This is a genomic window from Actinoallomurus acanthiterrae (assembly GCF_054775715.1).
Map to the genome: position 1 here is coordinate 1,236,866 of NZ_BAAHCO010000001.1, position 54,618 is coordinate 1,291,483.

The following is a 54,618-nucleotide window of genomic DNA, read 5'->3' on the forward strand; positions in this document are numbered from 1 at the left end:
GGGCTATCAAGATTAGCCAAAGGAGATGGCGATGACCGAGTTCCTGAGCATCGACGGCGGACGGATCGCCTACGACGTGACCGGTGAGGGCCCGCTGGTCGTGCTCTCGCACGGCATGGGAGACATGCGCAGCGCCTATCGCGTCCTGGCTCAGCGGCTCGTCGCGGCCGGCTTCCGGGTGGCGACCACGGACCTGCGCGGGCACGGCGAGTCCAGCACCGGCTGGGCGTCCTACACCCGTACGGACACGGCCGGCGACCTGCTGGCGCTGATCCGCCACCTGGGCGGGCCGGCGGTCGTCGTGGGGCACTCCTTCTCCGGAGGGTCCGCCACGATCGCGGCGGCTCAGGAGCCGGAGCTCGTCGGCGCCATCGTCGAGGTCGACCCGTTCACCCGCGCCCAGAAGCTCGACTTCGGCGGCTTCCTGACGAACGGCCGGTACCGCAAGGGCCTGAGCCTGCTCATGAGGACGGCGATGTCCGGCAGCGTGAAGCTGTGGGCCCGCTACCTCGACCACGCCTTCCCCAGCGCCAAGCCCGCCGACTTCGCCGAGCGCGTCGACGCCATCCGCGCCAACCTGAGCGAGGACGGCCGCATGGCCGCCATGCAGAAGATGGGTAAGTCGGCGCCGGTCGACGCCGGCGCGCAGCTCGGTAACATCCGGTGCGCGGCGCTGGTGATCATGGGCACGCTCGACCCCGACTGGGCCGACCCGAAGGCCGAGGCGGACGGCATCGTCGCCGAGATGCCCGCCGGTCTCGGCACGGTCGCGATGATCGAGGGCGCCGGGCACTACCCGCACACGCAGTTCCCCGAGGAGGTCGCCGCGGTCATGGTGCCGTTCCTCAAGGAGCACACGGCGGCCTGATCGGAGGAGGATCCATGCCACGGGGAAGACTGACCGCCGCCGACGTCGTCCGCGCCGGGGCCGAGCTGGCCGACGAAGTCGGCTACCAGGACCTGGCGATGGGCACGCTCGCCCAGCGGCTCGGCGTCCGCAGCCCGTCCCTGTACAAGCACGTCGATGGCCTGGACGACCTGCGCCGCCGGATCGCCACCCTGGCGATGACCGAGCTCGGCGAGGCCGTCCGGGCCGCCATCCAGGGCAGGGCCGGCTCGGACGCGCTGGCCGCCTTCGCCCGGGCGTTCGCCACGTACGTCACCGCCCACCCCGGCCGCTACACCGCGACGGTCGGGGCCGAGGTCACCGGGCCCGGTGACGATCTGTACGACGCGAGCGCCCGGGTCCTCGAGTCGATGGCCGCGATCCTGCGCGGCTACGGCGTCGAGGAGAGCGAGATGGTCCACGCGATCCGCACGCTGCGATGCCTGTTCCACGGGTTCGCCGCGCTGCAGGCATCGAACGGCTTCCAGTGGAGCGGCGACGTCGACGAGAGCTTCGACTGGATGATCGACTTCGTCGACCGGGGCCTCAAGCCCTAAGACCTGAGGTAGTGCAGGACCGCCATCACCCGGCGGTGATCGTCGCCCGACGGCGCCAGGCCGAGCTTGGTGAAGATGTTGGCGATGTGCTTCTCCACCGCCCGGTCGGAGACGACGAGGGTCTTGGCGATCGCCGAGTTCGCCCGGCCCTCGGCCATCAGGGCCAGCACCTCGCGCTCGCGCGGGGTCAGCGCGCCGACGCCCTGGTGGCGGGAGCCCAGCAGCTGCTTGACCACCTCCGGGTCCAGGGCGGTCCCGCCCGCGTCGACCCGCCGCAGCGCGTCGACGAAGTCGTCGAGGTCGGCGACGCGCTCCTTGAGCAGATAGCCGACGCCCGAGGGCGATCCGGCCAGTAGTTGGGCGGCGAACCGCGTCTCGACGTACTGGGAGAACAGCAGGAGCCCCACGTGCGGATGGTCACGGCGCAGGTCGAGCGCCGCGCGCAGTCCCTCGTCCGTGTGCGTCGGCGGCATCCGGATGTCGATGACGGCGACGTCCGGGTGGTGTGCCGCGACCGCCTCTCGCAACGACGCGGCGTCCCCCACTCCCGCGACCACCTCGTGCCCGCGGGCGGCCAGCAGCTGGGCGAGTCCTTCCCGCAGGATGACGGCGTCGTCTGCGATCACAATGCGCACGGGCGGATCCTACGCGTGAGAAGGGAGTTCGACGGTGACCGTCGTCGGGCCGCCGGGCGGGCTGACGACCTCCAGGAGGCCGTCGACCGGCCGGATCCGCTCGGCGAGCCCGGGCAGGCCCGAACCCGCGCCGACGATCGCGCCACCCGAGCCGTCGTCCCACACCTTCAGCCGCAGGCGATCGTCGCGCTGCACGACCTCGATCCCGGCCCGGCTCGCGCCGCTGTGCTTGATGACGTTGGTCAGCAGCTCGGCGGCGCAGAAGTACGCGATCGACTCGATCGCCGCCGTCGGCCGTACGGGGATGTCGGCGCGCAGCTCCACGGGCAGGCCGGCGCCCGCCACGAGTGTGGCCAGGGCGGCGTCGAGCCCGCTGTCCAGGACGGGCGGGTGAATGCCGCGGACGAGTTCGCGCAGTTCGGTGATCGCCGCCTTCGCCGTCGACTGAGCGGCGGTGGCGAGCTCCCGGACCGGGCCGTCCGGCGCGGTCTCCCGCATCAGGGTGAGCTGCATGGCGAGCGCGACCAGACGGGCCTGTGCGCCGTCGTGCAGGTCCCGCTCGATGCGGCGGAGCGTCGCGGCGGCGTCGTCGACCGCGCTCGCCCGGGTCTCCTCCAGGGTGCGGATGCGCTCGGCGGCGGTGGACGCGCCCAGCAGCCGCCGGATCAGCATCCGGTCCAGCAGCACGACCGCCCGCACCGCCCACGGCGCGACGAACAGGAGGACGACGCCGGCGGCCGAGACGACCAGATCGCGCGGCCAGGTGCCGAAGTGGAGGCCGCCGACCGGGAGGCCGTGCCGGATCAGGCCGCGCTCGTCCTGGGCCGTCATGTCGTTCCAGCCGAGCGCGCGCTGAATCGGGTAGGTCAGCGCGACGACGCTCCATCCCCAGGCGCAGAGGACGACGTAGAGGTACAGCGCGGCGAGGGGCAGCCGGAGGAGGAAGTAGGCCATCGCCCGCCAGCCGGCGGCGTCGCCGAGCGAGGCCTGGACCCGCCCGTAGAAGCCGGTGCCCGGTCGCGGCGACGCCGGCGCCCGTACCCGCTCTCCGAGGAGCCGCCCGGCCGGCGCGCGGTACAGGCCGCCGAACCTCCGGGCGCCGGCCAGCGCCAGTGCGAGCAGCGGGATGCCGACGGCGGTGACGGACAGGCCCGCGCCGAGCGCGAGCGTCGCCACCGCGTAGCAGAATCCGGGGACGGCCAGGGGGATGCTCGTGAGGGCGTACAGCAGCTCGGCCGCCGTCCGCCGGCCGAACGACGCCCACAGCGCGCCCGCCACTCGGGAACCCGCCCGCGCTCGCCGCCCGAGGGCCGGGGCCGCTCCCGACTTCGCCGCCCGTGACGCCGCCGGTCGGGACGCCGCGCCGGGGCTCAGGCGTCGCATCGCCCCAGGATCCGGACGTGGATCGCGTTCAGGCCGCGCAGGATCCACGGCATGAGGAACAGGAAGGTCAGCCCGCCGAAGACCGCGTGAAACGCCCACGCTCCGACGAATGTGGGGCCGCCCCACGCGTGCTCGTACGATCCGCCCATTCCGATCGCCCAACGTACCGGATAGCCGAGATTCATGGCCACGAGCAGCCATCCGTAAGCGGTGATCACAATGCTGAGGTAGGCGAGCGGCAGCGCGGCGATCCCCCGCAGCCGGGTGGCCCGCACCTCGCGGCCGAGGAGCGCGCCCGCCAGGCGGCGCTGCAGCCGCCCGCCGTCGGCGATCGCCAGCAGCGCGGTGACGGGTGACGCGAGGACGTAGCCGGTGCGCCGCCAGGGCTCGGCGGTGAACGGCGCCTGCCACCAGGCGGCGGTCAAGGATCGAGAGGTCAACGCGGTCATCGAGGTCTCCCCGGTCGAGCGGCGAAGTCGTGCCTCCATGCTCGCGACCGGGTGCCCCGCGGGGCGATCGTGGCAGTACGGAAACCGGGGTTCGGGCAACCCCACCGTCAATGGAGGAACAGGCCGTACTCGGCGATGTCGGGGACGATGCGGGGCGGCAGGTCGGCCTGCATCGCCAGCTCCTCGGCGGAGATGAACGCCCCGTGCTCGGCCCGGCAGCGGACGATCCGGTCGACGATCTCCGGCGTCACGCCGGGCAGCATGCTCAGCGCCTGCGGCGGGGCGTGGTTCACGTCGATCAGCCCGCCGTCGTCGTACGGGCGCGGGCCCAGGTCGGGCCGGCCGATCTGCAGCTCGTGCGCCATGACGCGATCCTCCGTCGCGATCCGGCGGGCCTCCGTACGGAGCGTCCGGCGGTACCGCGCCGCCTCCACGACCCGGCGGTTCCGCTGGTCGCTGGGGTCGGCGGGCGGGTAGAGGCGCTGCCGGATGCCGACGGCGTGCATCCCGCTGAAGATCCACGTGCCGAGCAGCAGGAGCAGGCCGATCGTGTGCGGCACGTCGCCCTGCGCGGTGAGCGCCTCGTACGACGCGACCAGCGCGCCGGAGTACCCCGCCGCGGCCGCCGCGAGCCCCGCCGACCGCCGCCGCACGGCGGCGTACAGGAAGGAGACCGGCGAGCCGAGCCCCACCGTGATGAGCGGCACCACCGCCCACCCCATCCCGTCGGAGGGAGGCTTCGGCGGAAGTTGCGACGATCGTCGTTCTGGCGGGGGCATCGGCGACCGCGTCATGGGCCGATGGTAAGCCGGGCGACCCTCGAAGTGCCTCACTCCGCTTTGACGCTATGGGTATAGCGTCGGTTTCGGAACCCGCTCTCTATACGTAATCATGGTGAACCGTGGCACGGCTTCCCGGAACTGGCCTGGCGAAGGGTCTCGCGGTGACGCTGCGGACGATGACGCGGCGTTCGATCACGCGGCAGTACCCCGAGGTGCAGCCTGACCTGCCGCCACGCAGTCGTGGCGTCATCGCGCTGTTCGAGGAGAACTGCACTGTCTGCATGCTCTGCGCCCGCGAATGCCCCGACTGGTGCATCTACATCGACTCGCACAAGGAGACGCTGCCCGCGCCGGAGGGCGGCCGGGCGCGCACCCGTAACGTCCTCGACCGGTTCGCCATCGACTTCGCGCTGTGCATGTACTGCGGGATCTGCATCGAGGCGTGCCCGTTCGACGCGTTGTTCTGGTCGCCGGAGTTCGAGTACGCCGAGTACGACATCAACGAGCTGACGCACGAGCGCGAGCGGCTCCGCGAGTGGATGTGGACCGTCCCGCCGCCGCCCGCGCACGACCCCGGCGCCGAGTCGCCCAAGGAGCTGAAGACGAGGTGACCGCGGCGGACGTCGTCATCGTGCTGCTCGGAGTCGTCGCCGTGGGCGCCGGCGTGCTCGTCGTCGCCACGCGGCAGCTCGTGCACGCCGCCCTGTGGCTGGTCGTCTCGTTCGGCGCGCTGGCCGGCTCGTACCTCGTGCTGGCGGCGGAGTTCGTCGCCTGGGTGCAGGTGCTGATCTACGTCGGCGCCGTCGTCGTGCTCCTGCTGTTCGGGATCATGCTGACCCGGGCGCCGATCGGCCGTTCGGAGGATCTCGACTCCGGCAACCGGATCGTCGCCCTCGTGGTCGCGGCGGCGACCGCGGGAGTGCTGGTGACGACGCTGGTCCGCGGGTTCCGCTCGGCGTACATGCCGATCAAGGACCGGGTGGGCAGCGGCTCGTCGCACACGCTGGGCGCGAGCCTGTTCCAGACGTGGGTGCTGCCGTTCGAGGCGCTGTCGGTGCTGCTGCTGGCCGCGCTGATCGGCGCGATCGTGCTGTCCCGCACCGACATCCGCGGCGCGGGCCCCGAGCCCGACGAGGAGCCCGAGCGCCCGCGGCGGCCCGCACCACGCGGCCCGGTCGCCCGGCGGATCGGCGCGGCCAAGAGACGAACCGACCCCGACGAGGAGGACACGATCGTGCTGTCCCGCGTGGACGAGGAGATCTGATGCACCTCGTCTACCCGGTGGTGATCGCGGCCCTGCTGTTCTCGGTGGGCGTGTACGGCGTACTCGCCCGCCGCAACGCGATCCTCGTGCTGATGTCCGTCGAGCTGATGCTCAACGCGGTCAACCTCAACCTCGTCGTGTTCGACATGAAGTGGGCCGACCGGCTGCACGGCGGCCAGGTGCTGACGCTGTTCGTCATCGTGCTCGCGGCCGCCGAGGTGGGCATCGGCCTCGCGCTGGTGCTCCTCATCTACCGCAACCGCCGTACGGTCGACGTCGACCGGCTCCGCACGCTCGCCGAGGGCGATCCGGACCCCGACCTCGACGTGGGCGCCATGACCGACGACGAAGGGGTGCGCCGGTGATCGTCCTGGCGGCCGTCGCGGTCGTGCTCCCGTTCGCCGCCGCGTTCGCCGGCATGCTGTTCGGGCACACGGTCTCGCATCTGCTGTCCCCGCTGGCGCGCCGGCTGCGCGCGCCCGCGCCGGGCGCCGCCCGGCGCGGCGCGCTCGTGCTGGCCCGGCGGATGCCCGCGAACGGCCCGGCCCTCATCGCCGTCCTGCCCGTCGCGGCGTCGACCGTGCTCACCGCCGTCCTGGCGGTCTACGAGTGGCAGCGGCCGGGCCTGCGCGTGGGCACGCTCGCGCGCGTCCCGACGGGAAGCCTGTCCATCGGCGTGTCCCTGAACGTCGACGGGCTGTCCGCGGTCGTGGCGCTCCTCGTCTGCTGCGTGGCGCTGGCGGTGCAGATCTACTCCGTCGCCTACATGCGCGACGACCCGCGCTACTCCTCCTACGCCGCGTTCGTGTCGCTGTTCACCGCGGCGATGCTGCTCGTCGTCCTGTCCGGCGACCTGCTGGTGCTGTACGTCGGCTGGGAGGTCATGGGCATCTGCTCGTACTTCCTGATCGGGCACTACTGGCACGACCGGGCGACGTCACGGGCGGCCGTGAAGGCGTTCCTCGTCACCCGGCTCGGTGACGTCGGCTTCCTGTTCGGCATCTTCGTGCTCGGCCTGGGCGCGCACTCCTTCGACCTGCGGACCGTCCTCGCGCACGTCCCGGCCATGTCGCACACGACACTGGTCGCGGGGACGCTCCTGCTGCTGTGCGGCGTCGCGGGCAAGAGCGCGCAGTTCCCGCTGCACACCTGGCTGCCGGACGCCATGGCCGGTCCCACGCCGATCAGCGCGCTGATCCACGCGGCGACCATGGTCGCGGCGGGCGTGTATGTCGTCGCCCGGCTCTACCCGGCGTTCTGGTTCGCGCCGACGTCGCTGGCGGTGCTCGGGGTGATCGCCGCGATCTCCATGCTCGGGGCGGCGCTGGCCGCGCTCGCTCAGGACGATCTCAAACGCGTGCTGGCCTACTCGACGATCAGCCAGCTCGCGTACATGGCGGCGGGCCTGGCTGTGGGGACGCGTGACGGCGCGGTGTTCCACCTGCTGACGCACGGGGCGTTCAAGGCGCTGCTGTTCCTCGGCGCGGGCTGCGTGATCGTCACGGTCGGCTCGAACATGATGAGCGCGATGGGCGGGCTGCGCATCGCCATGCCGGTGACGTTCTGGTCGATGACGGTCGGTTTCGCGGCGTTGGCCGGGATCCCGCCCACCAGCGGCTTCTTCAGCAAGGACACGATCCTGTCCCAGGCATGGGCGGCCACGCACCCGGAGAAGTCGCCTATGTACCACGCGTTCGCCTACACGCCTCTGCGCGGGTCCGGGAAGGCCGAGAGCCCGGGGTACGACTTCATGCTGCGGCACGCCCTCCACGGGACCCCGCCGGCCATCCCGTCGTGGGTGGCGTGGTTGGTGCTGGTGACCGCGCTTCTCACCACGGTGGTGACCGCCGCGTACGCCACGCGGACCTGGCTCGTGACGTTCTTCGGTGAGCAGCGGTCGGCGTTCCGGGCCCGGGAGGCGACACCGCTGATGCGCTGGCCGGTGGCGGTCCTCGCCGTGCCGGCCCTCCTGCTCGGGCTGATCGGGCCGTTCAGTGAACGGCTGCGGCCCGAGTGGGGCATGGCGGTGGTCTCGCTGCTGTGCGCCGCCGCCGGAGCGGGCGGCGTGTACCTCGTGTGGAACAACGACCCGGCCTTGGACCCGGTGCGCCTGCTCGGCCCGGCGCGGCCGGTCCTGCGCGCCGCGTTCTACGTCGACACCGTCTACGATGTCGCGATCGTCCGGCCGGTGCTGGCCCTGGCCCGGCTCGTCGTACGCGTCGACGCGCGGGTCGTCGACGCGGGCGTCGAGGGCTCCGGGCGGGGCGCACGACGGCTCGGCGGCCTGCTGCGGGTCACCGAGGGCGGCAACGCGCAGGCGTACATTTCGGGGCTCTTCGCGGGAGTGGTGCTGATCGTGGTCGCGGTGGTGGTGCTGACATGATCGTCGCGACGATGCCGGCGGTGTTGACATGATCCTTGCGGCGATGCTCGCGGTGCCCTTCCTCGGCGCGCTGGGAATGCTCGTGCCGTTGCCCGGGAGCCCGCGCCGGGTGACCCGCCTGTCCCGGCTGTACGGGCTGGCCGTCACGGCGGTGACCCTCGCGCTGGCCGTCGTGGCGGCCGCGGCCTTCGACTACGGCCGGCGCGGCCCGCAACTCGGCGTGAACGTCACCTGGGCCCGCTCGATCGGGCTCCGCCTCCACCTGGGCGTCGACGGCATCTCGCTGCCGCTGATCGTGCTGACGGCGGCGCTGACGTTCCTGTGCATGGTCTATTCGGCCCGCGTGCTCCCTTCGGCGGGCGGGTCGCCGCAGGCGCTGATCGGGCTGATCCTGCTGCTCGAGGTCGGGATGCTCGGCACGTTCGTGTCCCTCGACCTCCTGCTGTTCTTCGTGTTCTTCGAGGTCGTCCTCATCCCGATGTACTTCGTGATCGCCGACTGGGGCGGCTCGGGCGGCAAGGACTCCGCCGCGCGCGCCCGGGCGGCGGCGAACAAGTTCATCCTCTACACCCTGCTCGGCTCGGGTTTCCTGCTCGTCGGCATCCTCATCGTCGCGGTGAACGCCGGCACGTTCGACATGACCGCCCTCACCGCGCGGCACGGCGCCGGCCTGTCCCACGGCCTGCAGATCGCCGCGTTCGGGCTGCTGGCCCTGGGCTTCGCGGTCAAGACGCCGATGTGGCCGCTGCACACCTGGCTGCCGGACGCCCACACCGAGGCGCCCACCGTCGGCTCGGTGCTCCTCGCCGGGGTGCTGCTGAAGATGGGCACGTACGGCTTCGTCCGCATCGCCGTGCCGATGGCGCCGGAGGGCGCGAAGGTGTGGGCGCCGTGGCTCGGCCTCCTCGCCGTCATCGGGATCGTGTACGGCGCGCTCGCCTGCCTCGCGCAGCGGGATCTCAAGCGCATGATCGCCTACTCGTCGATCGGGCACATGGGCTTCGTGCTGCTCGGCATCGCGACGCTCACGCCGGTGGGGCTGAACGCCGCGCTGTTCGGCAACATCGCGCACGGCCTGATCACCGGCCTGCTGTTCTTCCTGGCCGGGGCGGTCAAGGAGCGGTACGGCACGGGTGACCTGGACGCCCTGGGCGGCGGCATGCTCGCCAAGGCGCCGTACCTCGGTTCGATCCTCACGTTCGCGTCGGTGGCCAGCCTGGGGCTGCCGGGCCTGGCCGGGTTCTGGGGCGAGATGCTCGCGCTGCTCGGCGCGTACCAGCCGCACGCCGGGCTGCCGAGGCCGACGTTCGTGACCTTCATGGCGGTCGGCGGGATCGGGGCGGTGCTCACCGCCGCGTACTTCCTGCGGATGCTGTCCAAGGTCACTCACGGCCCGGTGGCCGAGCGCTGGCGCGACACCCGGTTCGCGGACGTCATGTCGCACGAGCTGCTGGCCTGGACGCCGCTGATCACCGCCACGGTGTTCATCGGGCTGTGGCCGAAGACGCTCCTCGCCCTCACCGACGGGGCCGTCCACCTGCTCCTGGGGGCCCGATGATCCAGTCGATCGACTATCTGGCGATCCTCCCGGCTCTGATCGTCGCGGTGGCGTCGGTCGCCGTGCTGCTGGCCGACGCGTTCGGCGCGGCGGCGAAGGCGGTCGGCGCGCTCACCGTCCTGTCCCTGGTGGCGGCCGCGGTGGCGCTGCCGTTCGGCCACGGGAGGTCGACGCTCTGCGCGGCCGCCGTCCAGCCGGGCGGCCACCCCTCCTGCTCGTACGTCGCCGACGACTTCACCATGCTGTTCCAGGCGGTGGTGCTGCTCGCGGCCGTCGTCGTCGTGCTGCTGTCGCACGGCGAGATGCGGCGGTCGGCGCTGCCGGTGGGGGAGTACCACTTCCTGCTGCTCGCCGCGATCCTCGGCGCGCTGCTGCTCGCTGCGGGCCGGGACCTGATCACACTCGTCGTCGCGCTGGAGACGCTGTCGCTGCCGGTGTTCGCGCTCGTGGCGCTGCGGCGGTACGACGGGACGGCGTCCGAGGCGGCGCTGAAGCTGTTCCTGGTGTCGGTCGTGTCGTCGGCGGTGACGCTCTTCGGCATCAGCCTCGTGTACGGCGTCACCGGTGCGATGCACCTCGACCGGGTGGCCGCCGGCCTGGCCCACGTGCACGGCGACCTGCGACCCGTGGCGGCGGCGGGCATCGTCCTGACCGTCGCCGGCTTCGGCTTCAAGATCGCGGCCGTGCCGTTCCACTTCTGGGCCCCGGACGTCTACCAGGGCTCCCCGCTGCCGGTCGCGGCGTTCCTGTCGGTCGTGTCGAAGGCGGGCGGCTTCGCCGGGCTGACCCTCGTGCTGACCGCCGGGTTCTGGCCGTTCGGCCACACCTGGGGCCCGCTGATGGGCGTGCTGGCCGCGGCGACGATGACGCTCGGCAACCTCCTGGCCCTCCGCCAGACCGACGCCGTGCGCCTGCTCGCGTGGTCCTCGGTGGCGCAGAGCGGCTACATCCTCGCGCCGATGGCCGGGGGCGCCCGCGTACGCCCGCACGAGTGGATGACGGCGACGGCGGCGTACGTCGCCATGTACGCGATCATGAACATCGGGGCGTTCGCCGTCGTCACGGTCGCCGCCCGGCGCGGGGTCCGCGACCTTGAGTCCTACCGGGGCCTGGCGCGGGTCAACCCGGGCAGCGCCCTCGCCCTGGCGTTCTTCCTCATCTGCCTGGCCGGGCTGCCGCCGGGCGTCATGGGGCTGCTCGCCAAGGTCGTGGTGTTCCGCGCGGCGGTCGGCGGCGCGGCCACCTGGCTCGCGGTGATCATGGCGATCAACACCGTCATCGGCCTGTACTACTACCTGACCTGGGCCGCGCGGCTCTTCGCCGCCGGAAAGGCCAAGCGCGTGCGCGTGGGCCGCGCGGGCGGAATCGCGATCGCGGTCGCGCTGGCCGGGGCGGTCGTGGTCTCCGTGGCCCCTGAACTCGTCCTGCACGCCGCGGCCCTGGCAGTGCCCTGACGGGAACATTTCTCCAGGTCAGCCCGTTGATCTTAACGGGGATATGGGGAGGTGTCGCTAGTTGCGTTTCAATGGTGTGAAGACGGCCGCCCTGCTCGGAGTCATGTCGGCGCTGATCCTCCTCATCGGAGGCGCGCTCGGCGGCCGAGCCGGCCTGACGATCGCCCTCGTGATCGCCCTGGCCACGAACGGCGTCGCGTACTTCCTCAGCGACCGCATCGCGCTGTCGGCCATGCGCGCCCGGCCGGTGAGCGAGGTCGAACAGCCGGTGATGTACCGCATCGTCCGCGAGCTGTCGACGGGCGCCCGCCAGCCCATGCCGCGCCTGTACATCTCGCCCACGATCGCGCCGAACGCCTTCGCCACCGGGCGCAACCCGCGCAACGCGGCGGTCTGCTGCACGACGGGCATCCTGCAGATCCTGGACGAACGCGAACTGCGCGCGGTCCTCGCGCACGAGCTCTCGCACGTCTACAACCGCGACATCCTGATCTCCTCGGTGGCGGGCGCCCTGGCCGCCGTCGTCACCTGGGTGGCGAACCTCGCCTGGCTGATCCCGTTCGGCAACTCCGACGACGAGGACGGCCCCGGCGTGTTCGGGGCGCTGCTCATGATGATCCTCGGCCCGATCGCGGCCACGATCGTGCAACTGGCCATCAGCCGCACCCGGGAGTTCCAGGCCGACGCGTCCGGCGCCCAGCTCAGCGGCGACCCGCTCGCCCTCGCCTCCGCCCTGCGCAAGATCGAGAGCGGTACGCGCCAGCTGCCCCTGCCGGAGGACGGCCGCCTGACCGCGGTGAGCCACCTGATGATCGCCAACCCGTTCCGGGGCGAGGGGCTGGTCCGACTGTTCTCGACGCACCCGCCGACCGCCCAGCGCATCGCCCGCCTCGAGGAGATGGCCGGCTACCGCCGCTGACCATGGTCGGGTGTGTCACGACGCCTGGCCGCCATCGGGTGTCTCGGGGAAATGCGCAGTAAGGCCCGCATCCGGGATGAAGCCATGAATTATTCATGATTTTCGACTAAATCACCCGATAGTGCGTTCGAGTCGTTTCTTGATCGTTACCATCGGCTGTCATGAGCCGATCTTTGAAAGGGACGCTCGCCGTTGTGGCGGGCGGAGCGGTCGTCGCGACGGCGGCCGTGGCCCTCGCACAGACGAATACGATCAACGCGTCTCCGACGGCGGCCACCAGCGGCGACCTCAAGACCGACATCGACAACATCCTCACGGACAGCCGCCTGAAGGGCGCGAGCGTCGGTGTCATCGTCCGCAACGCCAAGACCGGCGCGGTCCTCTACGACCGTAACTCCGACACGCAGGAGATCCCGGGCTCGAACAACAAGATCGAGACCTCCACGGCGGCGTTCGGGATCCTCGGTGCCGACTACCGGTTCAAGACCACCGTCTACACGGCCGGCAAGAACCTCTATCTGAAGGGCACCGGTGACCCCACCCTGCGGGGAGCCGACTACGACAAGCTCGCCGCCGCGATCAAGGCCAAGGGCATCAAGAAGATCAAGGGCAACCTGGTCGCCGACGACACCTGGTTCGACCAGGAGTACACCCCGCCGAGCTGGGACCCCACCGACCTGCCCTACTCCTACGGGGCCGGAATCTCGGCCCTGAACGTCTCCCCGGACGACGTGTTCGACGCCGGATCGATCGGCGTGACCATCACCCCAGGCCAGGAGGGCCAGCCCGTCAAGGTCGCCCTGACGCCCGCGACGAGCGTCGTGAAGATCGTCAACCACGCGACGACGGGGAAGGCAGGAACGAGCTCCACCGTGTCGGTCGACCGTACGGGCGGCACCAACCAGGTGGTCATCACCGGCTCCTACCCGGCGAACGGCGGTAAGGAGGACCACCTCTCCACCGCGCCGAACCCGACGCAGTACGCGGCCGACGTCTTCCGCAGCGCCCTCAAGGCGCACGGCGTTACCGTCGTCGGCTCGACCAAGCGGGCCGCGACCCCCAAGGGCGCCAAGGTCGTCACCACCCGGAAGTCGATGCCGCTGTCCCAGCTGGCGACGCCCTTCCTCAAGCTGAGCAACAACCAGATCGCCGAGATCCTGACGAAGGCGATCGGCCGTAAGGTCTCGGGCAAGGGCACCCGGACCGCGGGCATCGCCGCGATCTCCAAGTACCTGAAGACGCTCGGCGTCGACACCACCAAGGTCAAGCAGACCGACGGCTCCGGGCTCTCGCGCACGAACCACACGACGCCCAGGCAGGTGAGCGTCATCCTCCAGGCGGTGCAGCCGAAGCCCTGGTTCTCGACCTGGTACAACGCACTGCCCATCGCCGGTCAGCCCGACAAGCTCGTCGGCGGCACCCTGGCGACGCGGATGAAGGGAACCGCCGCCGCCGGGAACGTCCACGCGAAGTCCGGCACGCTCACCGGCGTCACCGCGCTGAGCGGCTACGTGAAGGACGACACCGGACAGCCGCTGATGTTCTCCATCATGTTCAACGGCTACCAGGGCGGTGCGCCCAAGGACCTCGAGGACAAGATCGCGATCCGCCTCGCGTCGGGCAAGTCCGCCGACACGCAGAGCACCCTCCGCAAGGAGACGGCGCAGAACGGCGGCAACCTCGAAAGCTCCTGGACCAAGGGCAAGGCCACGAACCGCTGATCGCGGCCATCGGTTCCTGAGCGACCAGATCGGACCGGTGCCCCGTACGCACTCACCTGTGCGTGCGGGGCACCGCGCCGTCTCCGGCTATCCGGCCGGCCGCAGGTCCTTGCCGTAGCAGATCTCGACGTACGGACCCGTGCAGTAGGCCGGGATCTCGGCGTAGCCGTGCCGTACGTACAGCGACCGTGCCTCGATCAGATCGAGACGGGTGTTGAGGACCATCCGCCGGGCACCCAGCACACGCGCCTCCTCCTCCAGGAACTCCAGGAGAAGACCCGCGCCCTTCCTGCCACGGAAGGCCGGGCGCAGGTAGACCCGGGTCAGCTCGGCGGTGTGCGTGTCGTCGCCGAGCAGCAGGACGCCGCCGCAGGCCGCGACCTCCCCGCCGTACCTGCCGTACCTGCCGTACCTGCCGACGACGAACTGACCCGTGGGCGGGACGAGCAGCTCCGCGCCGTCCCCGGTCAGCCCCTCGTCGACCTCCCGCGGGGTCGCGGGCCGCTTCCAGTAGCGGCTGGCGACCTCGGTGTAGTACTCCCGGCGCAGCCGGGTCGCGTCCGGAGATCCAACGGGCTCAGGGGCCAGTGTCCACATCGTCACGGCAGGCAGTCCTATCGAACGACCGAGCGGCACCGCCAGCGAATTCCGGCAGTAAGGGCAGAGCGGCGCCGCCGGCGAATTCCGGCCGTAAGGGCAGAGCCGCGCCGCCGGCGAATTCCGGTCGAGACGGTCTGGGGGCGCCGCCGGCGAATTCCGGCCGGGACGGTCTGGGCGGTGTCGCCGGCGAGTTCCGGTTGGAGCCTCACGTGGTGAGAATCACCGGGCCGTCCGCGGTGATCGCGATCGTGTGCTCGAAGTGGGCGGCCCGGCTGCCGTCGGCGGTGGCAATCGACCAGCCGTCGGCGAGCGTACGGCCCTCGTCGACGCCACCCTCGATCAGCATTGGCTCGATCGCGATGACCAGCCCTTCGCGTAGCCGCAACCCGCGCCCGGGCCGTCCGGTGTTCGGGACGTCCGGCTCCTCGTGCATGGCCGTCCCGATGCCGTGGCCACCGACTCCGTCCAGCAGCCCGTACGGCCGCGCGGTGGTCTCCACGGCGTACCCGATGTCGCCCATCCGGCCGCCGGGAACGGCCACCGCGATCGCGGCCGTCAGCGCCGCCCGCGTGGTCTCCATCAACCGCCTCGCGTCGTCGTCGACCTCCCCGACCGGCACCGTCACCGCCGCGTCACCGTGGTAGCCGCCGACCTCCGCGCCGCAGTCGATGGACAGGATGTCCCCGGTCTTGAGGACCCGTCTGTCCGGTATGCCGTGCACGATCACGTCGTTGACGGACAGGCACAGCACTCCCGGGTACGGAGTAGGCGCCCAGGCGGGGCGGTAGCCCAGGAAATTGGAGCGCGCCCCATGTTCCTTGATGCAGGCGGCCGCGATCGCGTCCAGCTCGGCGAGGCTGACCCCCGGCTCGACCGCGTCGGTCACCCGGCGCAGCGCCTCCCCGACCACCCGGCCCGCCTCGCGCATCCGATCGATCTCGGCCTGACTCCTCAATGTCACCATGGGGTAGATTTTAATACCAGCCTTATAATCCTCGGCATGGTGCGAACCCCGCTCACCGAAGACCAGCGCGACCGCGGCCGGGCCCTGGGCCAAGTGCTCCGCGCCGCACGCGGCCCACGCAGCGCGGCCTCCGTCGCCGCCGAGGCCGGCATCTCCCTCGACACCCTGCGCAAAATCGAGCGGGGCGCCATCGCCGCCCCCGCCTTCTTCACCGTCGCCGCCCTCGCCGAGGCCCTCGACCTCGACCTCACCGACCTGGCCCGCCGCCTCACCCCCGAAGACCACTCCCGCCTGGTCGGCTGAGACCGTCCCGCTGGGGAGCCGGCCCTCTGCGGGTGTCCGTCACGTGGCCCCGCACCGTCCGCCTGGACGGGGGGTTTGCACAGGGGCGACGGCTGCGTCTCGGGTGCAGCCGGCGATCGTGCGGACCGGGCGGTACGTTCCCTGGGTATGGCGGCAACCGAACGCAGCAGGATCAGGCAGAGGGACGTGTCCTTTCGCTTGCCCTCGCCTGTCGAGGAGCTGGTGGATTCTCGGCTGGCCGCCCGCTCGGTACGGCTGCTGCTCAAGCGGGATGACTTGATCAACCCGGAGATCCCTGGGAACAAGTGGCGCAAGATCAAGTACAACCTCGAAGCCGCTCGGCGCGATGGCCACGAGACGCTGCTGACCTTCGGGGGTGCCTACTCCAACCACATCCGGGCTGTTTCGGCCGCCGGCCACTACTTCGGGTTCCGGACGATCGGGGTCATCCGCGGCGAGCCGCATGAGCCGCTGAATCCCGTGTTGGCCTATGCCGTCGAGCAGGGCATGACCCTGACGTACATGGACCGCACGGCCTACCGGCGCAAACATGAATCGGACGTCGTGGAACGGCTGCACGACGAGTTCGGCGAGTTCTACCTGCTGCCGGAGGGCGGAAGCAACGCTCTGGCAGTGCGAGGATGCGCCGAGATACCGGAAGAGATCACCGAGCATTTCACCGCCATCTGCTGCCCGGTGGGAACGGGCGGGACCTTGGCCGGAGTCGCCGCAGGACTCCAGGCCGGGCAGGAGGCGATCGGGTTCGCCGTGCTCAAGGGAGGCGGGTTCCTGAGCGATGAGGTCCGAGAGCTGCAAGAGCGGACCTACGGTCGCGAGCGCGGTCGGTGGCGGATCGAACTCGACTACCACTTCGGTGGATACGCAAAGCAGGAGCCGGGACTGACCGCGTTCATCGATGACTTCGCCGACAAGCACGGCCTGCAGCTAGATCGCATCTATGGCGCAAAGATGATGTACGGCATTTTCGACCTTGTTGGGCGTGGTCGATTCGCCGAGGGCTCAGGTATCGTCGCAGTCATCACCGGCGTCGCAGACGACGGCGCGAGGCGTTGTTCTTGACGAGCGGGTTGACCCCGACGCACCGGGGCGACCCGCAGGGCTACGCGGGAGTGGCCCGAGGCACATGAGAAGCCGCGCGATCGTTGACGGCGCTCTCGGTCATGTGCTCCGGATGCGCCCTCGTGGACCGCGCGGGACTCCCGACGCAGGTAGACGGCCTGACCGTCTGACCATCTAGCGGTAGTTGGTGAACTGCAGGGCGACGTCCAAGTCCTTGCCCTTGAGCAGGGTGATCACCGTCTGCAGGTCGTCCTTCTTCTTCGAGCTGACCCGCAGCTCGTCACCCTGGATCTGCGCCCGCACACCCTTCGGGCCCTCGTCCCGGACGATCTTGCCGATCTTCTTGGCATCCTCCTGGGAGATGCCCTCCTTCAGCCCGATGGTGAGCTTGTAGAGCTTCCCGGATGCCTTGGGCTCGTCCGCGTCGATCGCCTTCAGGGAGACGCCGCGCTTGACCAGCTTCTCCTTGAAGACGTCGAGGACGGCGTTGGCCCGCTCCTCACTGTTCGCCTGGACCTCGATGGTCTCGCCCGACCACCGGATCCCCGCGTCAACGTTACGGAAGTCGAACCGGTTGGCGATCTCCTTGGCGGCCTGGTTCAGAGCGTTGTCCACCTCCTGCCGGTCGAGCTTTGACACGATGTCGAAAGAGCTTTCCGAAGCCACGGTTCATGTCCTCACGGATAACGACGATCTCTCTGAAGAGCCTAGTGAGCGGCGGACCGCTCCCGGGCCACCGACGCCGATGATCAGGCCTCTGGAAACCGATGTCACCCTTGGGCCCAGAGTCCGCTATCCTTCTGAGCGTCGCTACGGCGGCTTACCCGGCGGGTTGCCCGAGTGGCCAATGGGAGCGGACTGTAAATCCGTCGGCTTAGCCTACCCAGGTTCGAACCCTGGACCCGCCACCAGCAGGGAAAACGGCCCCTGACCAGCGTCTAAGCGGTCAGGGGCCGATCTTGTTCTGTCCGGCTGTCTACGGCTGTCGGCGGCCATGCGCGGGTGGCTGTGCCAAATACGTGCCGAAGTCCAGCCGGTGGCCTGGCACCAAGATTCGCTGGCTACGACGGCTTGATCTGGCCCCGCCCGGGCTGGGGCGGGTGACGGAATCCTTATGTCGGCTTGAAGAGGCCCCGCCGGGCGGGTTGCGCGCGGGAGCCTCGTGGTGCTGCGCGGCGTCAGGAGGGTCTGGTGGCGGTCACGAAGGCTGAGCTGTTCGAGCGCATCCGGCGTGATTCGTGGCGGGAGGGGCTGTCGGTCCGGGCACTGGCTCGCAGGTACGGGGTGCACCGGCGGCTGGTGCGGGAGGCGCTGACGCATGCTGAGCCGACGCCGCGGAAGACGTCCGGAAAACCGCACGTTCGAGCAGACCGGGGCAATCACTTCGCTCCTGGCAGGAACCGACGCTGTTTACCACCGAGGTCCACGCCGCGTTCCGGTCATTGCGCTAGTGGGGTGTCCCGGTCATTCACGGCACGGTTGACGGCCCGATCTGGTTGCTGTCAGTCTCCCGGCATGGGCTTGGGGGAACGCGTTCGCTACCAGACCTCCTTTACGGACTCGGCCCGCTGGGATGGGTTCGTGTTCCGTCCTGGCGACATTGTGATCAGCACCCCGGCGAAGTGCGGCACGACCTGGCTGCAGATGATCTGCGCCCTGGAGATCTTCAAAAGCGCGACATTCGACCGGCCGCTCGACCAGATCTCGCCGTGGCTGGACGTCCTGCTGCGCCCGCTCACCGGAGTGCTGGCCGACCTCGAGGCACAGGCGCACCGGCGGTTCATCAAGACCCATACGCCCCTCGACGGATTGCCCTTCGACGACCGGGTCACCTACCTCTGCGCAAGCCGGGACCCTCGGGATGTGGCCGTGTCCTTGGACAGCCATACCAGCAACACCGATCGGGCCGTGTCCCTCGCATTGCGGGAGGACGCCGTGGGCGCCGTGGTCCTTGCCGAGCTGCTGGCCGCCGCTCCGTCCCTGCCGAGCGGGACCGCGCGCGAGCGCTTCTGGTCCTGGGCCAATCCGGCCGCGCCCGGAAAGGCCGTGTCCGACCTGGAGATCATGCTTCACCATCTGGACACGTTCTGGCAGGTGCGTGACCAGCCGAACATCGTGCTGCTGCGCTACGAGGACCTCCTTGATGACCTCGAAGGGCAGATGCGCTACATAGCCGCCCGGCTCGGGATCGCCATTACCGAGACAGCCTGGCCGGACCTGGTCCAGGCCGCCACGTTCGCGGTGATGAAGGGCCGGGCCGGCGAGCTCGCGCCCGAAGCCAGCCACGACGGCTTCTATCACGACCGCAGCCAGTTCTTTCACAGCGGATCAACAGGCCAGTGGCGGCAGGTCCTCAGCGAGGAGGAGCTTCCCCGGTACGCCGCCCGAGTCGCCGAATGCGCGCCCGCGGACCTTGCCGCCTGGATCCATCGGCCCGCGCTGCCGACGGCAGGCAACCTCTAAGGGCGCGGTGCATGAGTGAAGACGCGCCGGAGCTGACCACGGAACTGGTGGCGGACCGCGTCGTGCCGTCGCAGCCGGTGATCTCGCCCGACGGGCGCTGGGTTGCCTACGCCGTCGCTCCGGCCGGCCGCAAGACAGAGCGTCGAATGTGCGCGATATGGCTGGCCGCCGTTGACAGTAGCTCACCGCCGGCGAAGCTGACCGCCATCACCCTGACCGCCAGCCTCATCGACTAGGCCGAGCGCTTCCTGCCCGAACTCGTGACCAGCGCCGCTTCAACGGGCACACCTGGCACGACATCGCCCAGGCCCTGGCCACCAGCCTCGACGAGGCCCGCCTGCGATTCGACCCCGACTCCCCGGTCGCCGACGGCCGCTGGCCCTACGACACCTGAAACCGCGAAGTCGGGGCCACTTCAAGCCGTCACAACAGCGCCGAACCCGCACCCGGTGGGGCCAGATCAAGCCGGGCGGATTCCAGAAACTGTCGCAACACGCGATCATTCGACTGTTGCGACGAGCTTAGCGAAGAGCGCAGCGGGGGTTTGCCAGCCGAGGGTCTTGCGGGGGCGACTGTTGAGTTCGGCGGCGACGGCGGCGAGGTCTTCGGCGGTGTAGATGGACAGGTCGGTGCCTTTCGGGAAGTACTGGCGGAGTAGGCCGTTTGTGTTCTCGTTCGATCCGCGTTGCCAGGGGCTGGCCGGCTCGCAGAAGTAGACCGGGATGTTGGTGGCGTGGGTGAACTCGTCGTGTCGGCACATCTCGCTGCCCTGATCCCAGGTCACGGAGCGGGCCAGGTCGGCGGGCAGGCTGGCGAAGGTGCGCACGAGCGCGTCGCGGACTTGGTCGGCGGTGCGGCCGTTGGGCAGGTGCAGCAGCTTGACGTAGCGGGTGGTGCGGTCGACCAGGGTGCCGATGGCGGACCGGTTGCCCTGGCCAACGATGAGATCACCCTCCCAGTGACCGGCCACCTGGCGGTCGGTGACCTCAGCGGGTCGTTGGCTGATCAATGCGCCGGGGTCGATGAAGCGGGTGGCTCGCTGGTCGACGCGCCGCCTGCGTCGCCGGGCCGGGCGGCCGGTGCGCAGGACGCCGGGCTGTCGTTCCAGGCCACCGCGGTGTGGCAGGTAGATCGCCTGGTAGATGGTCTCGTGCGCGAGGTGGCGGTCCGGTTCGTCCGGGAAGGCGGTGCGCAGTGCCTGGCTGATCTGTTCGGGGCTCCAGCGCTGGTCGAGATGGTGCTGGATGAAGTCCTTCAGCTCCGGGTCCCGCCGGATCTTGCCGTCCTTGGACCGCGCCCGCCGCACGGCCGCCCGCCGCTGTGCGTGGAAGGGACGGTACTTGCCGGTGCGTGGGTTGCAGTTGCGGCGCACCTCCCTGCTGATCGTGGAGGGGGCGCGGTCGAGTTCCTTGGCGATCGCGCGCAGGGAACTCCCGGCCTGGAGCATCTCGGCGATGACGATCCGCTCGTCCTCCGACAGGAACCGCGGCGAGATGGCGCCGGTGTTCCGCGGTTCGGTGATCGGTGGGTAGACACGCTCGCGTCCGGCCCGGTCGACGACCTTGCGTCCGTACCTCCAGCGGTTGCCGGTCTTGCGGTTGATCCCGACCTCGCGGCACGCGGCCGAGTTGCTCATTCCCTGCGCCATGAGCTGAAGGTATTGATCACGTTTGGCCGCAAGCGGAGCGGGTCCACGCTTCTTAGCCGCGCGACGCGCCTTGGTCATAGCAACACCCCTGAGAGTCAGGTGTTGCGACCACCCTTAGAACCCAAGCCGTCCGGGCGGGGCCAAATAAGACCGTCCAAACCATTCGCTCTCATGTTCGAATACTGGGCGTGTTTCTGTCACCCGTCGTCCGAGGTCGCCGAACCGGCCGATACCTGTTCCTGCTGGCTTGGGAACAACGAGGCAACGGGTCGTGGCAGGCGCGAGTCGCCTGGGTCGAGCAGCGGCCAGCGAGTTGGCGTGTCGCTGAGGCGTGGATGCGAGGCCAGGATCTAGAGCCAGTCGAAGGCCAGAACTACCGACAGGTGCCGCGTCGATACGAAGAGCCGGACTTCTGAGCCCCTTCAAACGTGAGGCCGTCGCTTCTGAGTGTGCGGCGCAACGATCACGACTCAACGGCAACAGGGTGGGCCGACCTCGGTCGTGGTGGCCACCAGTGGCGAGCGCCCATTGGCGAGAGATGAAGCCCAGCCCCTTGGTGACGTGCTGGTCTGCGAGGGAACCGAGCCGCTACAGCAGTGACTCGGGGGGCTCCCAGTGATCATGGCGTCTCGGAAAGCGTCCCCAGAGTCTGGTGGCACGCTTGTGGGCGGCGCGTCGGTCGGAGAGTCCCATGGCCGGAGCGAGGCGTTCCCAGGAGATGCCGAGTCGTCGGGCGTAGTCCAGGAGGTCAGCTTCTAGATCGTCGACCTGTTCTCGTAGGAGACGCAGAGCGGCAACGCCCGCCACTACGTCCTTGGCTGTCAGTTCGTCGTCGTCGTCGCGGGGCCGTCGCTCTTCGGCGAGCCTCTGGGCTCGGCCTAGTACGTGACCTGCAGTGTGAAGGAACCGCAGGGCCTCGTCGGCGTGTGGGTACGTTTCCCGCCAGTGGCGGTCAGACAGAAGGTCGACGCTCGCCCACGGCCCAGCGTCGGTTGCGTCATGTTCTCGAGACAGTAGCTTGCTCTGCATGTCGCCAGAATGCCGACAAATATGTCGCCCTCGCAACGACAAAGGGGATTTTCCTTGAGGTATGTTCCACCCATACGGCCACTTATCTAACCAAGTTGAAGATCTCTCTACCTGGATATGAAAAATCGTTAGCGGATCTTGAGGTATTAAATACACATTTCGGGCCGATGTTCATCGCGTAGGAAATCGGCTGCGGTACGGTCTTTCCAGTGCATTACCGATGTGAGTCCCTTAACGGCCGTCCCGGCGTCGGTCGACCGATGAGGGATGGTCGGCCGGCCGGTCGCGAGACCGGTGCGACCAACAGTCCTGCCTGGGGTTGGGCTGTGCGGAGGTGGTGCCAGGTGGCTGGTAAGCGCCGGACGTCATCAGATGTGGACCCTTGGCGGCGCGCCCAGTTCTTCGCCACAGCGGCGAGGGCGCTGATCGAGTTGCTTCGTTGGTTTCATGATGACGGCCCCAGGTTCCTCGGCTAGAAGAGGAACCTGGGGCCACCAGTGGAAGCCCTCGCGGTAAAGCCTTGCTGGGCGCGCGAGGGCTTCTTCATGGGGTAGGGCTGTCAATGCCTCCCCCGGCTCGCCTAAAGCGAGTCCTTGTCGATTAGAGCATCCTTGTGCGCGCACCTCAAGGCGGAGGATTGATCGGGCCTTGTTCGGTCAGTCTCTGGCTGACTTTGCGGCATGGGGGATCCCGGCAGTGGGAGTGGGGGCACGGAGGCCCTCGGTTACGCCACTCTGCGTTGCGGCGAGGATGCGGCGCTTGGCCTCCTCTTGCTGTCCCGCAATGCATTTGGCGTAGACCCGCAGCAAGACGTCCACGCTGTGGCCGGCCCACTCGGCGATTTGTGGGGGTGCGACTCCCGCGGTGAGCCACGTCGAGACAGCGGCATGGCGTAGGTCGTACGGGCGGCGGGCCGCGAGAGACGTCGTCTCCTCATCGGTGAAGGCGGTGGCGCGGGCGTCGTGGAAGACGGCGAGGTAAGCGCGGTCAGTGAGGATGCCGCCGCGCGGGCCGGCGAAAACCCGACCATCCGGCGCGGAGCCGAACTCCTTGAGATGATCGAGAAGCAGCCTCACCAACTCGGGGTGGATCGGGACAGGGCGGGTCTCGCCGGGCGCCCGGTGCTTGAGCTCCCGTCGTTCACGGGCCAGGCCGTTGTTCGTCCACTGGCTACCGCTGCGTGGCTCGGAGTGGGTCAGCAGCATCTCACCCCACCCTTCATCCGGCAGGCTGACCAGATTCTCGCGGCGCAGATCCACCGCTTCCTCGGGGCGTAGGGCGGCGTAGTACATGCAGCCGAAGAAGGCCACCATGCGCGCTCCGCGCTCGCCTTGGGCGCGTACGGCGTCGAGGAAGCGCCGGGCTTGCCCGCTGTTGACCACGACGCGTGGGTCAACGGTCTTGAGCGTCCGGGGCTTGTTCCACTTGATGGTGCGGAGCGGGTTGTCAGGTAGGACGTTGATCTCTATCGCGTATTGCATGATGTTGGTCAAGGTCATGCGTTTACGAGTCGCTGTGCTCGCGGCGGCGGTGCTGCCGTCTTTGGTTCTGCTGATGCGGTCCAGCAGTGCGCGAACGCGGACGGCGCCGCTTCCCGGCTGTGCGAGTTCCTTGACCGGCACCGTGTTGCCTTCCAGCCACCGCACAACAGCGCCGATATTGGCGGGAGGTTCGGTCACGCCTCGCAGACGGGCGCTGAACGCCCACGTCCGGAGGGCACGGCGAATCTCGTCTCGACTGTGCGGGCCGTCGCCGATGAGCATGACCTCGGTGGCGTCGGTGAGGGCTTCGGCGATGCCTCGCCGATGGTTCGGTGACGCGTAGGGCCACTTCGCCGCCGTGTAGTCCAGCGTCAGCGTGTACCAGCTCACCGCGGATTCCTCGCGCTTCCACGAGAGCGGCCGACCGGTGTTGAGGCTGAACGCCTCACCGTTGCGCGCCGCTGCCAGCAGCGAGGAACGGAAGCTGTCGGCCTGTGCGGCCTTTCGGAAGGGCTCCTTCCACTGCTTGCCGCCGGTCTTCCACCGGACGTAGTAGGTAGTGACCTTCTTGCCCTTGTAGACCTCGGTCTTGTAGACGCGGACGTCGTAGGTGAGGTCTTGCATCAGACGTCCTCTCGCGCGTCGAGCCAGCGATCGAACTCCACACGGCGGATACGGAGGCTGCCGTTCGGAAGCGTGATGCAGCGGGGGCCGTCCGCTTGGCGCGCCAGTCGTAGAAGGTCGAGGGGGAAATACGGAGTTCTTTGCAGATTTCGGCAACGGTGAGCTTGTCGCCGGAGCGTTCGGCGGTCTTCACGGAGCAGGTTCCTCCGGGGTTGTGATCGGTCGGGGTGGCGTGGCCGGCGGCGTGCTTGGTGGCTGTTCGCCGGTCACGGTCGGTGTCTGCCTGGGTGGAGTGGTGGCGGGCGTGCGAGGGTAAGCACGTAAGCGGAAATCAGCAGAATTGTTTTTGCTGCTTTTCGCTTACCTGCTTCACGGCTTGGGAGCGGTCCGGAGGCGAGGTGGCGATGACGCTGCGTGGCCGTCATCGGCTTGTCTCCAGCGCGGCGGGATGTACCTCGTACAGCGGAGCGGCGGGGCGCCCGCGTCCGGTGCGTGGGGGCGGTGGCAGGCGGCGAATCCAGCCGTGGCTTTCGAGGACGCGTAGGGCGGGGTCCAGGTCGGTGACTTTCTTGAACCGGGCGCGTAGCGGGGGCTGGGCGTCGCGGGCGGCGAGTCGGGCCGCGCTGGTGTTGCGTGTCCAGTCGAGGATGGCGCGGGCGTCGGCTGTGGCGGGGTCTGCGCCGATGGCGTCGTAGGCGGCTTTGGCGTGGCTGGTGAAGTAGTCGGCGATGTCGCGTGCGTCGGCGAAGGTGTCGGCGTCGATGGGTTGGTTCCAGCCGTCGCGTAGGTGTTTGGCGAGGTGGAGGAGTCCGGCGATGCGGACGGTTGCGCCGACGAGTTTGCCGCCCCAGTCGGTCATGTGGGCCAGGTCGCCGGCGCTGGGGGCGAGCCGGGGTTCGACGTCGGCGAGCATCGCCGTGACAGCCGTTGCGGCTTGGTCGGTGAAGGTGAGGGTGGTGGGCTCGGTGAGCCGCGCCAGCGACAGCACCAGTGCTTTCAGCGTCGTCTGGTAGGTCGCTTCCTGGTGTGCGGGCATCGGGTCAGGGTTGGGCTTGCGGTGTCCGAGCAAGGACTCGGGGACGGCGAACAGGATCCGGCCGAGCAGGCCCTCACCGCGGAAGGCCGGGGTGTCGCCGAGTTCGGCCAAGACGCTGGGCTGAGTGCAAATTCCGAGGGTGACGGTGGCGGCCTCGATCCGTTCGGCGCGGCCCATCCGGTCGATGCGCATCTCTTCGCCCGCGTGGCCTTTCTTCAGAACGGCGAAGTTCAGGGCGCCGGAGTAGCGGCCGGCCGCGATTGAGAAGATCTCCCCTTCCGGTGACAGCACGGCCATCCGCCCGCCCTGCTCAGCCAAGAGGCTGGTGAGGCGTTCCACGGTGGCGTCATCGGAGAACAACCGCGGCTCGGACGGGACGATCGCCTCATCGAGCGCGAGCTTGGCCTCGGTGGCTTCGTGGATGGCCAGGGCCTTGGCGTCCGGGTCCAGGCTGGCGGCGGGCCTGGCCCGCTTCCCTGACGGGTGGGAGCGCCGGCAGAGGGGATGACCCGGCACGGGGTGGTGTGCGCGTTGCGCACAGGACATATTGGCGCGATGGCATCCGTTCACCTTCCTACGCCTACAGACGCCGAGGCTGTCAGCTCGTGCGGGGATCTTGTTCTCTACGTGCGGCGGCTTCACGCCGCCATCACCGCTGGGGAAGAAGTGGAGAACTCCACCCTCGATCGCTTCTTGGAGGCGCTTGCAGCGTGGATCGAGGGCTGTCCTAGGTTCTTCGAGCAGGAGGGCTGCGAGGCCCCCGCAGGCGCGTCGTGGTCCTTTGTCGCTCACAGCCTGTCGGCCGCGCTGATCTACGAGTAGGGCGGATGACAGCAACGGCGACAGCAACAGGGGCAGACGCCGCCGGATGATCATGGCCGTATGCAGACGGGTCGACCTCGAGCGCTGCTCGATCACCTTCACCATGATCGAACTGATAAAGATGAGGCTGCTCGGTCAAGGCCGCCGGGGCCGGGCAGCGTGCAATTAACGTGCAATTAGCCATGGTGATCAAGGGGCAACTGCGGTCACTAGCGGACACATGCCCGCCCAGGTCAGCGGCCATACGGCCCAAGATCGGCATGATTTGCAAGCAGGAAGTCGGAAGTTCCTCCCGCTACGTGCGTGTCACAGCGGACGCTGTTCTACAGGTTCAACGCTGAGGCGAACCCGGAGAAGGTCGGTGTCACGATGCGCCATGTGCACTGTTTCGGATCTGTCCAGAAGTCGCTGGCGACCACTCCGGGGTTCGTCTCGTTACTGCGGTAGTCCAACACGATTGCGACATCGTCCCCAGGTATCCGATTGACTGCGATGAGGACAGCGAGTTCGACGTCGAGCCAGGGGAGCTCCACCGGACCGGCAGAAGCACTGCCCCGGACCGTCCGGAACAGCCGCGACGACGTCTCATCATCGGTGAGCAGATCCAGCGACCGTGATTCCCGGCTCATCTGGTGCACGTCGGTGAGAAAGTCCAGCGGGTCCTCGAACCAGGGCATGACCTCGCGCAACCTCTCGTCGCCCGGATGCAGCCAACGGCCGTTGGCCAGCAAGTCCATGAGGAGGGTCGGAAGAGGGAGCCCGCGGACATGGGTCGGAGTTGCGGAGCCCTGGGAGTCACGTAGGTAGTCCACACGTGGAGCCTGACATGCTGAGTCGTGAGCCGCCCACGATCCGACCCCGCCCTCGCGCTGGTAGGCCGCGCCTGACCATCGTGCCATTAGTCCCGGTGATTAAAGGTCAGCGGGGTCACTTGCGGACACATGCATGGCCAGGTCAGCGCCCGTAACGCCCCGCATCCCTACGGTTCCCAAGCTGACAGCCCTACCTTGATCCATGGCCAGCGCGAGGATCGTGCCATTGCCCCTGGTCCAGGATGCGTCGGAAGTCATGGTCGGTGAGGCCGAGTGCCGCAGCGAACCGTTGGCGTTGCTGTGCCGGGTCTTCATCGGGGAGGCCGTAGACCAGCACACCGATCTCTTGGTGGTCGAAGTGGTGCTCCAAAGGAAATTGCTCGCCGGTTGGTAGCTCCACCGCGGCGTACGCGACCGGTCCGGGGGCCTCGTACCGGCCGTCATTCTCGGTGAACGTGATTCCGAAGCGCGTGCTGAACGACGACCACGGACCGGTGATGTCCGCGATCGGCTGCCACATCGCGCGTTGCACGCTGTCATACGGGATGACACGAAAGGGCTGGTCGTTCTCCACGCACTAGATCATGGCACCCGCCTGGGCAGCGCGTACCGTGTGGGTCGTGATTGCGGACCGGCATCCTCGCTTGGCGGACGTCTTCCCCGACCTGGTGTCCGACATAGTCCAGGCGCTGAGCGTTGAAGGGCCGGACTCCTTCGTGGAGACCTTCAAAGACCTGCCTGTTCTACGGCTTCCGCCACGCCGGGCCACCCACCCTCCAGCTCCTGCCCACCACCCGCGACACCAGACCCAAATGATCTATCTAAACGGCATTGGCGTCAATCATCAGGGTTAGGGAGCGCACTCTCCTGGCCATGAGAGTCGACCCCCGGCCGGGAGAGTGCTGCGTCATACATAACAGGTGATCACCTGTCGTTATTGCTGTATTTCGATGTAGAGTATCCACGGGTTTTGCGGGATGCCCGTGTCCTGACAACTGAAGGCCCATGCCCTACCCTGCTGGGCCAGTTCATTTCCCACGGTCTGGCAGTCCCGGTAGGACCCGAAAACCCCATAAATGACCCACGCCGCCGAGGCGGTTGAGGCGGTTGAGACGGTTCTCGCCGAGACGGTTGTCGCCGAGGCGGCGACAACATAGGACGCGGCCACAACTGCCAAAGTTATTGCCGTCCTCGAACGAAATTTGCGCACACTTCCTCCCTAGTCGCAATTCCACTACTGTTGCACGGCTCACTTCGGCATCGGAGAACGAGCCGCAACGGTTCAACGACCTGATGCTGGAAATCTCGGCTCGCATCAGCGAACCGCGGGCTTAAACGCCCGCGCCGTTGCCGGCGCTCGTCGGGCCGCCCAGTGCGGCAGCCGGGGCACACCAGCGCCGCCCCACCGGCTCGCACACTGCCCGCACGCGACATCGGCGACCGGCCCGGCCCGGAGCACACGACGAGGCCCCCTCCGCCCGGGTCGGGTGCCAATGCCGTTTAGATAGATCATTTGGGTCTGGTGTCGCGGGTGGGCAGGAGCTGGAGGGTGGGTGGCCCGGTGTGGCGGATGCCTTTGTCGCTGGGGCGTCGTTCGCGGTAGCTGCTGCGTCGGGTGCGTTTGACGGAGCGGGCCGCTGTTCTGCCAGGTGTACGACTGCTCGCCGCCCGAACTCGGCTTCGTCCAGTTGCCCGAGGTCACCGCAACCGATCACGAGTCAGCCGACGAGCTCGCACAAGACGCCTCCGTCGACGTCGAGGTGGCTAACCTGCTTCAGGCCCAGACGGACGACATCCGGCTTCTGGATGGAAGGCAGGGCGCGCAACTCATCCACGACCAGATGCGCGTTCACATCGCCCACATCGAGAAACTGAACCGCCACGCCGTACGGCCTGGCGTACGCAGCATGCTCGCCAAGGTGCTCGCAGACACCGCCGCATTGGCAGGATGGCAGGCTGAAGCCATGACGCGGGACGGCGACGACGGAGCGGCCATGATGCCACTACGGCGGACACGGGACGAGTTCGGATGGAAGGCACTCGACGTCGGTACACCGCGCGAATCGTGGGAGCACTTCGAACGCGCTAAGTCCGCACCACGAGAGGCCGAAGATCCGTCGCTGCTGGCCTTTGCGACCGCCGAACAGGCTTACGTGCTTCTCGACCTGGGGGATGCGGAGCAGGCTGCAGAACTGGTCGGATACGCACGCCGACAAGCGGCGAGCGAGGTTCCTGCCCTTATGCGAACCTGGACTCGCCGCCGCACAGGCAGAGATGGCGGCCGGCTTGAGGAATGCGGACGCTGCCGCCGTTCGCAAAGCGCTTGACGAAGCGACCGGCCTTCTACCCACCGCACCAGATGACTCGCTGCCTATCTTGTGCTTAACGAGACGCACCTTGCCCTCGGGGGCGCCAGGATCTCCGGCGCGTTCTTCATCGACGATGCTTGGCTGGGCCACGAACCCTACGACGAAAGGCGCCGGTGCTGGCAAGGATCACCGAACCGACCAGCAAGTTTGACCCTGCGGGTGCTGTCTGAGGCCGACATGGACCCGCCGTCGTGTCGGACCGTCAAGCGGCGGTTGCGGCTTTAGTCGGTGCCGATGAGAACGGCGATGTCGGCAGTGACGAAGCCGCCCAGCACATCGAACCCGGTACCTCGCGGCGTGCTGGTCGCACAGGTGTCGGTGGCGCGTTCTGTCACTCGATGGTCCGCGGTTTCATTGGCGCGTTGCCGGCGGTCGGCGAGGGCCGGCAGCCGGTCGAGTGGGCTGGCGTCGCTGTTGCGCGCGACCACGCGGTTCGGCGCGGTCGCCGTTGCCCCACCGCACGGCCTGGCCCTGCTCGGCGTCGACTACCCGCCGGACGCCGAGCCTGCGGCCCGTGCCGAGCGCACCCGAAACGTGCGTCAATTGCAGGTTGACGATCGAGGATCGTCAATCTACGGTTGACGCATGAGTCCACTCAACATCAGCCTCGCTGACCTGATCGCCCGTCTCGACGAGGAACTCCCCGACGCCAACGACCTGGCCCGCATCAGCGAGGCGCAACTACGTGCCCAGACCCTGTCCGACCTCGCTGACCAGCTCGTCGGCCACTATGTCGGCAAGGCCAAGCAGGCCGGCGCGTCGTGGAGTGAGATCGGCGACGCCATCGGGGTGTCCAAGCAGGCCGCCCAGCAACGCCACACGCCCGCCGCGTTCGAGCGGTTCACCGACCTGAACCGGCACAGCATCGTGCTGGCGCAGGAGGCCGCTCGAACGCACAACCACGACTTCATCGGTACCGAACACATCCTGCTCGGCCTGCTCGGTGAACCGCGGGGCCTGGCGTACGAGGTGCTGATGGCGAAAACCGAGTCGGAGCAACGCATCCGCGACGCGATCGAGGAAGCGATGCAGCCGGCCGGGAAGAAGACGCCGCGGGGTCACATCGCGTTCCGGCCGGAGAGCAAGGAGACCATCGAGCAGGCACACCGCGCGTCGGCCGACCTCGGCCACGACTGGGTCGGCACGGAACACACGCTGCTGGGCCTGATCCGCGCCGAGGAGAGCCCGGCCGCGCAGATCCTGCGCAACCTCGGTTTCACGTCTGACGAACTGCACGAGACGGTCAAGACCGAGATCACCAAACGGTTCGCCGCGCGCGACAAGTAGTAACGAAACGATCAGGCGCAGCGGCCTGCCGCAGGTAGTGGCCCAGCGCGACGACCTGATCCTCCTTCAACGCCGTCAACTGTTGCACCAACGGGTGGCGGCAGCCGCCTGCGCCACGGCCGCAAGTCCCGGTCCTGCTGGTCGACCGCTATAAACGGCACATCCGGCTCGATCTGGACACCGTAGGCCATGTCCACGAAGGCGTAGCGTACGGCTGACGCGCGGGCCTGCAAATCCGTCGGTTCGGCCTTCCCCGGCGCGATTCCTGGACCCGCCACACCAAGTGGAACAGCCCCTGACCAGCAGAGAAGCGGTCGGGGGCTGACCATGGCGCTGGAGGACTTCCTCGCCGGTGAGATTCGGAGGTTGATCGAAGTCGCCGGCTGTCGCCGACAGAAAGGGAGTCGAGCTCTCATGAATGAGTGGGCTGCGAATGAGTATTCCCGTGTCGTTCTCGATACGGCGCAATACGCCGCACGTCTGCGGGCCGACAACCGAGCCGGGCGCTGCTTCATCTGCGACCTCGTCGATGACGAAGGTGCCGAGCCTGGAGCCCTGGTCTATCGGGATGAGGTGTGTGCGGTCCTCTTCCCCAACACGCCACGTCTGTTCGGCTACACCATGTTGGCCCCGCTGGCGCATCGCACCGGCGTCGTCGCGGATTTCAGCGAAGATGACTACGTCGCTCTCCAGCGCCGCATTCATCGCTTGGGGAGGGCCCTGATCGCCCTCGTGCCGACAGAGCGGCTCTACGTCTTCAGCTTCGGCAGCCACCAGGGGGTCGCCCACGTTCACTGGCACGTGGTCCCGCTGCCGCCGGGAGTCCCCTTCGAGGAACAGCAGTTCAATGCGGTCAACCGACCTGACTATCTGCAAATCCCTGCCGAAGATCAAGCGGAGCTCGCTGGGCGGATCGCAGCGGCGATGGCCGGCAACGATTAGCGGCTCGCCCCCTCGTCGCGGGGCGCTGGCGAGCAAGACCACTGGTTCGGATTGGCTCTGGGGTCGTGTTCAGGTCTGCCAACAGGATGGGGCCATGACGACACGACATGAGGCAGACCCGGTATCGATCAAGGAAGCCTTGGTCACGCGTGAGTTCCGGCAGGTCGACGTGTTCACCCACGAGCCGTACCGGGGGAATCCGGTGGCGGTCGTGCTCGACGGGGAAGGGCTGTCGGCCGAGGAGATGCAGCGGTTCGCGCGGTGGACGAACTTGTCGGAGACGACGTTCGTGCTGCCGCCGACGACGCCGGACGCCGACTATCGGGTGCGGATCTTCACGCCCTCCAGGGAACTGCCCTTCGCGGGGCATCCGACGCTGGGGACCTGCCATGCGTGGATGTCGGCCACCGGCGACCGGCAGCGCGATGTGGTCGTGCAGGAGTGCGGTGCGGGGCTGGTCACCGTGCGGCGGACCGGTGACGGGCTCGCCTTCGCCGCGCCGCCGCTCGTACGATCCGGCCCCGTCGATGAGGCGCTGGTCAGGAGGATCGCGGCGATGCTCGGTATCGGCCGTGACGAGATCGTGGACGCGCAGTGGGCCGACAACGGGCCTGAGTGGGTGGCGGTGCTGCTCGCCGACGCCGATGCCGTGCTCGCGCTGCGGCCGGGCGACATCGAGAGCCTGTTCATCGGCGTGGCCGGGTTGTATCCGCCCGGCTCTCCTGTGGCGGTAGAGGTACGGGCGTTCTTTCCGACGGGCAGAGGCGCGGCCGAGGACCCGGTGACCGGCAGTTTGAACGCCTCACTCGCCGAATGGCTGCTGCGCACCGGCCGGTTGACCACGCCGTACGTGGCCGGGCAGGGCACCGTGATCGGTCGCCGAGGACGGGTGCACGTCTCGGCGGACAGCGACGGCACGATCTGGGTCGGCGGCGGCACGGTCACCTGCGTCTCCGGCCGAGTTGAGCTGTAGCACCCCAGCACCCCAGCACCCCAGCACCCAGCGCCGCTTCGTCTCTTCTTCCTGTCCCGCACAGCTCCGCAGCGACGGACCTGACGGCGCTGGCGTGGCCGCGTCCGCGAATGCGATCATGTCGTTCGGCATCAGTCCCTCCCTCCAGAACGGCCCAGCCCGGTAACCGCCCAGACGGTACCTGGCAACACGCCGGCGAAGGGGGTGACGGCCCCCTCTGCGCTCAGGTCCGCCGATCGTTTCCATGATCCCCGGATCTCCCCGATTCCCCTTGATCAACGCCCATCTGGCACGGGCGGGTCAGGTTGCGACTGCACCCCAGGATGGAGATCCCTATGACATTCCACCAGCTCATCGTTATCACCGGCGGCCCTGGAGCGGGCAAGACGACTCTGGTCGACCTGCTTCGCGAGAACGGGTTCGCCGGGCACGCCGGAAGCCGGGCGGGCGATCATTCAGGATCAGAGCGCCATCGGAGGGGCGGGCCTGCCGTGGGGCGATACGACGCTGTTCGCCGAGTTGATGCTGTCCTGGGATATTCGTTCCTACCGTTGGGCGCTGACGCAGCCGGGTCCGGTGTTCTTCGACCACGCCGTACCGTGCGTGGCCGGCTACTTCCGACTGCTGGGCCTGGACGTGCCTGAGCATGTTGAAGCCGCGGTGGCGGCGTTCCCCTATCGCCCTCAGGTGTTCATCGCGCCGCCCTGGCCGGAGATCTACCGCACCGATGACGAGCGCCATCAGAGCCTGGATGAGGCCCAGAGAACCTACGATGCCATGGCTGAGACCTATGCGCGGTACGGCTATGACCTGGTCGAACTGCCCCGTGCCGATCCCCGCGCGCGGATGCGGTTCGTGCGGCGACAGATCGCCTGCTGACCGCGTCAGCCGCCGGGGCGGAACCGAGTGCGGTACGCGGCCGGGCTGAGGGTGAAGAAGTGCCGGAATCGGCGGCTGGCGTAGTTGGGGTCGTGCCAGCCCACGAGCCTTCCGATCGCCGCGACGGGGAGGTCGGTCTCGATGAGGAGTGCCGCGGCGCGTTCGGCGCGTAGCCTGCCCAAATAGGTCATGGGCGGGATGCCGAGCTGTGCGGTGAACAGGCGTGCCAGGTAGGGAGGCGACACGCTCACGGCGGAGGCGAGTTCGTCCAGATTCCAGGCGCGCTGGATGTCGTTCTCCAGCAGTTGCGCCGCGGCCACCACGGCGGGGTGGCCGGTTCGGTCGCCGGTGGGGTCGGTGGAAAGGGCTGCCGCTGTGCCGCCCAGCAGGCAGAGGAGCACCCCCGCTCGTACGGCGTAGGCCGGTCCGGGATGGGTGGTCGGGTGGGGTTGACCCGCGGTTTCGGCCAGGCCGGTTTCGACGATGCGCAGCGCGGTGGGGTCGAGCCGTAGCGGGTGACCGGAGTGGTGGCCGGATCGGCCGGCGGCGTGCAGGAGGCGGCCGAGGTGTGGGTCAGCGCGTATCCAGGCCAGTTCGCGCCGGAACACCTCCGGACCGACGTACACGTTGTAGACGATCAGCCGGTCGCAGTGGCGGTAGCCGTGCCAGTCGCCCGGGCGGAGCATCGTCACCGAGCCGCGGTCCAGGTCGCGTTCGCCCGCGGCCGTGACGTGGGTGGCGGTGCCGCCGGTGACCACGGCCAACTCGATGAAGTCATGGCTGTGGGCCGAGGTGTCGCTCCGCAGCTCGAACCGCTCGGCGACGATGGGCGGCCCGTCCGGTGGGAAGACCTCCGCCAGCCGTACGCGATGCATCGGACCTCCCCTCGAGTGCTCGTCAAGATTGTGCTATAGCTGGCGGGCTCTCGTGCTAGCCGGGTGGCAGAGGTGGCGGCGACAGTTGTCGAGACGGCAATCCCCAGAAGGCGAGGAAGACCCCCATGACTGTCGCTGTCGAAAGCCCACGTACGACGCCGGCGAACCTTTCCGAGGACGTCGTGTCAGCGTACCGCCGTGATGGTTTCGTCCATCTGTCCGGAGTCATCTCCCGTACGGACGCGGCCAGGTTCGCCGAAGCGGCGCTGGCTGCCCGGAACACCGTCCGGGACAATCACGAGGGGATGATCTTCACGCAGTTGCTCCAGCTGTGGAGTCACGACGAGACGCTGCGCGAGCTCACCCTGAACCCGGATCTGGCGGCCATCGCGACCCGGCTGGCGGGAATCCCGCTGCGGTTGTGGCACGACCAGCTGCTGATCAAGGAGCCGCACAACGGGGCCGCGACCGAGTTCCACCAGGACCAGCCGTACTGGCCGCACGCCGGCTCACGGCACGCGCTCTCGGCCTGGATAGCGCTGGTGGACGTGCCGGTCGACCGCGGCTGCATGACGTTCATCCCGGGCTCCCAGCACCTGGACGGCCTGCGGTCGCAGGATCTGTCCGACCACGGCGACATGTTCGCCGTGGCGCCCGAGCTGCAGTGGGAACAACGCGTCACCGTTCCCCTGCGCGCGGGCGACTGCACGTTCCACAACTCCCGCCTCGCGCACAGCGCCACCCCCAACTTCACCGACGACCCTCGTATCGCCCACGTCGTCATCTACGTGGACGCGGACCTGACCTTCGCGGCCGAACCCGCGCATCCTGTCACCGACCCGCTCGGCCTGACCGTGGGCAGCCCCCTGCCCGACGAGCACTTCCCGCCCTTCGCCGCCCCCGCCTCCGCGCGCGACTGAGGAGGGCGCCCCGTACGCGGCCGGCGCGGGCCCTCGGCCGGGGACCCGCGTGGCCAAGGCGGCACCGCCGAGGCGTGGGCGAAGGAATTCGGCGAGCGCCGTGGCGTACGGATCCGGGCATGCGGCAGCCCCGCATGTGCGGATCCGGGCATGCGAACAGGCCCGCACGATGGGAGACGTGCGGGCCTGCGGGCCGGGGATCAGCCGGTGTAGCTCGGGTCCTTGTGGACGCAACCGTGGGCCTTGATCGGGCACCCTCCCGGGTCGACACCCAGCAGCGGCTTGCCCGCCCTGCCCGGGGTGTTGTGCGTCGCCGGGGCGCCGGGCAGCACCGGGTGGCTGTGCACCGGGTGGCTGTTCGCCGGCGGCTTGGGTGTGGTGGTGGCCTCGGCGGCGGCCAGTCCGGTGCCGGTCAGGCCGACGCCCAGTACGACGGCCGTGATGAGGGACTTAAGGCGCATTGATGTTCCTTTCGGTGGTTGTGTCATCCCTTGACGACGACGGGGGTGCCGATCGTCAGGTTGTTGGCCATCCAGGTGATGTCGTCGTTGCTGACGCGGACGCAGCCGTGGCTGGCCTTGCCGCCCAGCGCCGATTCCTGGTTCGTGCCGTGGACGGCGAGTTGTCCGGGGCCGCCGGCGAACTTCTTGAGCGTGGGCGAGAAGCCGCTCAGCCCGAAGGCGTACGCCCCGTAGGCGCTGTGCGGGTTCGGCGGTTTGACCAGCTCGGTGAAGTAGAAGCGGCCGGCCGGGGTGGGTGTGCCGCCCTCGCCGGTGGCGACCTTTCCGGTGCGGAGCACCTTGTCGCCGTCGAAGACGGTGAACTTGAACGCCGTCGCGTCGATCTCCACCCGGCGGGTCGTCGACGACAGCGTGACGTCGGACGCCTTGACCCAGCCGGTGCTGCCGTTGGGCCGGATCGGCAGCAGCACCTTGAGCCAGTCGCCGTCCTTGCCGTCGACGAGGAAGACCCTGGTGGCGCCCATCTCGTTGGGGCTGGACAGCGTCTTCCAGACCGCGCCGTCGCCCTTCTGCCGGTGCACGGCGATCTCGCGGCCGCGGACGGTCGCTATCTCCGCTCCGCCCCGCTGCCGTGTCTCCGCGGCGGCCGCGACGCGGTCCGCCTTGGAGGGGCCGTCGCCCGATCTGCCGTCATTCGCCGAGCCGCAGCCGGCCGACCCGACGATCAGGCCGACGGTGAGCAGGGCGCCGGTGTACGTCTTGAGGTGGCGCATGTCGCGAGATGCTGGCCGAGGAATGTGAAGAACCTGTGTGGCCGTCGTGATGATCTCGTGGTGCCGGCCTCGGGTCGCCTACGCTCCGGGGCCATGTGCGCGAATGTCCTGGTGGCGGAGGACGATGTGAAACAGGCGGAACTGCTGCGCCGCTACCTCCTGCGTGAGGGGCACACGGTGCACGTCGTCCACGACGGGCGGGCCGCGATCGACGAGGCTCGCGCGCGCCGCCCCGACCTCGTCCTGCTGGACGTGATGATGCCGAGCGTCGACGGGCTGGACGTGTGCCGCGTGCTGCGTGCCGAGTCCGAAGTGCCGGTGCTGATGCTGACCGCCCGCTCGACAGAGGACGACCTGCTGCTCGGCCTCGACCTCGGCGCCGACGACTACGTCACCAAGCCGTACAGCCCGCGCGAGCTGATGGCCCGGGTCCGTACGCTGCTGCGGCGCACCCGGCAGGGGAGCGGCGAGCAGGTGCACCGGGTGGGCGGCATCACGGTGGACCCCGAGCGGCACACCGTCCTCGCGGACGGGCGCGAGGTCGAGTGCACGCCCGCGGAGTTCCGCATCCTGGAGGCACTGGCCGCGCGGCCGGAGCGGGTGTTCACCCGGGCGCAGCTGCTGGAGCACCTGCACGGCTTCGACCGCTTCATCACCGAGCGCACGGTCGACGTGCACGTGAAGAACCTGCGGAAGAAGATCGAGCCGCAGCCGCGGCGGCCGGTTCGCCTGCGCACCGTGTACGGCGTCGGATACAAGCTGGTCGACGACCGTGCGCCATAGTCTGCTCGTACGGCTGATCGCCAGTACGGTGCTGATCGCGGTCTGCTCGATCGTGGCGACCGCGTGGCTGGCCGCGCGCAGCACATCCGGTCAGATCCGGCATCAGCAGGGCCAGACGCTCGCCAGCGACGCCCGCATCAACGACGCGCTGCTCGGCTACGCGGCGAGCCACCCGCGGTGGGACGGCGTCGAGGAGACCGTGCGTAACCTGGCCCGCCAGAACGACCGGCGGATCGCGCTGGTCACCGAGGGCGGCACCCGGATCGCCGACTCGGCGACCGGCCGTCCGCCGCTGCCCGCCCGCGCCTCGGCCGTCGTCGACCCGCTCGCCGTCGACGTATCGCTGGTGCCCGGCGCGGCCACCGACCGGATCGACGCACGCGCGGTCGGGCCGTTCCGGCTGCCGGACTCCGAGCGCGTACGCCTGCGTGAGGAGGTCGACGCGCAGGTGGCCTGCCGGCGCAGGCAGGGGCTGCGACCCGGAACGATCGTCGTCGGCCCCGGTGGCCGCCCGTACATCCGCGACGACGGCTCGGCCGCCCAGACCTCGGGTGCCCAGACCTCGCGCGCGCACCCTCTGCGGTCATCCATCGCCGGGCCGCCGCTCATCGGTTCCATCGCGTGCGCGGCGGATCCGTCGAATGCGCCAGGTGCGCCAGGTGCGTCGCCTGCGCCGCGTGCGCCCGGGCCGACCGCCACCGAGAAACGCGTTCTCGGACAGCTCGCCACCCTGGTCGCGCAGTGCATGCGCAGACGGATCGACGTGCGGCTGGACGAGACCGGCAAGCCGACCGCGCCCGCTTCGGCCGCGGAATGCCTGGCCGGCGCGCGCCGCACCCAGCTGAAGCCGTACGTCGCGCCGGCCGCGCTGCTCTACATCGGCTCGCAGGAGGATCGAACGCTCCGTATCGACCCGTACGGCATCGCGGGGGTCACCGCGGCGATCCTGGGGCTGGCGGTGGCCGTCAGCGTGCTCGTCGCCACCCGGTTGGTACGTCCGGTGAGGGCGGTGACCGCGGCGGCCCGGCGGATGCGGGCCGGTGACGGCTCGGCGCGGGTCATGGTGCGCGCCAAGGGCGAGGTCGGTGAGCTGGGCGCCGCCTTCAACGAGATGTCCGAGCACCTCGACCGCATGGAGCGGCAGCGCAAGGCCATGGTCAGCGACGTGTCGCACGAGTTGCGCACGCCGCTGAGCAACATCCTCGGCTGGCTGGAGGCCGCACAGGACGGCGTCGCCGAGCTGGACCCGGCGCTGACCGCCTCGCTGGTCGAGGAGGCCGCGCTGCTGCGGCACATCGTCGACGACCTGCAGCAGCTCGCGCTCGCCGATGCGGGCCGGCTGCGCGTCCACCCCGAGCCGATCGACGCCGCCGACCTGGTCGAGCAGATCGCCACCGTCCACCGCGCCGCGGCGACGGCCGCCGGGCTGACCCTGACCGCCGAGGTGCGAGGGACGCTGCCGCTGGAGGCCGACCCGGTACGGCTGCGGCAGGCGGTCGGCAACCTGATCTCCAACGCGGTCCGCTACACACCGGCCGGCGGGCGTGTGACGCTGCGCGCGTACGCCGACGGCGGCGACGCGCTGATCGAGGTGGCCGACACCGGACCGGGGATCGCGCCCGAACACCTGCCGTACGTCTTCGACCGGTTCTGGCGGGTCGAGAAGTCGCGCAGCCGGCAGACCGGCGGCAGCGGCCTGGGGCTGGCCATCGTCCGGCATCTCGCCGAGGCGCACGGCGGGTCCGCCACCGTGCGCAGCGATCCCGGGCGCGGTGCGACCTTCACGCTCCGGCTGCCCGGGAGAACGAAGATCGCCTGATCTCAGCTGCGACGCACTAGCCGACGCAGCCAGGAATGGTATTGATCGGAAGGCAGTTGTCGGGGATGTTGTTCCGGATAACCGAATTCTGGATGCTGACATTGGCGTTCGCGGTGGCGATTCCGCCGCCGGCGGCTCCCTTGTTCCGCTCGACCAGCGTGTGATCGAGCGTGGTGGTCCCCAAGTTGGAGATTCCTCCTCCGCGGTTGCCGGATATGTTGTCGTCCACAGTGCTCTGGATGAGGTGCGACACGCCGCTCGGCTGGGTGTTCAGCCCACCGCCGTTGATCCGCGCGCTGTTTCCGGCCAAGGTGGTCCTGAACATCGTGAGCGTCCCGAGGTTGAGGATCGCGCCGCCGCCGACGCCGGTCGTCGTGTTCGCGTTGAGCTCGCTGAAGGAGATCGTCGCGTTGGCGTTCTGCATGTTGGCGAGCGCGCCGCCGTTCGCCGCGCGGTTGCCGGCGAGGATGACGCGCTCCAGGACCACGGTGCCCGCGTTGAAGATTCCACCACCGGGGATCGCCGTACTGCTTCCGCCCAGGATGTAGATCCCCTGGGCATGAAGCGTCGCCCCGGACGCGACCTCCAGGACACGGAAGGCGCCGGGTGCGGCCGGATCGCGCCTGATTCTCGTGCCGGGCCCGCCGACCAGAGTGATGTCACCCGTGATGATCGGCAGCGCGTTGTCGGTGGTTTGCGCGGTGGTGTAGGCGTAGTCGCAGTTCGGTGCGAGAAGGAGCTGGCCGACTCCGATCCCGTTGGCCGTTCGGATCGCCGTGACGAGCGCGCCCGGGTCGCACGGGACGTTCACGACCTGCGCCTGGCCGGGCCTCGCCTGTGCCGGTGGTGGCGCCGTGCCCAGCGCGATCCCCGCGAGCGCGGCGGTCCCCATGCCGCCGGTGATCCTCGAAAAAGAGCCCATCGAGCCGCCCCTATATAGAAGTGGACATTTGTCCTGTCGGTGACAAATGGACCCGTCGAAATCTCGCCGACAATAGGGGAACATGCCCGGGCTCTTTAAATGCTCGCGGAGCATCGTCTGTGCGGAACCGTTGACCAGGATTTGCAGACGCCTTTCATGGCAGCCTGTCGCGTGCCTGACATGGCGGCGGCGCCGCTCAGCCGGGCAGGGTCGTCGAGACCAGCCGGCGGATCGCGTTCAGGTCGACGCGCTCGGCCAGGGCGGTGTCCTCGGGCACGTCCTTGGTCGCCTCCTCGACGTTGAGCAGCGTGCGGAACAGCCGCGGCAGCACGGTGCGGCCGAGCAGGTCCTCCGCGAGTGCCTCGCTGTCGGCGTGGTCCATCGCGTACCGCCCGGCGAGGTAGGCGCTCAGCCGCTCGTACGCGCTGGCGAATATGGCGTCGAAGTAGGCGCTCGAGCTGCCGGGCAGCCGTTCGGCTTCGGCGATGCTCAGCCGGCAGGTCCGTACCTGCGGCTCCCACGTCATCAGCTGCAGGAACCGTCCGCAGAACAGCGTCACCGCCTCCACGGGGTCCTCGGCGTACGCGTCAGGGGTCTTCAGCCGGCCCAGGTACAGCTCGCGGACGAGGTCCAGGACCGCGAGGAACAGCTTGTCCTTGCTCCCGAAGTGGGCGTACAGCGACCGCTTGGACGTCCCGGCGCGTGCCGCGACGGTGTCCATCGACGCCCGTTCGTAACCCGTCTCGAGGAACACGTCCTTGGCCACCAACAGGATGTGGCGGCGCAGCTCCTCGCCGCGTCGCTGCGGTTCGCCTTCCCGGCTCATCGGTGCGCTTCTCCAAAAGTAAACGGTACGGTAGAGTTTACTTGTACGGCGATCCCCGACCTACGCGCTTGGAGAGTGCTCATGATCGTCATCACCGCCCCTACCGGAAACATCGGACACCAGGTTCTCGACCAGGTCCTCGCCGGCGACCAGCCGGTCCGCATCATCGTGCGCGACCCGGCCAAGCTGTCCACCGACGTCCGTGACCGGGTCGAGGTCGTCCAAGGCTCGCACGGCGACCCGCAGCTCGTCATACGCGCCTTCGACGGCGCCGACGCCGTGTTCTGGCTGTTGCCGCCCGACCGTCAGGCCGCCAGTGCCGACGAGGCCTACGCCGGCTTCACGCGCCCCGCGGCCGAGGCGATGCGCGGCCACGGCGTCAAGCGCGTCGTGGACGTCAGCGCCCTGGGCCGCGGCACCCCCTACGTGGGCCGGGCCGGGCACGTGACCGCGTCGCTGGCCATGGACGACCTGATCGCCGGCACCAGCGTGGCGTTCCGCGCGCTGGCCGCGCCCACGTTCATGGACAACGTGCTCCGGCAGGTCCGGGCGATCAAGGAGAAGGGCATGTTCTTCGACGCCATTTCCCCCGATCTCAGGCTGCCCACCGTCGCCACCCGCGACATCGCCGCCGTCGCCGCCCGCCTGCTGCTCGACACCGCGTGGACCGGCCGGGACGAAGTCCCGCTGCTCGGCCCCGAGGACCTGTCCGGCAACGACATGGCCGCCGTCATCTCCGAGGTGCTCGGAACCCCGGTGAAGTACGAGCAGATCCCCGGCCAGGCGCTCAAGGATCTGCTCACCGGCTCCGGCGCGTCGGAAGGCATGGCCCAGGCCATGCTGGACATGGCGACCGCCAAGGAGAACGGCCTGGACAAGGGGATCGTCCGTACGCCGCAGCACGCGATCGACACGCCCACGACGTTCCGGCAGTGGTGCGAGGACACCCTCAAGCCCGCGGTACGGGCTGCCTGAAGACGACCCGGCCGATGAGTTTCGCCGTTCACCGGGGTCTGTACGGCGGACAGAAGACCCGGATGCCGGAAGGGATCACGTCATGGGACAGCCAGTCGTGCACTTCGAGATCATCGGTAAGGACCCGGCGGAGCTGCGGAGCTTCTACACGGGGCTGTTCGAGTGGGAGTTCGCCGTCGATGACGCCGCCACCGAGGCGGTCTCCCGGCCGGGCGAGTACGGGTTCGTGGACGGGAGCACGACTGGCGGCGGGATCAACGGCGGTGTCGGAGGCGGCGAGGGGTACGAGGGTCGTGTCCTGTTCTACGTAGGCGTCCCCGACGTCGAGGCCGCGCTCCAGAAGGCCGAGAGCCTCGGCGGGAAGCGCCGGATGGGCCCCGAGGGCACCCCCGGAACCCTCGTGGTCGGGCGGTTCACCGACCCCGAGGGCAACCTGATCGGCGTGGCCGGCACCCGGTAGCCGGAGCGTCTCGTACGGAACGAACGGACGCCCCGCCCCGACCGAGGAGGCGGTGCGAAACGCCGTCGCCGTGGCGCTCGGGGTGTGAGGCGTCCCTTCTCATGGCTGCTGCCGGTCGATCAGGGCCGGTACGCGGTAGCCACCTCGCCGTCCACGCTTCCAAGGAGGCCCTGGTCGGCTAGGGCTTCCGGGCCACCCCGGCCCACAGCGGCACCTTCCACGGCCCTGCGGCGTCCTCTGGCGGCCGCCAACTCGGCGGCGACACAATTCCGGGCTCGACGATGTCCAAGCCGTCGAACAGCGCGGTGACCTCCGCGTTAGTGCGCGGGCGGGCACGCTGCACGGCGTTGGCGTTCCACATCTCGTACGCCTTCTTGACGGCAGGGCCGCCGATCTCGTCCGTCGCGTGCGTCAGGGCCAGATAGCTGCCGGACGGCACTGCCTCCAGCAGCCTCGACACGATGAAGCGGGCGTCGCTGTAATCGTTGATGAAATGCAGGAGGCTCATCAGCGTGATCGCTACCGGACGGGTGAAGTCCAGCGTGTCCGCGGCCTCGGAGAGGATCCGGCCGGGCTCGCGCAGGTCCGCGTCCAGGTAGGCGCAGGCGCCCTCCGAACTCGAGGCGAGCAGCGCACGGGCATGGGCGAGCACGACCGGATCGTTGTCGACGTAGACGACACGGGTGTCCGGGGCGATGCGCTGGGCGACCTGATGGGTGTTCGGCGCGGTGGGGAGGCCGGTCCCGATGTCGAGGAACTGTCGAATTCCGGCGGTCTCCGTCAGGAATGCCACGCTTCGGTGCATGAATTCGCGGTCGGCGCGCGTTGTCGTTACGACGTGCGGAAATGTCTGGGCGATCTGGTCGCCGAGAGCGCGATCCGCCTCGTAATTATCTTTACCGCCGAGCCAGTAATCCCAGACACGTGCCGAGTGTGGTCTGCTGGTGTCGATCCGCTCCGCCGCGGCCGTAAAGTTGTCGCTGGTCATGACGGCTCACCTGCCCCTGTCGCGCTGCCGAACCCGTAGCTGTTCACGATGGTTTCCAACTGATCGCCCAACGCCCCCGGGCTTGACGATCCTTCGCAGCCGCGACGCCGGGGCGAACACGTGCGGGGGCATTCATACCTTCGTCGCAGTTCGTCGACCTAGCGCTTGACCATATCAGGCAATGCCGGTCATTCCGCAGTCGTTCGAACCTTCCGATGTGCTCAGTAATTATGGATCGCACCCTTGTATTCGGTGGCCTCCGCGGCCGTGTGTGGACGCTTAACCCCGCCGAGGAGGCGGTGCGAAAGGCCATCGCCGAGGCGCTCGGGGCGAGGTGCGGCGACCCTTCTCATGGCCGGCTCAGTGCCCGTACGCCGGGATCCCGGCGATCTCGGCGGGCGGCGGGCCCGGGTGGAGGATGCCGAGGCGCTGGGTGGCGCGGGTGAGGGCGACGTACAGGTCGTTCCGGCCGCGTGGGGAGGCGGCGAGGACGGCCGCGGGGTCGGCGATGAGGACCGAGTCGAACTCCAGCCCCTTGGCCTGGCGTACGGTCAGCACCACGACCTGGCGTTCCAAATCGGGGTCGGCACCGTAGACGGCGCCGGGGACTGCGGCGGCCAGTTCCGTGAGGCGGGCGTCCGGGACGATCACGGCCAGCCGACCCTCCCCCAGGGAGGCCGCCTCCCGCGCGGTGTGCTCGGCCAGGGCACGCGGAAGGTCGGCTGGGGAGGTGGTGAGGCGCCACGGCGGAATGCCCGTCTCCCGTACCGAGCGTGGCGGGGTCAGAGCTGGGTCGAGGGCGGCGAGCAGGTCGGCGGCGGCGGCCATGATCTCGGTCGGCGTGCGGTAGTTGACGGTCAGCTGCGCCAGGCGCCACCGGTCGCCGACGAGGGGCCGGAGCACCCGGCTCCACGAGGACGTGCCGGCCGCGTCGCCGGTCTGGGCCACGTCGCCCACGATCGTCATCGAGCGGGTCGGGCAGCGTCGCATGAGCAGCCGCCAGGCCATCTCCGACAGCTCCTGCGCCTCGTCCACGATCACGTGCCCGAACGCCCAGGTTCGGTCGGCGGCGGCCCGCTCGGCCACGGTGCGGTGGGTCACGACCTCCTGCCGCTCGGCCAGTTCCGCCGCGCCCAGCAGGTCGGCGGCGGTGAGGATCTCGGACTCCTCGCCTTCCTCCAGGTCGCTGGACCGGGAGCCGACCGAGATGTCCAGCACGCCCTGCGCGTAGGCGATCTCCTCGCGGCGCTCGGCCGCCGCCCGCGTCCGGGCGGCCGCCTGCGCGGTGGCCTCCCGGTCGTCCTCGCCCAGCAGTTCGGCGGCCTCGTCCAGCAGCGGTACGTCCGCCGGGCTCCAGCCGCCGCCGGGCGCGCGCAGCAGCAGCCCGCGCTCCGCCTCGGTGAGCTCGGGCGCCGCCGAGGCGATCCGGTCCGGATCGGCGAACAGGTCCTCCAGCAGCCGCTGCGGCGTCAAGGTCGGCCACAGCTCGTGGAGGGCCGCCCGTACGCCCGGACTGGCGGCGAGCTCCCGGCGCAACTCGGCCAGGTCGGCCTCGTCGAGCAGCGACCGTGCCTCCTCGCCGAAGGGATCGGCGCGCAGCAGTTCCTCGGGATATCCGGCGGCGAGCAGGGCCTTCACGTCCGCTTCGCCGAGCCCGCCCTGTCCGTCGCCGTCGAGCGGCTCCCCGCTGTCGTCGAGGACGACGGCCTCCAGCCGCTCGGCGACCTGCCGGGTCAGCACGTCGAGGATCTCTCGGACGAAGATCCGCCGTGCCTGGTTGTGCAGTACCGGCCCGCTCAGCGCCGTTTGCGCGGCGCGCCGGTAGTCCTCTTCCTCCAGCCGCAGCGTCTCGTCGCCGTACGGGATCTCGGCCGGACCGCAGGGCGCGGCCTGCCGGTCCCGTACGGCCGCGGCCACGACGTCGGCCATCATCGCCCGGCCCTTGATCTCCGCGATCGCCGGCGGCTCGGCGCGTCGCGCCGTGACCCCGGGGAACAGCCCGCCGACCGTCGACAGCACCACGCTGGTCTCGCCGAGACCGGGCAGCACCTGGCCGATGTAGCGCAGGAAGGTGGCGTTCGGGCCCACCACCAGCACGCCGCGCTCCGCCAGGTGCCGGTGGGTGTAGAGGAGGTACGCCGCGCGGTGCAGCGCGACGGCGGTCTTTCCGGTGCCGGGACCCCCCTGCACCACCATCACCCCCCGGTGGTCGGAGCGGATGATCTCGTCCTGCTCGGCCTGGAGGGTCTCGACGATGTCCCGCATCCGGCCGGTACGGCCGGCGTTGACCGCCGCGAGCAGCGCCGCCTCGCCGATCAGTCCCTCGTCGTCGTTCAGGACCGCGTCGTCCAGAACCTCGTCGTCCAGGTTCACGATCCTGCGGTCGCGCGTGGTGATGTGGCGGCGGCGCCGTACGCCCTCCGGCGCGGCGGCCGTGGCCACGTAGAACGGGCGCGCGGCCGGGGCCCGCCAGTCGATCAGCAGCGGGTCGCCGTCGTCGGAGTCGTCGAAGACGCCGATCCGCCCGATGTAGTGCCGCCCGCCGTCGCGCAGATCGAGCCGGCCGAAGCAGAGGCCGCTCTCGGCCGCGTCGAACCTCGCCACCCGGTCGGCGTACCGGCCGACCGCGGCCTCCCGCTCGACGCGCGCCTGCCGGGTCCCGCCGTTCTCCCGCAGGACGCCGGCCAGCCGCTCGGACGCCTGTTCCCGCAGGTCGTCGACCCGCCGATAAAGCATCGCGACGTATTCCTGTTCACGCTCGAGCTCGCCGTTGGACAATTGCGCCCCTCTTTGGTAAATTAAAATAAGAACTGCTGTGGTCGCCGAGTCGAAGACAATTCGACAACCAGGGTAGTTCTTTTTTTGTTCCCGTGCGGCGACGTCTACGTAGTTTCGTCGACCTGGGCCCCAGCCTGCCTCGCGAGACCACCGAGAAACAGTCTTGTTCTTCCTCCGAGCGTCAGCCGCCACACGGAACCGCAGCTCACGGCGTCGATGACGGGCCAGGCGGCGGTGTGGACCGTAAGTCGCTTCAGAGTCATGCGTTGACGAGACCGGCCGTACGGGCGGCGCCGTGCGGCCCGAAATCGAATTGCCGGAGGCGAATCGATGACCAGGGAGCGACCGACGGTCCCGCCCGGCATGCGGGTATGCCCGCCGTACGACCACGCGGACCTGACCGTCAACAACGCTCGCCGGCTCATCTGGGAGACGTTCGCCGGCCTGGCCTACAAGAAACGCGAACACCCGGAGCCGTGAGCGGGCGTTCGCGCGAAGCGCGTCGAGAGTGCCTGCCGTTGCGCCGGTGACGATCTTGATCGTAGATTGGGGTCACTCTGAACCGGCACTCCCTCGAAAAAGAGCCGCAGAACGGGAGTCCCGCCTCGGGTCTACGAGGTGATGGAGGGGCGGCACCGGATTCGTCCCTGCACGGAGAGATTCTCATGGACATCGGCCTTGGCCTGCCCATCACCGACCCCGCAGCCCTGCTCGACTGGGCGCGGCGCGCCGACGCCGGCCCCTTCACCACCCTGGGCCTGCTCGACCGCCTGGTCTACGACAACCCCGAACCGCTCGTCACCCTGGGCGTGATCGCCGGCGCGACCACTCGCGTCCGGGTACAGACCGAGGTGCTCATCGCACCCCTGCGCGACCCGGTCCTGCTGGCCAAGCAGGCCGCCACCCTCGACCGCCTGTCCGGCGGCCGCCTGGTCCTCGGCCTCGGCATCGGCGGCCGCGCCGACGACCACGCCGTCTCCGGTACGGATATCCGCACCCGCGGCCGTCGGCTCGACGAACAGATGGCCGTCATGCGCCGCCTGTGGGCCGGCGAACCGTACAGCGACGAGGCCGGCCCGATCGGACCCGCGCCCGCCCGTCCCGGCGGCCCCCAGGTGCTGTTCGGCGGCTTCCAACCGGCCGCCCTCGAACGCGTCGCCCGCTGGGGCGACGGCTTCCTGGCCGCCGCTCCGCCGTCCTGGGCCGGTGGCCTCATCGACACCGTACGGAGGGCGTGGACGGACCACGGCAGAGACGGCTCGCCGCGCATCGTCACCCAGGTCAACGTCGCCGTCGGCCCGCCCTCGGTGATCGAGGACGCCCGAGCGTCCATCGGCGCGTACTACGCGTTCACCGGCCGCGCTGAACACATGGTCGACGGCATGCTGACCACCGCCGCCCAGATCCGCGACGCGATCACCCAGTTCGCCGACCTGGGCGCCGACGAGGTCATGCTCTACTGCCACGGCCGAGCCCCCGACCAGGCCGACCGCCTCGCGGACATCATCGGCTGACCGGCCTCGGCCCACAGCGGGTCTGCCCTGCGGCGGCGCACAGTGCCGAACCCTCGGTCCTGGCGCCGTCGCATGGTGTGGGTAGCGTGCAAGGCGTGATCTCCCTCCGCCCGCTGGTCGGCGGCTGGTCGAGGCGACGGATCCCGAGGAACTGACCCAGGCGGTGATCAGGGCGCAGTCGTGGTCCTGGCCGTCGCCGCGTCAGGGTGCGCGCTGGACGCTCGGCGTGGACGCGCGGTAGACGAGATGCGTATGGACGTACTGCGGGTCTTGGCGGAGTTCGGCGTCGGCGGTCGGGTGGGGCTGCTCTCCCTGGGGGCGGACCTGCGGGAGCTGGTCGCCGTCTACGGCAGGCCGTGGGACATCGGACGGGTGGACGAGTCACGGAGATGGCCGCACCTGTACGCCTACGGTGATGTGGAGTTCCTCGTGTGCCGCTGCCGCATCGTCGCGTCGATCACGGTGCCGACCTGGCGGGGGAGCCTGGAGTTGCCCTCCGTGGACGGCCGCGCGGTGATCCTGCCGGCGGAGGTGACCTATGCGCAGGTCGTCGACGCTCTGGCGGCGGTCGGCTGCCCGTGGGAGCCGCTGCCTGCGATACCGGGCCAGTGCGGGCTGCGTACCCGTTCGCGGGAGGAGCGCATCGACTTCACCTTCACGACCGACGATGGGCCCGAGCCGGTCCTGCATGGCGCCGGAACCTGGTATCACGCACACGACTGCATCCCGGTGGAGGCTGTCGCCACGCGCTTCCCGGACGACTTCCCCGCAGAGGAGCCTGGAGTCTGACGGCAACGGCGCAGGGGATACCTCAGAAGTAGGACGCGGGTGGTTCCTGAGCGGGACGCCAATACGCGGTCCCGCCGTCCATAGTCGGTGGCATGCGAAAGATGATCTCGGCGGGGGCCGTGGTCGCGCTGCTCTCGGCCGTTCCCGTCCACGCGACACCGGCTTCTGGGACCAGGTTCCTGTCGGCCGGGCGCGCGCCGTCGGCCGCCCGGCCCCGGTCCGTGCTGGCTCCCGCACCGGCGATGCCGATGGGAGCGGTGAAGGTTCGGCTGCCCGCGCCCACCGGGCCGTACGCGGTGGGTACGACGTCTCTGCATCTCGTCGACCGGTCACGGCCCGACCCGTGGCGGCCGGCCGAGCGTCGCGAGCTGATGGTCACTGTCTTCTATCCCGCTTCACGGGTCACCGGCCGTCCGGTCGCGCCGCAGCTGGCGCCTGGAGAAGCGCAGGGGTTCGACGCGTTCGCCGGTCGCGCGAACTACGGTGTCGAGCCGGGCACGGTGGACTGGGCGGCGACGCCTACCCATGCGCACCTGGACGCCCCGGCCGCGCGGGGGCCTCGCCCGGTCGTGCTGTACTCGCCCGGGATCGCCGACCCACGCACCTGGAACACCGCGCTGGTCGAGCAGCTCGCCTCGGCCGGGTACGTCGTCGTCGCCATCGACCACACCTACGAGGCGTCGGCGGTGGAGTTCCCCGGTCATCGGATCGCCCGTACGGTGCTGCCGGAACGTCTCGCCGAGGCCCAGCGGGACGGCACGCTCGTTCGGCTTCAGAAACAGGTCGTCGCCGCGCGGGTCGCCGACACCCGGTTCGTGCTCGACGCGCTGGCGGCACTCCACGCGGGGAGCGATCCGGATGCCGATCACCGTCGGCCTCCCCGGAACCTCACGGCGGCGCTGGACCTGCGACGGGTCGGCATGCTCGGCGCCTCGGGCGGGGGGTTCACCGCGGCGCAGGCGATGTACGAGGACGCGCGGATCAGGGCGGGCGTCGACCTGGACGGCACGCTCGGGTTCGGGGACGATCCGGCCCACCTGGAGCTCTCGCCGGTCGCCGAGCACGGTCTCAACCGGCCGTTCCTGCTCATGGGCAGCGCCGGACCGGGCGGCAGCGACCACCGGACGGAGTCGTCGTGGCGGTCGTTCTGGGCGCACGGCCGGGGCTGGCGGGCGGATCTGACGCTGCGCGACTCCCGGCACGGGTCGTACACCGACGCCGAGGCGATCCTCCCGCAACTGCGCGGCCGCGTTCCCGACAAGACGATCGGCGATGACGTCGGCACGGTCGATCCCGCACGCGCGATCACCGCGGAACGCGCCTACGTCTCGTCGTTCTTCGACCGCTGGCTGCGCCGCACGGACGACGGGCTCCTCAACGGTCCCTCCCAGTGGTATCCCGAGATCGAATTCATCCGCTGACCGTCCCCGCAGAGCGGCACAATGCCCTCGTGGAACGAACGATCTCGCTTTATACGACGGAGCAGCCTCCGGCGGCCGATCAGCGCGTGGTGGACGGATGGCTGGAATGGTGCCAGGAGAGGAACGTCGGCGAGGCACTGGACGCCCTCGCGGCCAATGCCATCCGCAACGGTGCCCACGCGGTCGTGGGAGTGCGCATCGAGCCCGACCGGTTGCCCTCCGGCACCACTCACTACATCGCGTACGGGACGGCGGTCGTCTTCGGCTGAGCCGGCCGCCGGGCCGATGACCGCTCCTGTCGCCCACCGCCCGGAGCGGTGGGCGACAGCCTCTCATCGCCGCTCGGTCCGCCCCAGGACCTTGGCGCGCACCGGTCCGTAGACGAACTCCGTCGTCGACTCGATGAAGTCGTACGGGAAGCCGGGCTCGATCCGGCTCACCTCGTCGAGGCGACGCAGGATCTCCTCGGGGAGGCGCAGGTCCAGCGCCGTGAGATTGGCGGTCAGCTGGTCGGGGGTCCGGGCGCCGAGGATGGGGTGCACCCACGGGAGGTGCGCCATGGTCCAGGCGATCGCCACCTCCGACGAACTGACACCCAGGGTGTCGGCGGCGGCGTCGACCTCCCGAGCCACGCGCAGGTCGTGCGTCCACCGAGCCGTGGGACAGGGACACGTGGCGGCGCGGCCGTGGTTGCGGCACGACGGAGAGGACGAGCGGTACGCCACCGTGCGCCACGGCATCAGCGAGGGTGCCCGCCTCTGGCGCGAGCAGGCCCCCGTCCTGCGCGCGATCGTGGAGAACTGGCGCAGCGACCCGAAGCTGACCGAGCTGTGGCTCCACCAGATGAACGGCTACACGGAGGCCACGAAGGCGCGCATCGAGCAGGACGGCGCACCCGGGACGGCCGACCCCCAGATGCTCGCCGCCGCCCTCACCTGGCTCGGGGAACGCCTCTATTACCTCGCGGCCGCGGGCGTCGCGCCCTTCGACGACGAGGAGGCCCTCGTCGACGTGCTGACCTACATCTGGATGAAGACTCTGTACGCCTAAGAGCCCGCGGTCCCGCCGGAGGCGCGGCGGTCGCCGCCGAAGAGCACCAGGATCAGCGGCACCGCCACGAGCGCGCAGGAACCGGCGGCCAGGGCCGGGTACCCGCCGGCGGACAGGATGAGGGTGGACGCCAGGCTCGCGGCGGCGGCGATGCTCCACACCGTCGCGTCGACGGCGCCCTCGACGCGGGCCCGTTCCTCGGCGGGCAGGTCGCGGGCGAGGAGGCCGCTGCCGCCGACGAAGCACAGGTTCCACCCGTAGCCGAGAAGGAAGAGGGCGCCGGCCAGCGGCGCGGTGGCGCCGCCGGGGACGGCGGCGGCGAGCAGCGCGGCGAGCGCCAGGGCCAGCAGCCCGGCGAGCATGACGGGCCGGGCGCCGACGCGGTCGAACAGCCGTCCCGTCAGCGGCGACAGCGCGAACATGCCGAGCGTGTGCATGGCCAGGGTCACGCCCACCGCGCCCAGCCCGTGTCCGTGCCGGTGCATGTCCATCGGCGTCGCGGTCATGACGGCGACCATGACGACCTGCGCCGTGACCATGACCGCCAGCGCGGTTCGGGCGGCGGGCGTCCGCACCAGGTCGCGGAGCGGTACGGGGGAGGCGGCGGCCGGTGCGCGGCTCGACGGGGCTCCGGCGGCGGCGATCGCGGCGACCGACGTGGCGACGGCCGCGACCAGGAACGGCCCGGCCATGGCGGGACCGCCGAGCCGGCTCGCGGCGGCGCTCGACGGGTCGAGCAGCAGCGGCCCGCCGACCGCGCCGATCGTGCTGGCCCAGATGACCATGCCGATGGCGTACCCGCGCCGGTGCGCCGGGTACAGCTCGGCGGCCCCGTAGCGGGACAGTTGGGCTCCGGCGTTGCCGAGGCCGAGCACCAGCATGCCGATCGTCAGGGCGAGGACGTCCCCGGCGGCCACCGCGACGACCGCGAGACCGGCGCCGAGCGCGGCCGCGCCGTACCCGAGGACCAGTCCGGCCCGCCGTCCCCGGCGTGCCGTCAGCCAGGTCAGGGCGAGCGCGCCGATGCCCGTTCCGACGACGCCGGCGGTGTTCGGCACGGCGCCCCAGCGCATGCCGAGCCGATCGCCGGCCACGATCGTGCTCACGGCGCTCGCCATGGCCATCGCCGCGTTCATCAGGGCGGCACCGCAGAAGAAGGCCGCCATGGCGCGTCGGCGGCGCACGGCGACGACCGGGGGATTCGCGACAGGGGTCGTACGCATGCCACAACGCTAGAAATCCGGGCCTTCGAACTGAACGGGCGATCAACGGAGATTCGTGCGATCCGCCTCTTGTTCGAAAGGAGATCCGAGGTGCAGGGTTTCCGGATGGACAGACCGCTGGATGAGACGGACTGGCGCATCCTCGCCGAGCTGCAGCGCGACGGGCGGCTCTCGTACAACCGGCTCGCGCAGATCGTCCACCTGTCACCGCCGGCCGTCGCCGAGCGCGTGCGCCGCCTGGAAGAGGCGGGGGTGATCAGCGGCTATCAGGCGCGGATCGACGCCGCGAGGGCCGGCCTGCCGCTGACGACGTTCGTGCAGATGCGGTGCGCGCTCGGCCGGTGCCTGCTCAAGACGACGACGGCCGAGGACTTCCCCGAGGTCACCGAGGTGCACAAGCTCAGCGGGAGCTGGTGCTCGATGCTGCGGGTGCGCGTCGCGTCCATGCGGCACCTGGAGGGACTGCTCGAGCGCCTCGGTGAGCACGGCGAGATGAACACGCACGTCGTCCTGTCGACGCAGTACGAGGGGCGTCCCGTCGAGCCGCCGGCGGACGAGGCGCGCCCGGTGAGCCAGCCGACCGGATGGAGCCGCTGAGCCGGCCGGGCGCTGTTAACACGCCGCCGGTGAGCCGGCCGACCGGATGGAGCCGCTGAGCCACCCGGGCACCCTCAACACGCCGCCGGCGGCGGCACCGATCGCCGCCGCCGGACCTGCCTCACCAGGCGGATTCGACGGTGTCGCCCTTGCCCGTGTCCTCAGGAAGCGGCACCCGGAACGACGCGCGGCCTCCCGTCCTCAGATCGACGCGAACGATCCGGTGGCCGCCGACATACAGCGCGAACCGTCCCGTGCCGTCGACGGCGATGCCTCCGGAGTCATTTCCGGCGGCGAGCGTGACGGGCCGGCCGTTCCCGCCGAGCGGCACCCGCATGATCCTCGCACCCACCTCGGCGATCAGTGCTCGACCGTCGGCCTCGTAGGCGGCGCCGAGAACGCTGTTCGCCATGTCCCCGCCGCGCCCGATGCCGCCGGGCAGGGCGACGTCGACCGGCCGGGCCGTCGGCGAGCCGGTGTCGAGGGTCCGCAGCCCGGGGCCGACGAGTGCGAGGTGCCGTCCGTCCGGTGCCCAGGCGAGGTTCCACCCGGGCTGGCCGTTCGCGATCGTCCAGGTTCGCCGCTGCCCGGTGGCGATGTCCGCGACGCCGACCCCGGTGCTCAGGAGATAGGCGAGGCGACGCCCGTCCGGGCTGAGCGCCGGGGTCGCCGGCCTGCTCGACTCGGGCACCGTCAGCCCCGGGATGAGCTGTGGCGTATCCGGCCGCCCATCCTCGCTCAGGTGCACCCGGAAGAAGCTGAACTCGGCGCCGGCGGGACGAGAGGCCGGCGATCACGAACGTGCGGTTGTCCGGTGCGGCCGTGACCTGCCCCCACGACGACCACACGCCCTGTGGGAGAGGGATCGTGTAGAGGACCTTTCCGGTGACGGCGTCCTGCACCACCGGACGCACTGGCGTGTACGTCGCGTCCTTGCCTGCGGTCCGGGCGAAATGAGCGATCGAGTCGCCTGCGGACACGATGAACTTCGGAGGTCCCGACGGGCGCAGCGCCGGACCGATCGCCATGGCGGCCGGAGGGGACGGCCGGCGTACGGGCTCGCGCTCGCCACCGGTCAGCGCGAGGACCGCACCAACGATGATCAGGACCGCCGCCGCGGCCGCAGCGGGAACGGGCCAGCTGCGACGGCGGGGCGCCTCTCGCAGGGGAGGCATCCCGTCGAGCGTCCGCGCGGCAGCGCCGAACGCGTCACGTACCCGATCCTCGATCATCGTCCCTCCAACCGGTTCGCGAGGGTGGCCAGCGCGCGGGACGCCGTCGAGGAGACGGTTCCCCTGCTGACGCCGAGCTCGGATGCGATCTCCGCCTCGGACATGTCCAGGTAGAAGCGCAGCACGAGGATCTCGCGCTGCCTCTGCGGCAGGCGTGCGATCTCCTCCAGCACCGCCCGCCGTTCCTCGCCGAGCAGCGCCGCCGATTCCGCCGACCACACCGGCGTGTCGTGGACGACACGCATCAGCCGGGCGGCACGCCGCCGCCGCAGGACCGAACGGCAACCGTTCATCACGGCGGTCCGCACGTACGCGGCCGGGTCGTCCGGGCCACCGTCGCGGAGCCACCGGCGCTGCAACCCGTAGAACGCCTCCTGCACGACGTCTTCGGCGGTGGCCCGGTCCCCGACCAGCAGCAGCGCCGCGCGGGCCAGCCGCAGCGAGTTCGCCCGGTACAAGTCGCTGATCGCGTCTTCGGGGGTGACCTCTGGGGGATCGCTCGTACGCATCGTCACCTCATCGCTCGGGGGGATCTCCATAGATAAAGACGCCCCCGGCCGCGCGATGCTGAGCCCGGCGCCGATGTTCCCGTGAGCGCGTACGCGCTCAGGCCGACACGCGAGGCCTGGAACGCTCAGCGGGTGAACAGCCGGGCGGCGTTGTCGTGGCAGACGGCGCGCAGCCAGTCGTCGCCGAGGTCGAGCCGCGTGAGCGCCGCGAGCTGGTGGGCGTAGGAGTACGGGATGTTCGGGAAGTCGGTGCCGAGCAGGATCCGGTCTCCCAGGTCGGCCAGCCGCGAGGTGAGTTCGGCGGGCCAGGGGGTCAGCTGCTCGGTGAAGTCGGTGAACGCCATGGTCGTGTCGAGGCGCAGGTCCGGATGGCGTTCGGCGAGTGCGAGGAACTCGGCGT

57 protein-coding genes and 1 tRNA gene (1 of these 58 running past the window's edge) are annotated in these 54,618 nt (G+C 69.7%); 33 read left to right on the top strand and 25 right to left on the bottom strand.

The window, feature by feature from the left end; genetic code table 11:
* Positions 1 to 31: 31 nt before the first annotated feature.
* Positions 32 to 868 carry an alpha/beta fold hydrolase gene (locus ACYVF7_RS06080; protein WP_460336132.1) on the top strand — a complete coding sequence of 279 codons (837 nt, stop codon included), beginning with the start codon at positions 32 to 34 and terminating at the stop codon, positions 866 to 868.
* Positions 869 to 882: 14 nt separating this feature from the next.
* A complete protein-coding gene (locus tag ACYVF7_RS06085) occupies positions 883 to 1,443 on the top strand; it encodes a TetR/AcrR family transcriptional regulator (RefSeq protein WP_460336135.1) in 561 nt (186 codons plus the stop codon).
* On the opposite strand, the gene ACYVF7_RS06090 is transcribed toward ACYVF7_RS06085, so the two are convergent.
* The 4 genes from ACYVF7_RS06090 to ACYVF7_RS06105 form a co-directional block, all read right to left on the bottom strand.
* Positions 1,440 to 2,078, bottom strand: a complete 639-nt coding sequence (locus ACYVF7_RS06090; RefSeq protein WP_460336138.1) for a response regulator transcription factor — start codon at positions 2,076 to 2,078, stop codon at positions 1,440 to 1,442. The genes ACYVF7_RS06085 and ACYVF7_RS06090 overlap by 4 nt on opposite strands.
* Before the next feature lie 9 nt (positions 2,079 to 2,087).
* On the bottom strand, positions 2,088 to 3,461 hold the full coding sequence (locus tag ACYVF7_RS06095) for a sensor histidine kinase (protein WP_460336141.1): 1,374 nt from the start codon (positions 3,459 to 3,461) through the stop codon (positions 2,088 to 2,090).
* Positions 3,449 to 3,949, bottom strand: a complete 501-nt coding sequence (locus tag ACYVF7_RS06100) for a hypothetical protein (protein ID WP_460336143.1) — start codon at positions 3,947 to 3,949, stop codon at positions 3,449 to 3,451. The genes ACYVF7_RS06095 and ACYVF7_RS06100 overlap by 13 nt, the downstream gene beginning before the upstream one ends.
* 68 nt (positions 3,950 to 4,017) lie before the next feature.
* Positions 4,018 to 4,704, bottom strand: coding sequence for a ComEA family DNA-binding protein (locus tag ACYVF7_RS06105; RefSeq protein WP_460336146.1), 687 nt, complete (start codon positions 4,702 to 4,704; stop codon positions 4,018 to 4,020).
* Between the two features lie 107 nt (positions 4,705 to 4,811).
* Here ACYVF7_RS06105 and ACYVF7_RS06110 point away from each other — a divergent pair, with 107 nt between their 5' ends.
* The 8 genes from ACYVF7_RS06110 (at position 4,812) to dacB (ending at position 13,991) form a co-directional block, all read left to right on the top strand.
* Entirely contained in the window at positions 4,812 to 5,303 is a 492-nt protein-coding gene (locus tag ACYVF7_RS06110) for a NuoI/complex I 23 kDa subunit family protein (protein ID WP_460336149.1), read from the top strand.
* Positions 5,300 to 5,956, top strand: a complete 657-nt coding sequence (locus ACYVF7_RS06115) for an NADH-quinone oxidoreductase subunit J family protein (protein ID WP_460336152.1) — start codon at positions 5,300 to 5,302, stop codon at positions 5,954 to 5,956. Before ACYVF7_RS06110 ends, ACYVF7_RS06115 begins: the two co-directional genes overlap by 4 nt.
* Positions 5,956 to 6,321 carry an NADH-quinone oxidoreductase subunit NuoK gene (nuoK, locus tag ACYVF7_RS06120; protein ID WP_460336154.1) on the top strand — a complete coding sequence of 122 codons (366 nt, stop codon included), beginning with the start codon at positions 5,956 to 5,958 and terminating at the stop codon, positions 6,319 to 6,321. The genes ACYVF7_RS06115 and nuoK overlap by 1 nt, the downstream gene beginning before the upstream one ends.
* Entirely contained in the window at positions 6,318 to 8,339 is a 2,022-nt protein-coding gene (locus ACYVF7_RS06125; protein WP_460336157.1) for an NADH-quinone oxidoreductase subunit 5 family protein, read from the top strand. The genes nuoK and ACYVF7_RS06125 overlap by 4 nt, the downstream gene beginning before the upstream one ends.
* Positions 8,340 to 8,367: 28 nt before the next feature.
* Complete coding sequence (locus ACYVF7_RS06130) at positions 8,368 to 9,897, top strand: complex I subunit 4 family protein (RefSeq protein ID WP_460336160.1); 1,530 nt, start codon at positions 8,368 to 8,370, stop codon at positions 9,895 to 9,897.
* On the top strand, positions 9,894 to 11,351 hold the full coding sequence (locus tag ACYVF7_RS06135) for an NADH-quinone oxidoreductase subunit N (protein WP_460336163.1): 1,458 nt from the start codon (positions 9,894 to 9,896) through the stop codon (positions 11,349 to 11,351). Before ACYVF7_RS06130 ends, ACYVF7_RS06135 begins: the two co-directional genes overlap by 4 nt.
* Positions 11,352 to 11,412: 61 nt before the next feature.
* Positions 11,413 to 12,270, top strand: a complete 858-nt coding sequence (gene htpX / locus ACYVF7_RS06140; protein ID WP_460336166.1) for a zinc metalloprotease HtpX — start codon at positions 11,413 to 11,415, stop codon at positions 12,268 to 12,270.
* A 161-nt stretch (positions 12,271 to 12,431) separates the two neighbouring features.
* On the top strand, positions 12,432 to 13,991 hold the full coding sequence (gene dacB, locus ACYVF7_RS06145) for a D-alanyl-D-alanine carboxypeptidase/D-alanyl-D-alanine endopeptidase (protein WP_460336169.1): 1,560 nt from the start codon (positions 12,432 to 12,434) through the stop codon (positions 13,989 to 13,991).
* Positions 13,992 to 14,078: 87 nt separating this feature from the next.
* Here the strand turns inward: dacB and ACYVF7_RS06150 are convergent, their stop codons facing one another.
* Together ACYVF7_RS06150 and map are read right to left on the bottom strand one after the other, a co-directional pair.
* On the bottom strand, positions 14,079 to 14,588 hold the full coding sequence (locus ACYVF7_RS06150; RefSeq protein ID WP_460357803.1) for a GNAT family N-acetyltransferase: 510 nt from the start codon (positions 14,586 to 14,588) through the stop codon (positions 14,079 to 14,081).
* A gap of 208 nt (positions 14,589 to 14,796) precedes the next feature.
* Positions 14,797 to 15,555 (bottom strand): type I methionyl aminopeptidase, encoded by a 759-nt coding sequence (gene map / locus ACYVF7_RS06155; RefSeq protein WP_460336172.1) that lies wholly within the window; start codon positions 15,553 to 15,555, stop codon positions 14,797 to 14,799.
* A gap of 36 nt (positions 15,556 to 15,591) precedes the next feature.
* On the opposite strand from map, the gene ACYVF7_RS06160 reads away from it, so the two are divergent.
* Together ACYVF7_RS06160 and ACYVF7_RS06165 are read left to right on the top strand one after the other, a co-directional pair.
* Entirely contained in the window at positions 15,592 to 15,858 is a 267-nt protein-coding gene (locus ACYVF7_RS06160; RefSeq protein WP_460336175.1) for a helix-turn-helix domain-containing protein, read from the top strand.
* Between the two features lie 147 nt (positions 15,859 to 16,005).
* Entirely contained in the window at positions 16,006 to 16,938 is a 933-nt protein-coding gene (locus ACYVF7_RS06165) for a 1-aminocyclopropane-1-carboxylate deaminase/D-cysteine desulfhydrase (protein ID WP_460336177.1), read from the top strand.
* 174 nt (positions 16,939 to 17,112) lie between these two features.
* Here ACYVF7_RS06165 and ACYVF7_RS06170 read toward each other — a convergent pair whose 3' ends face one another.
* Positions 17,113 to 17,604 (bottom strand): YajQ family cyclic di-GMP-binding protein, encoded by a 492-nt coding sequence (locus tag ACYVF7_RS06170; RefSeq protein ID WP_460336179.1) that lies wholly within the window; start codon positions 17,602 to 17,604, stop codon positions 17,113 to 17,115.
* 160 nt (positions 17,605 to 17,764) lie between these two features.
* Here ACYVF7_RS06170 and ACYVF7_RS06175 point away from each other — a divergent pair.
* From ACYVF7_RS06175 to ACYVF7_RS06185, 3 genes are all read left to right on the top strand, one after another.
* Positions 17,765 to 17,849 (top strand) — tRNA-Tyr (locus ACYVF7_RS06175).
* A gap of 604 nt (positions 17,850 to 18,453) precedes the next feature.
* Positions 18,454 to 19,401: a sulfotransferase domain-containing protein gene (locus ACYVF7_RS06180; protein WP_460336182.1), complete on the top strand. Its 948-nt coding sequence runs from the start codon at positions 18,454 to 18,456 to the stop codon at positions 19,399 to 19,401.
* Between the two features lie 11 nt (positions 19,402 to 19,412).
* Positions 19,413 to 19,637 (top strand): hypothetical protein, encoded by a 225-nt coding sequence (locus tag ACYVF7_RS06185; protein WP_460336185.1) that lies wholly within the window; start codon positions 19,413 to 19,415, stop codon positions 19,635 to 19,637.
* Between the two features lie 263 nt (positions 19,638 to 19,900).
* Here the strand turns inward: ACYVF7_RS06185 and ACYVF7_RS06190 are convergent, their stop codons facing one another.
* From ACYVF7_RS06190 to ACYVF7_RS06200, 3 genes are all read right to left on the bottom strand, one after another.
* Entirely contained in the window at positions 19,901 to 21,049 is a 1,149-nt protein-coding gene (locus ACYVF7_RS06190) for an IS30 family transposase (RefSeq protein ID WP_460336188.1), read from the bottom strand.
* Positions 21,050 to 22,734: 1,685 nt separating this feature from the next.
* The gene (locus tag ACYVF7_RS06195; RefSeq protein ID WP_460336190.1) at positions 22,735 to 24,183 is read right to left on the bottom strand and encodes a tyrosine-type recombinase/integrase; all 1,449 of its coding nucleotides are present in this window, start codon (positions 24,181 to 24,183) and stop codon (positions 22,735 to 22,737) included.
* A 421-nt stretch (positions 24,184 to 24,604) separates the two neighbouring features.
* The gene (locus ACYVF7_RS06200) at positions 24,605 to 25,735 is read right to left on the bottom strand and encodes a YfjI family protein (RefSeq protein ID WP_460336193.1); all 1,131 of its coding nucleotides are present in this window, start codon (positions 25,733 to 25,735) and stop codon (positions 24,605 to 24,607) included.
* Positions 25,736 to 25,774: 39 nt separating this feature from the next.
* On the opposite strand from ACYVF7_RS06200, the gene ACYVF7_RS06205 reads away from it, so the two are divergent.
* Positions 25,775 to 26,041, top strand: a complete 267-nt coding sequence (locus ACYVF7_RS06205) for a DUF7660 family protein (protein ID WP_460336197.1) — start codon at positions 25,775 to 25,777, stop codon at positions 26,039 to 26,041.
* Between the two features lie 323 nt (positions 26,042 to 26,364).
* On the opposite strand, the gene ACYVF7_RS06210 is transcribed toward ACYVF7_RS06205, so the two are convergent.
* Together ACYVF7_RS06210 and ACYVF7_RS06215 are read right to left on the bottom strand one after the other, a co-directional pair.
* Complete coding sequence (locus ACYVF7_RS06210; RefSeq protein WP_460336200.1) at positions 26,365 to 26,778, bottom strand: hypothetical protein; 414 nt, start codon at positions 26,776 to 26,778, stop codon at positions 26,365 to 26,367.
* A gap of 265 nt (positions 26,779 to 27,043) precedes the next feature.
* Entirely contained in the window at positions 27,044 to 27,427 is a 384-nt protein-coding gene (locus ACYVF7_RS06215) for a hypothetical protein (protein WP_460336203.1), read from the bottom strand.
* A gap of 1,075 nt (positions 27,428 to 28,502) precedes the next feature.
* On the opposite strand from ACYVF7_RS06215, the gene ACYVF7_RS06220 reads away from it, so the two are divergent.
* Positions 28,503 to 29,180: a hypothetical protein gene (locus ACYVF7_RS06220; RefSeq protein ID WP_460336206.1), complete on the top strand. Its 678-nt coding sequence runs from the start codon at positions 28,503 to 28,505 to the stop codon at positions 29,178 to 29,180.
* 263 nt (positions 29,181 to 29,443) lie between these two features.
* Here the strand turns inward: ACYVF7_RS06220 and ACYVF7_RS06225 are convergent, their stop codons facing one another.
* Positions 29,444 to 29,650 (bottom strand): hypothetical protein, encoded by a 207-nt coding sequence (locus tag ACYVF7_RS06225; RefSeq protein ID WP_460336209.1) that lies wholly within the window; start codon positions 29,648 to 29,650, stop codon positions 29,444 to 29,446.
* A 157-nt stretch (positions 29,651 to 29,807) separates the two neighbouring features.
* Here ACYVF7_RS06225 and ACYVF7_RS06230 point away from each other — a divergent pair, with 157 nt between their 5' ends.
* From ACYVF7_RS06230 to ACYVF7_RS06245, 4 genes are all read left to right on the top strand, one after another.
* A complete protein-coding gene (locus tag ACYVF7_RS06230; RefSeq protein ID WP_460336212.1) occupies positions 29,808 to 30,509 on the top strand; it encodes a Clp protease N-terminal domain-containing protein in 702 nt (233 codons plus the stop codon).
* Between the two features lie 327 nt (positions 30,510 to 30,836).
* Positions 30,837 to 31,451, top strand: a complete 615-nt coding sequence (locus tag ACYVF7_RS06235) for an HIT family protein (RefSeq protein ID WP_460336215.1) — start codon at positions 30,837 to 30,839, stop codon at positions 31,449 to 31,451.
* Between the two features lie 94 nt (positions 31,452 to 31,545).
* A complete protein-coding gene (locus ACYVF7_RS06240; RefSeq protein ID WP_460336218.1) occupies positions 31,546 to 32,424 on the top strand; it encodes a PhzF family phenazine biosynthesis protein in 879 nt (292 codons plus the stop codon).
* A gap of 471 nt (positions 32,425 to 32,895) precedes the next feature.
* On the top strand, positions 32,896 to 33,303 hold the full coding sequence (locus tag ACYVF7_RS06245; RefSeq protein WP_460357805.1) for an AAA family ATPase: 408 nt from the start codon (positions 32,896 to 32,898) through the stop codon (positions 33,301 to 33,303).
* A gap of 5 nt (positions 33,304 to 33,308) precedes the next feature.
* Here ACYVF7_RS06245 and ACYVF7_RS06250 read toward each other — a convergent pair whose 3' ends face one another.
* A complete protein-coding gene (locus ACYVF7_RS06250; RefSeq protein ID WP_460336221.1) occupies positions 33,309 to 34,178 on the bottom strand; it encodes a helix-turn-helix domain-containing protein in 870 nt (289 codons plus the stop codon).
* Positions 34,179 to 34,303: 125 nt separating this feature from the next.
* Between ACYVF7_RS06250 and ACYVF7_RS06255 the strand changes: the two genes are divergently transcribed.
* Positions 34,304 to 35,098 carry a phytanoyl-CoA dioxygenase family protein gene (locus tag ACYVF7_RS06255; protein ID WP_460336224.1) on the top strand — a complete coding sequence of 265 codons (795 nt, stop codon included), beginning with the start codon at positions 34,304 to 34,306 and terminating at the stop codon, positions 35,096 to 35,098.
* A gap of 200 nt (positions 35,099 to 35,298) precedes the next feature.
* On the opposite strand, the gene ACYVF7_RS06260 is transcribed toward ACYVF7_RS06255, so the two are convergent.
* The gene (locus ACYVF7_RS06260) at positions 35,299 to 35,559 is read right to left on the bottom strand and encodes a hypothetical protein (RefSeq protein ID WP_460336227.1); all 261 of its coding nucleotides are present in this window, start codon (positions 35,557 to 35,559) and stop codon (positions 35,299 to 35,301) included.
* Positions 35,560 to 35,582: 23 nt separating this feature from the next.
* The gene (locus ACYVF7_RS06265; RefSeq protein WP_460336230.1) at positions 35,583 to 36,332 is read right to left on the bottom strand and encodes a L,D-transpeptidase; all 750 of its coding nucleotides are present in this window, start codon (positions 36,330 to 36,332) and stop codon (positions 35,583 to 35,585) included.
* 93 nt (positions 36,333 to 36,425) lie between these two features.
* Between ACYVF7_RS06265 and ACYVF7_RS06270 the strand changes: the two genes are divergently transcribed.
* The gene (locus ACYVF7_RS06270; RefSeq protein WP_460336233.1) at positions 36,426 to 37,115 is read left to right on the top strand and encodes a response regulator transcription factor; all 690 of its coding nucleotides are present in this window, start codon (positions 36,426 to 36,428) and stop codon (positions 37,113 to 37,115) included.
* Complete coding sequence (locus ACYVF7_RS06275; RefSeq protein WP_460336236.1) at positions 37,105 to 38,934, top strand: sensor histidine kinase; 1,830 nt, start codon at positions 37,105 to 37,107, stop codon at positions 38,932 to 38,934. The genes ACYVF7_RS06270 and ACYVF7_RS06275 overlap by 11 nt, the downstream gene beginning before the upstream one ends.
* Positions 38,935 to 38,950: 16 nt before the next feature.
* Here the strand turns inward: ACYVF7_RS06275 and ACYVF7_RS06280 are convergent, their stop codons facing one another.
* Positions 38,951 to 39,970, bottom strand: coding sequence for a hypothetical protein (locus ACYVF7_RS06280; RefSeq protein ID WP_460336239.1), 1,020 nt, complete (start codon positions 39,968 to 39,970; stop codon positions 38,951 to 38,953).
* Positions 39,971 to 40,052: 82 nt separating this feature from the next.
* On the bottom strand, positions 40,053 to 40,682 hold the full coding sequence (locus ACYVF7_RS06285; RefSeq protein WP_460336242.1) for a TetR/AcrR family transcriptional regulator: 630 nt from the start codon (positions 40,680 to 40,682) through the stop codon (positions 40,053 to 40,055).
* Between the two features lie 81 nt (positions 40,683 to 40,763).
* On the opposite strand from ACYVF7_RS06285, the gene ACYVF7_RS06290 reads away from it, so the two are divergent.
* Together ACYVF7_RS06290 and ACYVF7_RS06295 are read left to right on the top strand one after the other, a co-directional pair.
* On the top strand, positions 40,764 to 41,657 hold the full coding sequence (locus ACYVF7_RS06290) for an NmrA family NAD(P)-binding protein (RefSeq protein ID WP_460336245.1): 894 nt from the start codon (positions 40,764 to 40,766) through the stop codon (positions 41,655 to 41,657).
* A gap of 82 nt (positions 41,658 to 41,739) precedes the next feature.
* Complete coding sequence (locus ACYVF7_RS06295) at positions 41,740 to 42,117, top strand: VOC family protein (protein ID WP_460336248.1); 378 nt, start codon at positions 41,740 to 41,742, stop codon at positions 42,115 to 42,117.
* 178 nt (positions 42,118 to 42,295) lie between these two features.
* Here the strand turns inward: ACYVF7_RS06295 and ACYVF7_RS06300 are convergent, their stop codons facing one another.
* Positions 42,296 to 43,105, bottom strand: a complete 810-nt coding sequence (locus tag ACYVF7_RS06300; protein WP_460336251.1) for an SAM-dependent methyltransferase — start codon at positions 43,103 to 43,105, stop codon at positions 42,296 to 42,298.
* Between the two features lie 360 nt (positions 43,106 to 43,465).
* Positions 43,466 to 45,883, bottom strand: a complete 2,418-nt coding sequence (locus ACYVF7_RS06305) for a HelD family protein (protein WP_460336254.1) — start codon at positions 45,881 to 45,883, stop codon at positions 43,466 to 43,468.
* A gap of 330 nt (positions 45,884 to 46,213) precedes the next feature.
* Between ACYVF7_RS06305 and ACYVF7_RS06310 the strand changes: the two genes are divergently transcribed.
* From ACYVF7_RS06310 to ACYVF7_RS06330, 5 genes are all read left to right on the top strand, one after another.
* A complete protein-coding gene (locus ACYVF7_RS06310) occupies positions 46,214 to 46,363 on the top strand; it encodes a hypothetical protein (protein WP_460336257.1) in 150 nt (49 codons plus the stop codon).
* 185 nt (positions 46,364 to 46,548) lie between these two features.
* On the top strand, positions 46,549 to 47,397 hold the full coding sequence (locus tag ACYVF7_RS06315) for an LLM class flavin-dependent oxidoreductase (protein ID WP_460336260.1): 849 nt from the start codon (positions 46,549 to 46,551) through the stop codon (positions 47,395 to 47,397).
* A 252-nt stretch (positions 47,398 to 47,649) separates the two neighbouring features.
* Positions 47,650 to 48,186, top strand: a complete 537-nt coding sequence (locus ACYVF7_RS06320) for a hypothetical protein (protein ID WP_460336263.1) — start codon at positions 47,650 to 47,652, stop codon at positions 48,184 to 48,186.
* Between the two features lie 92 nt (positions 48,187 to 48,278).
* The gene (locus ACYVF7_RS06325) at positions 48,279 to 49,607 is read left to right on the top strand and encodes an alpha/beta hydrolase family protein (protein ID WP_460336266.1); all 1,329 of its coding nucleotides are present in this window, start codon (positions 48,279 to 48,281) and stop codon (positions 49,605 to 49,607) included.
* A gap of 29 nt (positions 49,608 to 49,636) precedes the next feature.
* Positions 49,637 to 49,876, top strand: a complete 240-nt coding sequence (locus ACYVF7_RS06330) for a heavy metal-binding domain-containing protein (protein ID WP_460336269.1) — start codon at positions 49,637 to 49,639, stop codon at positions 49,874 to 49,876.
* A 63-nt stretch (positions 49,877 to 49,939) separates the two neighbouring features.
* Here the strand turns inward: ACYVF7_RS06330 and ACYVF7_RS06335 are convergent, their stop codons facing one another.
* Complete coding sequence (locus tag ACYVF7_RS06335) at positions 49,940 to 50,347, bottom strand: aldo/keto reductase (RefSeq protein ID WP_460336272.1); 408 nt, start codon at positions 50,345 to 50,347, stop codon at positions 49,940 to 49,942.
* Between ACYVF7_RS06335 and ACYVF7_RS06340 the strand changes: the two genes are divergently transcribed.
* Complete coding sequence (locus ACYVF7_RS06340) at positions 50,280 to 50,657, top strand: hypothetical protein (protein ID WP_460336275.1); 378 nt, start codon at positions 50,280 to 50,282, stop codon at positions 50,655 to 50,657. The genes ACYVF7_RS06335 and ACYVF7_RS06340 overlap by 68 nt on opposite strands.
* On the opposite strand, the gene ACYVF7_RS06345 is transcribed toward ACYVF7_RS06340, so the two are convergent.
* Positions 50,654 to 51,880, bottom strand: coding sequence for an MFS transporter (locus ACYVF7_RS06345; RefSeq protein WP_460336278.1), 1,227 nt, complete (start codon positions 51,878 to 51,880; stop codon positions 50,654 to 50,656). The genes ACYVF7_RS06340 and ACYVF7_RS06345 overlap by 4 nt on opposite strands.
* A 105-nt stretch (positions 51,881 to 51,985) precedes the next feature.
* Between ACYVF7_RS06345 and ACYVF7_RS06350 the strand changes: the two genes are divergently transcribed.
* A complete protein-coding gene (locus tag ACYVF7_RS06350) occupies positions 51,986 to 52,477 on the top strand; it encodes an Lrp/AsnC family transcriptional regulator (protein WP_460336281.1) in 492 nt (163 codons plus the stop codon).
* Positions 52,478 to 52,598: 121 nt separating this feature from the next.
* Here the strand turns inward: ACYVF7_RS06350 and ACYVF7_RS06355 are convergent, their stop codons facing one another.
* The 3 genes from ACYVF7_RS06355 to ACYVF7_RS06365 form a co-directional block, all read right to left on the bottom strand.
* Positions 52,599 to 53,225: a TolB-like translocation protein gene (locus tag ACYVF7_RS06355; protein ID WP_460336284.1), complete on the bottom strand. Its 627-nt coding sequence runs from the start codon at positions 53,223 to 53,225 to the stop codon at positions 52,599 to 52,601.
* A 480-nt stretch (positions 53,226 to 53,705) separates the two neighbouring features.
* The gene (locus ACYVF7_RS06360; RefSeq protein WP_460336287.1) at positions 53,706 to 54,218 is read right to left on the bottom strand and encodes a SigE family RNA polymerase sigma factor; all 513 of its coding nucleotides are present in this window, start codon (positions 54,216 to 54,218) and stop codon (positions 53,706 to 53,708) included.
* Between the two features lie 125 nt (positions 54,219 to 54,343).
* Positions 54,344 to 54,618 carry the 3' portion of an amidohydrolase family protein gene (locus ACYVF7_RS06365; protein WP_460336290.1) on the bottom strand. It continues 631 nt past the right edge of the window, so only the last 275 of its 906 coding nucleotides appear in the window; the start codon falls outside the window, past its right edge; its stop codon occupies positions 54,344 to 54,346.

Coding starts and splice junctions, on each gene's coding strand:
- ACYVF7_RS06080 (WP_460336132.1), top strand. CDS start 32: ATGACCGAGTTCCTGAGCATCGACGGCGGACGGATCGCCTACGACGTG.
- ACYVF7_RS06085 (WP_460336135.1), top strand. CDS start 883: ATGCCACGGGGAAGACTGACCGCCGCCGACGTCGTCCGCGCCGGGGCC.
- ACYVF7_RS06095 (WP_460336141.1), bottom strand. CDS start 3,461: ATGCGACGCCTGAGCCCCGGCGCGGCGTCCCGACCGGCGGCGTCACGG.
- ACYVF7_RS06100 (WP_460336143.1), bottom strand. CDS start 3,949: ATGGAGGCACGACTTCGCCGCTCGACCGGGGAGACCTCGATGACCGCG.
- ACYVF7_RS06105 (WP_460336146.1), bottom strand. CDS start 4,704: ATGACGCGGTCGCCGATGCCCCCGCCAGAACGACGATCGTCGCAACTT.
- nuoK (WP_460336154.1), top strand. CDS start 5,956: ATGCACCTCGTCTACCCGGTGGTGATCGCGGCCCTGCTGTTCTCGGTG.
- ACYVF7_RS06130 (WP_460336160.1), top strand. CDS start 8,368: ATGATCCTTGCGGCGATGCTCGCGGTGCCCTTCCTCGGCGCGCTGGGA.
- ACYVF7_RS06135 (WP_460336163.1), top strand. CDS start 9,894: ATGATCCAGTCGATCGACTATCTGGCGATCCTCCCGGCTCTGATCGTC.
- dacB (WP_460336169.1), top strand. CDS start 12,432: ATGAGCCGATCTTTGAAAGGGACGCTCGCCGTTGTGGCGGGCGGAGCG.
- ACYVF7_RS06150 (WP_460357803.1), bottom strand. CDS start 14,588: ATGTGGACACTGGCCCCTGAGCCCGTTGGATCTCCGGACGCGACCCGG.
- map (WP_460336172.1), bottom strand. CDS start 15,555: ATGGTGACATTGAGGAGTCAGGCCGAGATCGATCGGATGCGCGAGGCG.
- ACYVF7_RS06160 (WP_460336175.1), top strand. CDS start 15,592: ATGGTGCGAACCCCGCTCACCGAAGACCAGCGCGACCGCGGCCGGGCC.
- ACYVF7_RS06165 (WP_460336177.1), top strand. CDS start 16,006: ATGGCGGCAACCGAACGCAGCAGGATCAGGCAGAGGGACGTGTCCTTT.
- ACYVF7_RS06180 (WP_460336182.1), top strand. CDS start 18,454: ATGGGCTTGGGGGAACGCGTTCGCTACCAGACCTCCTTTACGGACTCG.
- ACYVF7_RS06185 (WP_460336185.1), top strand. CDS start 19,413: ATGAGTGAAGACGCGCCGGAGCTGACCACGGAACTGGTGGCGGACCGC.
- ACYVF7_RS06190 (WP_460336188.1), bottom strand. CDS start 21,049: ATGGCGCAGGGAATGAGCAACTCGGCCGCGTGCCGCGAGGTCGGGATC.
- ACYVF7_RS06195 (WP_460336190.1), bottom strand. CDS start 24,183: ATGCAAGACCTCACCTACGACGTCCGCGTCTACAAGACCGAGGTCTAC.
- ACYVF7_RS06205 (WP_460336197.1), top strand. CDS start 25,775: ATGGCATCCGTTCACCTTCCTACGCCTACAGACGCCGAGGCTGTCAGC.
- ACYVF7_RS06210 (WP_460336200.1), bottom strand. CDS start 26,778: ATGGACTTGCTGGCCAACGGCCGTTGGCTGCATCCGGGCGACGAGAGG.
- ACYVF7_RS06230 (WP_460336212.1), top strand. CDS start 29,808: ATGAGTCCACTCAACATCAGCCTCGCTGACCTGATCGCCCGTCTCGAC.
- ACYVF7_RS06235 (WP_460336215.1), top strand. CDS start 30,837: ATGGCGCTGGAGGACTTCCTCGCCGGTGAGATTCGGAGGTTGATCGAA.
- ACYVF7_RS06240 (WP_460336218.1), top strand. CDS start 31,546: ATGACGACACGACATGAGGCAGACCCGGTATCGATCAAGGAAGCCTTG.
- ACYVF7_RS06250 (WP_460336221.1), bottom strand. CDS start 34,178: ATGCATCGCGTACGGCTGGCGGAGGTCTTCCCACCGGACGGGCCGCCC.
- ACYVF7_RS06255 (WP_460336224.1), top strand. CDS start 34,304: ATGACTGTCGCTGTCGAAAGCCCACGTACGACGCCGGCGAACCTTTCC.
- ACYVF7_RS06260 (WP_460336227.1), bottom strand. CDS start 35,559: ATGCGCCTTAAGTCCCTCATCACGGCCGTCGTACTGGGCGTCGGCCTG.
- ACYVF7_RS06265 (WP_460336230.1), bottom strand. CDS start 36,332: ATGCGCCACCTCAAGACGTACACCGGCGCCCTGCTCACCGTCGGCCTG.
- ACYVF7_RS06270 (WP_460336233.1), top strand. CDS start 36,426: ATGTGCGCGAATGTCCTGGTGGCGGAGGACGATGTGAAACAGGCGGAA.
- ACYVF7_RS06280 (WP_460336239.1), bottom strand. CDS start 39,970: ATGCTCCGCGAGCATTTAAAGAGCCCGGGCATGTTCCCCTATTGTCGG.
- ACYVF7_RS06285 (WP_460336242.1), bottom strand. CDS start 40,682: ATGAGCCGGGAAGGCGAACCGCAGCGACGCGGCGAGGAGCTGCGCCGC.
- ACYVF7_RS06290 (WP_460336245.1), top strand. CDS start 40,764: ATGATCGTCATCACCGCCCCTACCGGAAACATCGGACACCAGGTTCTC.
- ACYVF7_RS06295 (WP_460336248.1), top strand. CDS start 41,740: ATGGGACAGCCAGTCGTGCACTTCGAGATCATCGGTAAGGACCCGGCG.
- ACYVF7_RS06300 (WP_460336251.1), bottom strand. CDS start 43,105: ATGACCAGCGACAACTTTACGGCCGCGGCGGAGCGGATCGACACCAGC.
- ACYVF7_RS06310 (WP_460336257.1), top strand. CDS start 46,214: ATGACCAGGGAGCGACCGACGGTCCCGCCCGGCATGCGGGTATGCCCG.
- ACYVF7_RS06315 (WP_460336260.1), top strand. CDS start 46,549: ATGGACATCGGCCTTGGCCTGCCCATCACCGACCCCGCAGCCCTGCTC.
- ACYVF7_RS06320 (WP_460336263.1), top strand. CDS start 47,650: ATGGACGTACTGCGGGTCTTGGCGGAGTTCGGCGTCGGCGGTCGGGTG.
- ACYVF7_RS06325 (WP_460336266.1), top strand. CDS start 48,279: ATGCGAAAGATGATCTCGGCGGGGGCCGTGGTCGCGCTGCTCTCGGCC.
- ACYVF7_RS06335 (WP_460336272.1), bottom strand. CDS start 50,347: ATGCCGTGGCGCACGGTGGCGTACCGCTCGTCCTCTCCGTCGTGCCGC.
- ACYVF7_RS06345 (WP_460336278.1), bottom strand. CDS start 51,880: ATGCGTACGACCCCTGTCGCGAATCCCCCGGTCGTCGCCGTGCGCCGC.
- ACYVF7_RS06350 (WP_460336281.1), top strand. CDS start 51,986: ATGGACAGACCGCTGGATGAGACGGACTGGCGCATCCTCGCCGAGCTG.
- ACYVF7_RS06360 (WP_460336287.1), bottom strand. CDS start 54,218: ATGCGTACGAGCGATCCCCCAGAGGTCACCCCCGAAGACGCGATCAGC.